General features: G+C 70.7%; 49 protein-coding genes (1 of these 49 only partly in view). 24 read left to right on the plus strand and 25 right to left on the minus strand.

What is annotated here, in order from left to right:
- Nucleotides 1-96: 96 nt before the first annotated feature.
- Together KV106_RS22495 and KV106_RS22500 are read left to right on the plus strand one after the other, a co-directional pair.
- Nucleotides 97-3,411, plus strand: a complete 3,315-nt coding sequence (locus tag KV106_RS22495) for an efflux RND transporter permease subunit (RefSeq protein WP_261212460.1) — start codon at nt 97-99, stop codon at nt 3,409-3,411.
- 44 nt (nt 3,412-3,455) lie between these two features.
- The gene (locus KV106_RS22500) at nt 3,456-4,916 is read left to right on the plus strand and encodes an efflux transporter outer membrane subunit (RefSeq protein ID WP_261212650.1); all 1,461 of its coding nucleotides are present in this window, start codon (nt 3,456-3,458) and stop codon (nt 4,914-4,916) included.
- Nucleotides 4,917-5,044: 128 nt separating this feature from the next.
- Here the strand turns inward: KV106_RS22500 and KV106_RS22505 are convergent, their stop codons facing one another.
- A complete protein-coding gene (locus KV106_RS22505) occupies nt 5,045-5,410 on the minus strand; it encodes an SPW repeat protein (protein ID WP_057592842.1) in 366 nt (121 codons plus the stop codon).
- 86 nt (nt 5,411-5,496) lie between these two features.
- The gene (locus KV106_RS22510) at nt 5,497-6,363 is read right to left on the minus strand and encodes a MurR/RpiR family transcriptional regulator (protein ID WP_057592841.1); all 867 of its coding nucleotides are present in this window, start codon (nt 6,361-6,363) and stop codon (nt 5,497-5,499) included.
- A gap of 173 nt (nt 6,364-6,536) precedes the next feature.
- Between KV106_RS22510 and KV106_RS22515 the strand changes: the two genes are divergently transcribed.
- The 3 genes from KV106_RS22515 to KV106_RS22525 are packed head-to-tail and all read left to right on the plus strand — an operon-like array spanning nt 6,537 to nt 9,505.
- Nucleotides 6,537-7,871 carry an aspartate aminotransferase family protein gene (locus tag KV106_RS22515; protein ID WP_261212463.1) on the plus strand — a complete coding sequence of 445 codons (1,335 nt, stop codon included), beginning with the start codon at nt 6,537-6,539 and terminating at the stop codon, nt 7,869-7,871.
- Nucleotides 7,872-7,926: 55 nt separating this feature from the next.
- Nucleotides 7,927-8,826: an amino acid ABC transporter substrate-binding protein gene (locus KV106_RS22520; RefSeq protein ID WP_261212465.1), complete on the plus strand. Its 900-nt coding sequence runs from the start codon at nt 7,927-7,929 to the stop codon at nt 8,824-8,826.
- Nucleotides 8,827-8,842: 16 nt separating this feature from the next.
- Complete coding sequence (locus KV106_RS22525) at nt 8,843-9,505, plus strand: aspartate/glutamate racemase family protein (protein WP_261212467.1); 663 nt, start codon at nt 8,843-8,845, stop codon at nt 9,503-9,505.
- On the opposite strand, the gene KV106_RS22530 is transcribed toward KV106_RS22525, so the two are convergent.
- Nucleotides 9,497-10,405 carry a hypothetical protein gene (locus KV106_RS22530; protein ID WP_057592837.1) on the minus strand — a complete coding sequence of 303 codons (909 nt, stop codon included), beginning with the start codon at nt 10,403-10,405 and terminating at the stop codon, nt 9,497-9,499. The genes KV106_RS22525 and KV106_RS22530 overlap by 9 nt on opposite strands.
- Before the next feature lie 205 nt (nt 10,406-10,610).
- Here KV106_RS22530 and KV106_RS22535 point away from each other — a divergent pair, with 205 nt between their 5' ends.
- Nucleotides 10,611-11,438, plus strand: a complete 828-nt coding sequence (locus KV106_RS22535; protein ID WP_261212470.1) for an undecaprenyl-diphosphate phosphatase — start codon at nt 10,611-10,613, stop codon at nt 11,436-11,438.
- A gap of 17 nt (nt 11,439-11,455) precedes the next feature.
- Here the strand turns inward: KV106_RS22535 and KV106_RS22540 are convergent, their stop codons facing one another.
- The gene (locus KV106_RS22540) at nt 11,456-13,378 is read right to left on the minus strand and encodes a sensor histidine kinase (protein WP_261212472.1); all 1,923 of its coding nucleotides are present in this window, start codon (nt 13,376-13,378) and stop codon (nt 11,456-11,458) included.
- Nucleotides 13,288-14,025, minus strand: a complete 738-nt coding sequence (locus KV106_RS22545; protein ID WP_261212474.1) for a response regulator transcription factor — start codon at nt 14,023-14,025, stop codon at nt 13,288-13,290. The genes KV106_RS22540 and KV106_RS22545 overlap by 91 nt, the downstream gene beginning before the upstream one ends.
- A gap of 99 nt (nt 14,026-14,124) precedes the next feature.
- Between KV106_RS22545 and KV106_RS22550 the strand changes: the two genes are divergently transcribed.
- Entirely contained in the window at nt 14,125-14,640 is a 516-nt protein-coding gene (locus KV106_RS22550) for an MOSC domain-containing protein (RefSeq protein ID WP_261212476.1), read from the plus strand.
- 1 nt (nt 14,641) lies between these two features.
- Here the strand turns inward: KV106_RS22550 and KV106_RS22555 are convergent, their stop codons facing one another.
- Nucleotides 14,642-15,604 (minus strand): tripartite tricarboxylate transporter substrate-binding protein, encoded by a 963-nt coding sequence (locus KV106_RS22555; protein ID WP_261212477.1) that lies wholly within the window; start codon nt 15,602-15,604, stop codon nt 14,642-14,644.
- Nucleotides 15,605-15,626: 22 nt separating this feature from the next.
- Nucleotides 15,627-16,310: a DJ-1/PfpI family protein gene (locus KV106_RS22560; protein ID WP_261212479.1), complete on the minus strand. Its 684-nt coding sequence runs from the start codon at nt 16,308-16,310 to the stop codon at nt 15,627-15,629.
- Nucleotides 16,311-16,466: 156 nt separating this feature from the next.
- Between KV106_RS22560 and KV106_RS22565 the strand changes: the two genes are divergently transcribed.
- On the plus strand, nt 16,467-17,462 hold the full coding sequence (locus KV106_RS22565; protein ID WP_261212481.1) for a GlxA family transcriptional regulator: 996 nt from the start codon (nt 16,467-16,469) through the stop codon (nt 17,460-17,462).
- A 7-nt stretch (nt 17,463-17,469) separates the two neighbouring features.
- On the opposite strand, the gene KV106_RS22570 is transcribed toward KV106_RS22565, so the two are convergent.
- From KV106_RS22570 to mutS, 3 genes are read right to left on the minus strand one after another with little or no spacing between them, the layout of a single operon-like run.
- Nucleotides 17,470-18,273 (minus strand): alpha/beta fold hydrolase, encoded by an 804-nt coding sequence (locus KV106_RS22570; protein WP_261212482.1) that lies wholly within the window; start codon nt 18,271-18,273, stop codon nt 17,470-17,472.
- 5 nt (nt 18,274-18,278) lie between these two features.
- The gene (locus tag KV106_RS22575) at nt 18,279-19,118 is read right to left on the minus strand and encodes a proteasome-type protease (protein WP_057592829.1); all 840 of its coding nucleotides are present in this window, start codon (nt 19,116-19,118) and stop codon (nt 18,279-18,281) included.
- 28 nt (nt 19,119-19,146) lie between these two features.
- Nucleotides 19,147-21,744, minus strand: coding sequence for a DNA mismatch repair protein MutS (mutS, locus tag KV106_RS22580; RefSeq protein WP_261212651.1), 2,598 nt, complete (start codon nt 21,742-21,744; stop codon nt 19,147-19,149).
- Nucleotides 21,745-22,283: 539 nt separating this feature from the next.
- On the opposite strand from mutS, the gene corA reads away from it, so the two are divergent.
- From corA to KV106_RS22595, 3 genes are read left to right on the plus strand one after another with little or no spacing between them, the layout of a single operon-like run.
- The gene (gene corA, locus KV106_RS22585; protein ID WP_057592827.1) at nt 22,284-23,261 is read left to right on the plus strand and encodes a magnesium/cobalt transporter CorA; all 978 of its coding nucleotides are present in this window, start codon (nt 22,284-22,286) and stop codon (nt 23,259-23,261) included.
- 51 nt (nt 23,262-23,312) lie between these two features.
- A complete protein-coding gene (locus KV106_RS22590; protein WP_057592826.1) occupies nt 23,313-23,789 on the plus strand; it encodes a MarR family winged helix-turn-helix transcriptional regulator in 477 nt (158 codons plus the stop codon).
- Nucleotides 23,786-25,315: a DHA2 family efflux MFS transporter permease subunit gene (locus KV106_RS22595; RefSeq protein ID WP_261212485.1), complete on the plus strand. Its 1,530-nt coding sequence runs from the start codon at nt 23,786-23,788 to the stop codon at nt 25,313-25,315. The genes KV106_RS22590 and KV106_RS22595 overlap by 4 nt, the downstream gene beginning before the upstream one ends.
- A 22-nt stretch (nt 25,316-25,337) precedes the next feature.
- Here the strand turns inward: KV106_RS22595 and KV106_RS22600 are convergent, their stop codons facing one another.
- On the minus strand, nt 25,338-26,165 hold the full coding sequence (locus tag KV106_RS22600) for a siderophore-interacting protein (protein ID WP_261212486.1): 828 nt from the start codon (nt 26,163-26,165) through the stop codon (nt 25,338-25,340).
- Nucleotides 26,166-26,178: 13 nt separating this feature from the next.
- Nucleotides 26,179-26,754, minus strand: a complete 576-nt coding sequence (locus tag KV106_RS22605; protein WP_261212488.1) for a PadR family transcriptional regulator — start codon at nt 26,752-26,754, stop codon at nt 26,179-26,181.
- A 181-nt stretch (nt 26,755-26,935) separates the two neighbouring features.
- Here KV106_RS22605 and KV106_RS22610 point away from each other — a divergent pair, with 181 nt between their 5' ends.
- The 6 genes from KV106_RS22610 to KV106_RS22635 all read left to right on the plus strand — a co-directional run bounded on the left by KV106_RS22610 (nt 26,936) and on the right by KV106_RS22635 (nt 33,678).
- Complete coding sequence (locus KV106_RS22610; RefSeq protein WP_057592822.1) at nt 26,936-27,397, plus strand: Fur family transcriptional regulator; 462 nt, start codon at nt 26,936-26,938, stop codon at nt 27,395-27,397.
- A gap of 99 nt (nt 27,398-27,496) precedes the next feature.
- The gene (ykgO, locus tag KV106_RS22615; protein WP_057592821.1) at nt 27,497-27,646 is read left to right on the plus strand and encodes a type B 50S ribosomal protein L36; all 150 of its coding nucleotides are present in this window, start codon (nt 27,497-27,499) and stop codon (nt 27,644-27,646) included.
- Between the two features lie 168 nt (nt 27,647-27,814).
- Entirely contained in the window at nt 27,815-28,522 is a 708-nt protein-coding gene (locus KV106_RS22620) for an ABC transporter ATP-binding protein (RefSeq protein WP_261212490.1), read from the plus strand.
- Between the two features lie 2 nt (nt 28,523-28,524).
- Nucleotides 28,525-29,925, plus strand: coding sequence for a DUF3526 domain-containing protein (locus KV106_RS22625; RefSeq protein ID WP_261212491.1), 1,401 nt, complete (start codon nt 28,525-28,527; stop codon nt 29,923-29,925).
- A 16-nt stretch (nt 29,926-29,941) separates the two neighbouring features.
- Nucleotides 29,942-31,432, plus strand: coding sequence for an ABC transporter permease subunit (locus KV106_RS22630; RefSeq protein ID WP_261212492.1), 1,491 nt, complete (start codon nt 29,942-29,944; stop codon nt 31,430-31,432).
- Between the two features lie 44 nt (nt 31,433-31,476).
- The gene (locus KV106_RS22635) at nt 31,477-33,678 is read left to right on the plus strand and encodes a TonB-dependent receptor (protein WP_261212493.1); all 2,202 of its coding nucleotides are present in this window, start codon (nt 31,477-31,479) and stop codon (nt 33,676-33,678) included.
- A 24-nt stretch (nt 33,679-33,702) separates the two neighbouring features.
- Here KV106_RS22635 and KV106_RS22640 read toward each other — a convergent pair whose 3' ends face one another.
- From KV106_RS22640 to KV106_RS22650, 3 genes are all read right to left on the minus strand, one after another.
- The gene (locus KV106_RS22640; RefSeq protein WP_261212494.1) at nt 33,703-34,557 is read right to left on the minus strand and encodes a glycosyltransferase family protein; all 855 of its coding nucleotides are present in this window, start codon (nt 34,555-34,557) and stop codon (nt 33,703-33,705) included.
- A complete protein-coding gene (locus tag KV106_RS22645) occupies nt 34,554-35,240 on the minus strand; it encodes a histidine kinase (RefSeq protein WP_261212495.1) in 687 nt (228 codons plus the stop codon). Before KV106_RS22645 ends, KV106_RS22640 begins: the two co-directional genes overlap by 4 nt.
- A 274-nt stretch (nt 35,241-35,514) precedes the next feature.
- Nucleotides 35,515-36,876 carry a cytochrome-c peroxidase gene (locus KV106_RS22650; protein ID WP_261212496.1) on the minus strand — a complete coding sequence of 454 codons (1,362 nt, stop codon included), beginning with the start codon at nt 36,874-36,876 and terminating at the stop codon, nt 35,515-35,517.
- Nucleotides 36,877-37,101: 225 nt separating this feature from the next.
- Here KV106_RS22650 and acpA point away from each other — a divergent pair, with 225 nt between their 5' ends.
- Nucleotides 37,102-39,339, plus strand: coding sequence for an acid phosphatase (gene acpA / locus KV106_RS22655; RefSeq protein WP_261212497.1), 2,238 nt, complete (start codon nt 37,102-37,104; stop codon nt 39,337-39,339).
- A gap of 64 nt (nt 39,340-39,403) precedes the next feature.
- Here the strand turns inward: acpA and KV106_RS22660 are convergent, their stop codons facing one another.
- Nucleotides 39,404-39,766 (minus strand): VOC family protein, encoded by a 363-nt coding sequence (locus tag KV106_RS22660; RefSeq protein WP_261212498.1) that lies wholly within the window; start codon nt 39,764-39,766, stop codon nt 39,404-39,406.
- 86 nt (nt 39,767-39,852) lie between these two features.
- Here KV106_RS22660 and KV106_RS22665 point away from each other — a divergent pair, with 86 nt between their 5' ends.
- The 5 genes from KV106_RS22665 (at nt 39,853) to KV106_RS22685 (ending at nt 44,278) form a co-directional block, all read left to right on the plus strand.
- Nucleotides 39,853-40,692, plus strand: a complete 840-nt coding sequence (locus KV106_RS22665; RefSeq protein WP_057592812.1) for an AraC family transcriptional regulator — start codon at nt 39,853-39,855, stop codon at nt 40,690-40,692.
- Nucleotides 40,693-40,781: 89 nt separating this feature from the next.
- On the plus strand, nt 40,782-41,678 hold the full coding sequence (locus KV106_RS22670; protein ID WP_261212501.1) for a DMT family transporter: 897 nt from the start codon (nt 40,782-40,784) through the stop codon (nt 41,676-41,678).
- Between the two features lie 24 nt (nt 41,679-41,702).
- Nucleotides 41,703-42,428, plus strand: coding sequence for an alanyl-tRNA editing protein (locus KV106_RS22675; protein WP_261212502.1), 726 nt, complete (start codon nt 41,703-41,705; stop codon nt 42,426-42,428).
- 7 nt (nt 42,429-42,435) lie between these two features.
- Entirely contained in the window at nt 42,436-43,572 is a 1,137-nt protein-coding gene (gene argE, locus KV106_RS22680; protein ID WP_261212504.1) for an acetylornithine deacetylase, read from the plus strand.
- 55 nt (nt 43,573-43,627) lie between these two features.
- Complete coding sequence (locus KV106_RS22685) at nt 43,628-44,278, plus strand: DNA-3-methyladenine glycosylase I (RefSeq protein ID WP_261212506.1); 651 nt, start codon at nt 43,628-43,630, stop codon at nt 44,276-44,278.
- Nucleotides 44,279-44,297: 19 nt separating this feature from the next.
- Here KV106_RS22685 and KV106_RS22690 read toward each other — a convergent pair whose 3' ends face one another.
- The 9 genes from KV106_RS22690 to KV106_RS22730 form a co-directional block, all read right to left on the minus strand.
- Nucleotides 44,298-46,073, minus strand: coding sequence for a tannase/feruloyl esterase family alpha/beta hydrolase (locus tag KV106_RS22690; protein ID WP_261212508.1), 1,776 nt, complete (start codon nt 46,071-46,073; stop codon nt 44,298-44,300).
- Nucleotides 46,074-46,210: 137 nt separating this feature from the next.
- A complete protein-coding gene (locus KV106_RS22695) occupies nt 46,211-47,113 on the minus strand; it encodes an SDR family NAD(P)-dependent oxidoreductase (protein WP_261212509.1) in 903 nt (300 codons plus the stop codon).
- Nucleotides 47,114-47,153: 40 nt separating this feature from the next.
- A complete protein-coding gene (gene kce / locus KV106_RS22700) occupies nt 47,154-48,095 on the minus strand; it encodes a 3,5-dioxohexanoate:acetyl-CoA acetone transferase (RefSeq protein ID WP_261212511.1) in 942 nt (313 codons plus the stop codon).
- Nucleotides 48,096-48,133: 38 nt separating this feature from the next.
- Nucleotides 48,134-48,853, minus strand: coding sequence for an ABC transporter ATP-binding protein (locus KV106_RS22705; protein ID WP_057594876.1), 720 nt, complete (start codon nt 48,851-48,853; stop codon nt 48,134-48,136).
- Nucleotides 48,850-49,605: an ABC transporter ATP-binding protein gene (locus KV106_RS22710; protein WP_057594875.1), complete on the minus strand. Its 756-nt coding sequence runs from the start codon at nt 49,603-49,605 to the stop codon at nt 48,850-48,852. The genes KV106_RS22705 and KV106_RS22710 overlap by 4 nt, the downstream gene beginning before the upstream one ends.
- Nucleotides 49,602-50,894 (minus strand): branched-chain amino acid ABC transporter permease, encoded by a 1,293-nt coding sequence (locus tag KV106_RS22715; RefSeq protein WP_261212514.1) that lies wholly within the window; start codon nt 50,892-50,894, stop codon nt 49,602-49,604. Before KV106_RS22715 ends, KV106_RS22710 begins: the two co-directional genes overlap by 4 nt.
- 17 nt (nt 50,895-50,911) lie before the next feature.
- Complete coding sequence (locus KV106_RS22720) at nt 50,912-51,853, minus strand: branched-chain amino acid ABC transporter permease (protein WP_208509039.1); 942 nt, start codon at nt 51,851-51,853, stop codon at nt 50,912-50,914.
- A 116-nt stretch (nt 51,854-51,969) separates the two neighbouring features.
- Complete coding sequence (locus KV106_RS22725; protein WP_261212517.1) at nt 51,970-53,235, minus strand: branched-chain amino acid ABC transporter substrate-binding protein; 1,266 nt, start codon at nt 53,233-53,235, stop codon at nt 51,970-51,972.
- 49 nt (nt 53,236-53,284) lie between these two features.
- Nucleotides 53,285-54,076, minus strand: a complete 792-nt coding sequence (locus KV106_RS22730) for an SDR family oxidoreductase (protein ID WP_261212518.1) — start codon at nt 54,074-54,076, stop codon at nt 53,285-53,287.
- Between the two features lie 217 nt (nt 54,077-54,293).
- Here KV106_RS22730 and KV106_RS22735 point away from each other — a divergent pair, with 217 nt between their 5' ends.
- Nucleotides 54,294-56,079 carry the 5' portion of a helix-turn-helix domain-containing protein gene (locus tag KV106_RS22735; RefSeq protein WP_261212520.1) on the plus strand. Its footprint extends 239 nt past the window's final position, so only the first 1,786 of its 2,025 coding nucleotides appear in the window; the start codon lies at nt 54,294-54,296; its stop codon lies beyond the right edge, outside the window.

The following is a 56,079-nucleotide window of genomic DNA, read 5'->3' on the forward strand; positions in this document are numbered from 1 at the left end:
AGACAAGAAAAGTAAGTCGCCCGCCGGGGCGAGACCCGGCCAACAGCCTCAGCAAAAAGCAAGACCGTTGCACACCATGAACGCAGGAGGCAAGAGATGAACCTCTCCCGCCCCTTCGTCCGCCGCCCCATAGGCACAGTCCTCCTGACCATAGGCGTGGCCCTGGCAGGCATCGCAGCCTTCTTCGTCCTCCCGGTCTCCCCCCTACCGCAAGTCGACTACCCCGTCATCTCGGTCCGCGCCTCCATCCCGGGCGCCAGCCCCGAGACCATGGCCACGAGCGTTGCCACGCCCCTGGAACGCCACCTGGGCACCATCGCCGGCGTCAACGAGATGACCTCGACCAGCTCGGTCGGCTCCACCCGCGTCACCCTGCAGTTCGACCTCAGCCGCAACATCGACGGCGCCGCGCGCGAGGTGCAGGCCGCGATCAACGCGAGCCGCGTCGACCTGCCCGCCACCCTGCGCAGCAACCCGACCTACCGCAAGGCCAACCCGGCCTCGTCGCCGGTCATCATCCTGGCGCTGACCTCCAAGACCAAGACCCCGGGCCAGATCTACGACGCCGTGTCGAACATCGTGAGCCAGCGGCTGTCGCAGGTCGACGGCGTGGGCGACGTGGAGATCGGCGGCGGCTCGCTGCCGGCCGTGCGCATCGAGCTGCTGCCGTTCGCGCTCAACCGCTACGGCATCAGCACCGAAGACGTGCGTGCCGCGATCCAGGCCTCGAACGCCAACCGGCCCAAGGGCATGGTGCAGGGCGAAGGGCGCAAGCTGCAGGTCTATACCCAGACGCCGGCGCTGCGCGCGAGCGACTACGCCACCATGCTGGTGGCCTGGCGCAACGGCGCGGCGGTGCGGCTGGCCGATGTGGCCGAGGTCTACGACGGCGTCGAGGACACGCGCACGCTGGGCCTGTTCAACGGCGAACCGGCGGTGATCGTGCTGATCACGCGCCAGCCCTCGGCCAACATCATCGAGACGGTCGACGGCGTGCGCGCGCTGCTGCCCGAACTGCAGTCTCAGCTGCCGCCCGACGTCGAGCTGCGCGTGGCCTCCGACAGCACCAGCTCGATCCGTGCCTCGCTGCACGAGGTCGAGTTCACGCTGGTGGCCTCGGTGCTGCTGGTGGTGCTGGTGGTCAGCCTGTTCCTGCGCAGCGCGCGCGCCACGGTGGTGCCCGCCGTGGCCACGGTGGTCGCGCTGCTCGGCACCTTCGGCGTGATGTACCTGCTGGGCTTCAGCCTCAACAACCTGAGCCTGATGGCGCTCACGGTGGCCACGGGCTTCGTGGTCGACGACGCGATCGTGGTGCTCGAGAACACCAGCCGCCACATCGAGGCCGGCATGACGCGCATGAAGGCCGCGCTGCTCGGCGCCAAGGAGGTGGGCTTCACGGTGCTGTCGATCAGCGTGTCGCTGGTGGCGGTGTTCATTCCGCTGCTGTTCATGGGCGGCCAGGTCGGGCGGCTGTTCCGCGAGTTCGCGGTCACGCTGTCGGCGGCGGTGATGATCTCGCTGGTCATCTCGCTGACCACCACGCCGATGATGTGCGCCTGGCTGCTCAAGCGCGGCGGCGAGGCCGAGAAGAGCAAGCCGCGCGGCCGGCTCGCGCGCTGGTCGGAGCGCAGCTACGAATGGGTGCTCAAGCGCTACGAGGTCAGCCTCGACTGGGCGCTCGACAGCAAGGCGCTGGTGACGCTGATCCTGCTGGCGGTGATCGGGCTCAACGTCTACCTGTTCAGCGCGGCGCCCAAGGGCTTCTTCCCGCAGCAGGACAGCGGCCAGCTCAACGGCGGCCTGCGCGCCGACCAGAGCATCTCCTCGCAGGCGCTCGCGGCCAAGCTGCGCGAGGTGGTCGACATCATCCGGCGCGACCCGGCGGTCGACACGGTCACGGGCTTCATCGGCGGCTCGCGCGCGGGCGGCGGCTTCATGTTCGTCAATCTCAAGCCCGTGGACCAGCGCACGGAGAGCGGGATGGCCGTGATCGCGCGGCTGCGGCCGCAGCTCAATCAGGTGACCGGCCTGCGCGTGTTCCTCAACACGGTGCAGGACGTGCGCTCGGGCGGGCGCTCGAGCAACTCCACCTACCAGTACACGCTCAAGAGCGACAACCTGGCCGACCTGCGCACCTGGGCCGGCAAGCTGGCCGACGAGCTGCGGCTGCAGCCGAACCTCACGGACATCGACACCGACCAGGACCAGAACGGCGTGGAAACGGTGGCCGAGGTCGACCCCGACAGCGCGCGCCGGCTCGGCCTGACCTCTCAGGCGGTGGACAACGCGCTCTACAACGCCTTCGGCCAGCGCCAGGTGGCGACCATCTACACCGAGCTCAACCAGTACCACGTGGTGATGGAATGGGCGCCGCGCTACACGCGCAGCCCGAACGCGCTGCGCGACATCTACGTGCCGGCCACGCGCACCTCGGTGGTGGCGGGCCAGACCGTGACCACGCAGGTGGCGGCCAACGGCACGACCAACCAGTCGACCTCGGTGGCCACCACCAACACGGCCACGGCCTCGAAGACCGGTACCGCCTCGACCGCCTCGAGCACCACGCCCTCGGTGCCGGTGTCGGCCAACGCGGGCTCGCGCAACGCCTCCACCGGCAACGTGCTGAGCAACACGCCGACCGCGCTGGTGCCGCTGTCCTCGGTGGCAAAGTTCATCGAGCGCTCGGTCGCGACCTCGGTGAGCCACGAGGACGGCGAACTGGCCACCACGATCTCGTTCAACCTGGCCGAGGGCGCCAACCTCGGCGATGCGCGCGAGGCCATCGCCAAGGCCGAGGCCAACATCGCGATGCCGATCAACGTGCGCGGCGCGTTCGCGGGCACGGCGCTCGCGGCGCAGCAGTCGCAGGGCCAGCAGGCGATGCTGATCCTGGCCGCGCTGGTGGTCATCTACATCGTGCTGGGCATCCTCTACGAGAGCCTGGTGCACCCGATCACCGTGCTGTCGACGCTGCCCTCGGCCGGCGTGGGCGCGGTGCTGGCGCTGCTGATGTTCCGCATGGAGTTCTCCATCATCGCGCTGATAGGCGTGTTCCTCCTGATCGGCATCGTGAAGAAGAACGCCATCCTGATCATCGACTTCGCGCTCGAGGCCGAGCGCTCGCGCGGCCTGAGCCCGCTGGAAGCGGTGCGCGAGGCCTGCCTGCTGCGCTTCCGCCCGATCCTCATGACCACCCTGGCGGCCGCGCTCGGCGCGCTGCCGCTGGCGATCGGCTTCGGCGAGGGCGCCGAGCTGCGCCGGCCGCTGGGCGTGGCGATCATCGGCGGGCTGATCGCCAGCCAGGTGCTGACCCTGCTCACCACGCCGGTGGTCTACCTGCTGCTCGACAAGCTGCGCCGCCGCGGCGCCGACGAGAGCCACCTGAGCCGCACGATGGAGGTCCAGCCATGACCGCAACGACAAAGACACCACGGCCCGCACGCGCCATCCGAAGAATGCCCGCCTCCCTGTTCCAGACCCCTTTGTTCCCGAAGCGCATCGCGCTGGCCGCGACGCTCGCGGCGCTGCTCGCGGGCTGCGCCGTCGGGCCGGCCTACCAGGTGCCCGTCGCCGTGTCGCCCGCGGGCTGGAAGGAGCAGAAGACCGCCGAGGGCTGGCTGCCGGCCGCGCCGGCCGACACGCTCGAGCGCGGCGAATGGTGGAAGCTCTTCGGCGATCCGTTGCTCGACGAGCTCGCGGGCCGGGTGCAGGTGTCGAACCAGAACATCGCGGCCGCGGTCGCCAACTATGCGCAGGCGCAGGCGCTGGTGCGCGGCGAGCGCGCGGCGCTGTTCCCCTCGGTCTCGCTGAGCGGCAGCGGCAAGCGCAGCGGCAACATCGGCGGCGACAGCAATCCCTCGAACAACTTCTCCGCCTCGCTCGCGGCCGACTGGTCGCCCGACGTCTGGGGCCGGCTGCGCGCGGCGGTCAGCAGCGCGCAGGCCAATGCGCAGGCCAGCGAGGCCGACCTCGCGGCCGCGCGGCTGTCGGCGGTGGGCGCGGTCGCGACCAACTACTTCTCGCTGCGCGAGGCCGATGCCGAGATGGTGCTGCTCGACGAGACCATCGAGGGCTACCAGCGCGCCTACGAGATCACCAACAACCGCTACCAGGCCGGCATCGCCGCGCAGACCGACGTGCTGCAGGCGCAGACCCAGCTCGTGAACGCGCGCGCCGAGCGCGTCGGCCTGCAGCGCACGCGCGCCACCTACGAGCATGCGATCGCGGTGCTCGTGGGCGCGGCGCCGGCCGACTTCAGCCTGGCGGCCGCGAAGTGGACGCCGACCGTGCCGGGCGTGCCGAGCGGCGTGCCCTCGACGCTGCTGCAGCGCCGCCCCGACATCGCGGCGGCCGAGCGCTCGGTGGCCGCGGCCAATGCGCAGATCGGCATCGCGCGCGCGGCCTACTTCCCGAACTTCAGCCTCAACGCCTCGGTCTCGAGCAATGCGAGCAAGGTCAAGGACCTGTTCAATGCCTCGAACACCCTGTGGGCGCTCGGGCTGTCGGTGGCGCAGGTGGTGTTCGACGCGGGCGCCATCGAGGCCAACGTCGACTCGGCCAAGGCCAGCCACGAGGCGGCGGTGGCGCGCTACCGCCAGACCGTACTCGCGGCCTTCCAGGCGGTGGAGGACCAGCTCAGCGCGGGCGCCACGCTGGCGCAGCAGGAAGGGCTGCGGCGCGAGGCCTCGGCCGCGGCCGACAAGACCGAGCAGCAGCTGCTCAACCGCTACCGCGCGGCGCAGGTCAACTACACGGACGTCGTGACCGCGCAGGTGGCCGCGCTCAATGCGCGCCGCACGCTGGTGCAGCTGCAGGTCAACCGCCAGACCTCGGCGATCGCGCTGATCCAGGCGCTCGGCGGCGGCTGGCACGCCGAGTGGATGGCCGACGCCGGCACGCAGCCCGCCACGCGCTGAACGCGCCGGTGGGGCACGGGCCGGGAAGGGGTGGCGGACGCACGCGGCTGCGCGCGCGCCCCTGAAGTCGCCGCCGCGCCGCGCGTGTTCTCGCGGCCGGCGGCGTTCGAAGCCGGACCTTCAGCGGTTCAATGGGCCGGGCGGTCCGTCATGCCGCCGAGATAGTCCTTGTCGGTCACCAGCACCCACAGCGCCAGCACCAGGATCGCTGCGGCCACGAACACCGCATTGACCAGCGCCACCTCGAGCGTGCCGAAGCCCAGCACCCACGGCGACACCGCGAGCCAGACCGCGAGCGCGGCCTCGGTCCACTCTTCCCAGGCCTTCGGCACGAAGGTCGCCCCCAGTGCCACGGCACCGAGCACGAGCCCGGTGACGATCGCGCCCCACATGGCGAGCGCATGGCCCTGGAAACCCAGGACCCAGGGCGAGACGACCAGCCAGACGCCGAGGACGACGTTGACCGGGTCTTGCCAATGCTTCACTTGCTTCATGGTCTTTACCTCCTGTCGCGGCGACAGCAGGACGCGCGACCGCGACCGGGGTTGGACTGCGTGGCTTTGCCGGTGGTTCCGCGCGCTCAGCCGCCGCGCGCCACCGGCGGCACCAGGTAGGCTCCCGACTCGAACAGCTGCGCCTCGGCCTGGTCGATGCGCCGGATCACGGCCTTGCCCGCGCGGCTCGCGAGCAGCTCGACCAGCGCCTCGGCCACGGCCACGCCCGCGGCCACCGAGGGAAAGAACGAGGGGCTGTGGATGGTGAACAGCAGGGTCTCGTCGGCGCGCAGCGAAATCGGCGAGCCGAGGCTGTCGGTCAGCGCCACGATGCGGGCGCCCGCGGCCTTGGCGGCCTCGGCCACCTGCAGCGCCTCGCGCGAGTAGGGCGCGAAGCTCGCGATCAGCACCACGTCGCCGCGCCCGAAGGCGCGCTGCTGCATCTCGAGCGTGCCGCCCTGGCCGTCGACCAGATGCACGCTGCCGCGAAAGAGCCGGTACACGTAGACGAAGGAGAAGGCGATCGGGTAGCAGGCGCGAAAGCCCGCCGCATGCACCGCCGGCGCCTTCTCCATCAGCGCGCAGACCTTCTGCAACGCCGCTTCGCTCTGCTGCTGCGTGGTCTCGAGGTTGCGCCGCTGCACCTCGAACATCTCGCCGGTCAGGCCGCGGTCGCGCGCGCGGCCCACGAGCTGCTGGGCGCGCGCGCCGTAGGCCTCGGCGCCCAGGCCCATGTCGGCGGCGAAGGCGGCCTTGAGCTGCGGCCAGCCGTCGAAGCCCAGCGTCTGGGCGAAGCGCACCAGCGTGGCGGGCGTGCTCTGCGCGCGCGTGCCGATGTTGCGCATCGAGCCCGTGACCACCTCGTTCGGATGGTCGAGCACGTAGCGCGCCACCTGCTGCAGCGCGGGGCTCAGGTCGTCGAAGCGCTGGCGGATCTGGTCTCTGGCGCCCATGGCGGCGTTCCTCGTTGTCTCTGGCGTTGGAACGAATGTACCGGAGGCGCGCCCGGCGTTCCGGGCCGGGGCTGGAACGGGTGAAGCGAGTGGAGCAGTTGACGGAACAAATGTTCCAAGAAATAATTGGGCCGAAACGTTAGTTCCAGTCTCCATCCGCCTGTCCTCACGCCATGACGCACGTCTTCCATCGCCATCTCCGCCAGACCCCGCCCGTCGCCACGGGCTCGCATGGCCTCTACATCCGCGACGCCGAGGGCCGCGAATACCTCGATGCCTCGGGCGGCGCGGCCGTGTCCTCGCTGGGCCACGCGCATCCCGAGGTGCTGGCCGCGATGCATGCGCAGATCGACCGGCTGGCCTATGCCCACACCAGCTTCTTCACCAGCGAGGTGGCCGAGCGCCTGGCCGACGAGCTGATCGGCGCGGCGCCCGAGGGCATGAGCCATGCCTACCTCGTGAGCGGCGGTTCCGAGGCGGTGGAGGCGGCGCTCAAGATGGCGCGCCAGTACTTCGTGGAGATCGGCCAGCCGCAGCGCACCCACTTCATCGCGCGGCGGCAGAGCTACCACGGCAACACGCTGGGCGCGCTCGCGGTCGGCGGCAATGCCTGGCGGCGCGAGCCCTTCGCGCCGATCCTGGTGCCGGCCACGCATGTGTCGCCCTGCTATCCCTACCGCGAGCAGCGCGCCGACGAGAGCCCCGCGCAGTACGGCCAGCGGCTCGCGAACGAGCTCGAGGCCGCGATCCTTGCGCAGGGCGCCGACCGCGTGATCGCCTTCGTCGCCGAGACCGTGGGCGGCGCCACCGCGGGCGTGCTGGTGCCGGTGCCCGGCTACTTCCAGGCGGTGCGCGCGGTCTGCGACAGGTACGGCGTGCTGCTGATCCTCGACGAGGTGATGTGCGGCATGGGCCGCACCGGCACCTTGCATGCCTGCGAGCAGGAGGGCGTGGTGCCCGACCTGATGACCATCGCCAAGGGCCTGGGCGGCGGCTACCAGCCGGTGGGCGCGGTGCTCGCGCAGCGCAGGGTGGTCGATGCGATGTCGCAGGGCAGCGGCTTCTTCCAGCATGGTCACACCTACCTCGGCCATCCGATGGCCTGCGCGGCCGCGCTCGCGGTGCAGCAGACGATACGGCGCGAAGGCCTGGTCGCGAAGGTGCGCGAGGACGGCACGGCCTTCGGCGCGATGCTGGCCGAGGCGCTCGGCGCGCATCCGCACGTGGGCGACATCCGCGGCCGCGGCTTCTTCTGGGGCCTCGAGCTGGTGGCCGAGCGCGCGGGCAAGACGCCCTTCGACCCCGCGCTCAAGCTGCATGCGGCCGTCAAGAAGGAGGCGATGGCGCGCGGGCTGCTGTGCTATCCCTTCGGCGGCACGGTCGATGGCCGCCAGGGCGACCACGTGCTGCTCGCGCCGCCCTTCGTCGCCACGCGCGACGAACTGCACGAGATCGTCGCGCGGCTCGCCGATGCCATCGACGCGGTCACGCGCCGCGCCGCGGGCTGAGCCCGCGCTTCTTCCTTCCCCTTTTCTTTCACCCACCGCCTCGAGGAGCACCTCCATGCCCAAGCCACGCCTGCCGTTTTCCTTCCTGCTCGCTGCCGCCCTCGTGCTGCCGGCGCTCTGCGCGAGCGCGCAGGAGAGCGACACCCTCGCCAAGATCAAGGCCAGCGGCGCCATCACCTTCGGTTACCGCGAATCCTCGTTCGGCTTCTCGTACCTCGACGCCAACCTCAAGCCGGTCGGCTACAGCATCGAGATCTGCAAGCGCATCGTGGAAGCGGTGAAGAGCGAACTCAAAATGCCGGCGATCGAGATCCGCTACCAGGCCGTGACCTCGGCCAACCGCATCCCGCTGGTGCAGAACGGCACGGTCGACATCGAGTGCGGCTCCACCACCAACCTGGTCGAGCGCCAGAAGCTGGTGGCCTTCTCCCCGGACATCTTCCGCTACAACGTGCGCATGCTCGTGAAGGCCGATTCGGGCATCAAGAGCATCGCCGACCTGCAGGGCAAGACCGTGGTGACCACCACCGGCACCACCTCGTTCCGGCTGCTGCGCGAAGCCGACAAGGGCCGCAACCTCGAGGTCACGAGCCTCGGCGGCAAGGACCACAGCGACTCCTTCCTGCTGGTGGAGAGCGGCCGCGCGCAGGCCTTCGTGCTCGACGACATCCTGCTGGCCGGCCAGCTCGCGAACGCGCGCAACCCGAAGGATTTCGTGATCACCGGCGAGAGCCTGCGCACCGAGAACCAGTCGCTGATGTTCCGCAAGGACGATCCGGCCTTCAAGGCCATCGTCGACCGCGTGGTCTCGGGCATGATGAAGTCCGGCGAGATGGAGACGCTCTACGGCAAGTGGTTCACCTCGCCCATTCCGCCCAAGGGCATCAACATCAACTACCCGCTCAACGCCGAGACGAAGGACGCCTTCGCCAATCCCTCGTCGAAGGGCATCTGAGCCGCATCGCGTTCCCATGACCCGCATCGCCCTGATCCACGCGCTCGCGCATTCGGTCGCACCCATCAACGAAGCCTTCGCGCGCGACTGGCCGCAGGCGCTGCGCATGAACCTGCTCGACGACAGCCTGTCGGCCGATCTCGCGCGCGGCGGGCGCGGGCTCGACGCGGCCATGCACGAGCGCTTCCAGCGGCTCGCGCAGTACGCGGTCGACACCGGCGCCGAGGGCATCCTCTTCACCTGTTCGGCCTTCGGTCCCTGCATCGAGGCGGTGGCGCGGCAGCATGCGCCGCTGCCGGTGCTCAAGCCCAACGAAGCGATGGTGGAAGAGGTGGTGCAGGCGCTGCATGAAGCAGGCCCCGGCGCGCGGCTCGGATTGATCGCCAGCTTCGCGCCCACGCTGGCCTCGATGCCGCCAGAATTCCCGGCCGGCGTCGCGCTGGTGCCGGCACTCGCCGAAGAGGCGCTCGAGGCGCTGAATGCGGGCGACGGGGCGCGGCACGATGCGTTGATCGCCAAGCAGGCAGAGGCCTTGCGCGCGCAGGGCTGCAGCCACATCGCGCTCGCGCAGTTCAGCATGGCGCGCGCACGCGCGGCCTGCGAGAGCGCCTCGGGGCTGCCGGTGCTGACCACGGTCGACAGCGCGGTGCGCGCGCTGCGCCGGCGCACCTCAGGCTGAACGGTCGCCGCGCAGCAGCGTGTAGATCGCGGTGGCGGCGAGCTGCGCCGCGTCGCTGCGCCCGAGCGTGCGCGGGCGTCCGGTCGCGCGGTCCGCGGCCTGCAGGCCCTCGGCCAGGCGGCGGTAGATCTCGGCCGAAGGCATGGTGCCGCTGGTGCCCAGCGCATCGCAGTAGGTCTCGACCAGCAGTTCGTTGAGGCGTTCGCACTCGGCATTCGAGAGCTTCATCGCATCGCCGTCGAACAGCGTCGCCACCGCGTGCATCAGGTAGGCCTGGGTTTCGAGCGAGAAGCCCTGCTGCCGTACGCAGTCCTCCATCGCGCTCCAGAAGCAGGGGCCCGAGGTGCGGCGCCAGCTCTCGAGGATGCGGCGCGCGCGCGCCGTGAGGTCGGCCTGCGGGTCGCGCGGCGCGCAGGGCCGCAGCGCCAGGCCCTGCAGCGCGAGCGCGGGGGCGGCGTCGGCGCCGCCGAGCAGGAAGCTCCAGAGCTGCCAGCGCACATACCACTTGCGGTCGTGGGCGGGGTCGAGCGCCTGCGTCAGGCCGCGCTCGATGTATTCGGCCGCACCGGCCGTCTGCCAGGCCATGTGCCCGTCTTCCAGGTCCAGCGGCTGCATGCGCTGCGACATCCGATCGGCCGCGACCTGGCCCTCGGCGACCAGCGTGGCGCCGCGGCCGCGGCGATCGATCTCGCCCAGGCAGCGCGCGAGCCGTTCCAGTTCACCGGTCGAGGCACCCGTGGCGCGGGTGGCGCGGGACAGGGCGGCCTGCCGGTCGGTCTCGCGGCGGCGCGCACCGTGGCGCGCATGCGCGGCGTAATCGTCGGCGGTCGACGCATGCTCCTCGAGGCACAGCAGCAGTTCGTGGGCGTCTTTTTCGCGCTCGGGCGCGGGGGCGAGCATGCAATGTCCTTCGGTTGGCCGCCGGCGCGGGACGCCGGCGCGATGGGACTGTGACCGCGCCCGGCGGTCGGCGCCATCCCCCAAACTAGGTATGTCATAGAACGATACGAAGATGGGCGAACGGGCCACGGCGGCGGCCCGCGGAGCCTGAACCGGACCTGACCGGCTCCCTCGCGATAATTGCCGCTCTTTCAAGGAGTACGCGTTGGATATCGTTCTGCTGGTCAAGGCCGCCGTCATGGGCATCGTGGAGGGGTTGACCGAATTTCTGCCGATCTCGTCGACCGGCCACCTGATTCTTGCGGGCTCGCTGCTCGGCGGCTTCGACGACGAGCGCGGCAAGGTGTTCGAGATCGCGATCCAGACCGGCGCGATCTTCGCGGTGATCATGGTCTATTGGCAGAAGATCCGCTCGACCGTGGTGGCGCTGCCGCGCCAGGCCAAGGCGCAGCGCTTCGCGCTCAACGTGCTGATCGGCTTCCTGCCCGCGGTGGTGCTGGGCCTGCTGTTCGGCAAGGTGATCAAGGAACACCTGTTCACGCCGGCCGTGGTGGCCAGCACCTTCATCATCGGCGGCTTCATCATCCTGTGGGCCGAGAAGCGGCCGCCGGGCTCGGTGCGGGTCGAGAACGTCGACGACATGACGCCCTGGGACGCCCTGAAGGTCGGCCTGGTGCAGTGCTTCGCAATGGTGCCGGGCACCAGCCGCAGCGGCTCCACCATCATCGGCGGCATGCTGCTGGGGCTGTCGCGCCAGGCGGCCACCGACTTCTCGTTCTTCCTGGCGATCCCGACGCTGATCGGCGCCGGCGTCTACAGCCTCTACAAGGTGCGCTCGCTGCTGTCGGTGGCCGACATCCCGCTGTTCGCCGTCGGCCTGCTGTTCTCGTTCCTCAGTGCCTGGCTGTGCGTGCGCTGGCTGCTGCGCTACATCAGCTCGCACAGCTTCGTTCCCTTCGCCTGGTATCGCATCGCCTTCGGCATCCTGATCCTCGTCACCGCCTGGCAGGGCTGGATCGCCTGGGCCGAGTGAGGCCCTAGCCTGTCGTCTCAGACGGCGCCGACCGGCATCCGCAGCCCGACGCGGGTGGCGCCCGGCGCCGAGGCGATCTCGAAGGCCCCGCCCAGCCGCCGCGCCCGCGTGCGCAGGCTGCGCAGGCCGGTGCCCTCGGGCCGCGGCGGCGCCTCGGGCTCGAAGCCGCGGCCGTCGTCGCGCACCTCCAGCCGCAGCTGGCCGTTCTCTTCCACCAGCGACACGTCGACCCGCCGCGCGCCGCTGTGGCGCAGCACGTTGGTCAGCGCCTCCTGCAAAAAACGCAGCAGGTCGAGGTTCTGCGAGGGCGCGAGCGTCAGCGCCTGCAGGCCTTCCACGCGCCAGCGGCATTCGATGCCGTTGGCCTCGAGCAGTTGCGTGAGCCGGTGCCGCAGCGGCGCGACCAGGTCCGCGAGCGCGTGCGCGCCGTCGTCGCGGCCGTTGGTGTCGATGATCAGCCGCAGGTCGTCGCGCAGCCGCTTGAGCATGGCCAGCAGCTGCGGTGCGCTCAGGTGCTCGGGCGTGCGCTCCAGCGTCGCGATGCTGCCCACCAGCATGCCGCCCAGGCCGTCGTGCAGGTCGCTCGCGAGGTTCACGCGCTCGCCGATGCGCGCGTGCGCGAGCTCCAGCGCATGGCGCTGCGACAGCGTGGCCGCGAGCTCGTCCTTGGCGGCGTTCACCTCCTGGATCAGCTCGGTGTTGAAGTTCTCGATCCGGCGCAGGCTCTGCACGAAGCGCCCGGCCTGCGTCAGCGCCATGCCCAGCAGCAGCGCGTAGGACGACATGGTCGTGTAGTAGGTGTTGCTGTCGATCACCTGGGTGAACACCAGCAGGTCGTGCGCGCCCGTGAGTCCCGACACCGCCATGAAGGGCGCGAGCGAACGCATCGGGCTGCCGCGGTGGCGCCAGGCGTGGACGATGGCGGCGCTGTTGACCACGATGATCGTGAGCCCGCCCACCAGCGTCCACACCGCGCGGTGCAGCGGCAGCGCCGCGGGCGCGGCCAGCCACAGGTCGAGCACGCCGATCGCCGCCGCCAGCAGCGAGGCGCCCTCGAGCAGCGGCATGCGGCGCTCGCAGAAGCGCAGCGCGAACACCGCGTAGGCGGTGCTGAAGACCAGCAGCAGCGAGGTGTTGAGCGCCTGCCAGGCCGAGGTGGTGGCGAAGGGCCAGGGGCTGGTGGCGATCTGGTTGTAGCCGAACAGCAGCCACAGCATGGACATCAGCGCGAACCAGCCGTAGGCGGTCTCGCGCCGCCGCAGCAGCCACAGCGCCGCGAAGAAGGCCGACACCGCCGCGCTGACCGCGAGGCCCAGCACCTGCAGGTCGCGCCGCACCACGCGCTCGCGTTCGTAGGTGGCCTGCAGCACGGCCGGCGGTCCGACCACGACGGGCCCGAGCCCGGCCTGGTAGACCGCGAGCCCGGAGACGCGCACCAGCAAGGTGTTGGTGCCCGTGCGCAGCAGCGGCGGTGCCAGCAGCCAGTAGCGCGGCGTGTTCCAGGCCCGCGTGAGCGGCTCGACCAGGCTGGCGTCGCGCGAGATCGGCGTGCCGTTGAGGTACACGGCGCCGGCCATGTTGAGGTAGTGCAGCAGCAGGCCGGTTTCGCGCGGCTCGGCGGGCTGTTCCCAGCGCAGCCGGTACCAGGCCACGCCGTCGAAGCCGCTCCAGCGGTCGGCCCAGTTGTCGGGCAGGGCGGCGACCGGCTCCCAGCCGTCCTCGGGCGGACGGGTGTCGTTCCAGCCGGCGGCGCGCACGGCCTCGATGCGCAGCGCGGGGAAGTCCTGGGCCAGTGCGCCGTGCGCGCACAGCAGCAGCGCCAGCGCCGCGGCCAGGCGGCGCAGGAAGCTCAGCGCAGCAGCCCGTGCAGCCGCGCCTGGTACACCGCCTCGGTACGCGATCCGACGGCCAGCTTGCGGTAGATGTTCTTGGTGTGGCATTCCACGGTCAATCGGGAGATCGAGAGCATTTCGGCCATGTCGCGGTTGCTGAGGCCTTGCGACACCAGTTCGAGGATGCGGTGCTCGCGCCGGCTCAGCAGCGCGGCCGGGGTCCCCGCCGAGGCGGGTAGCAGCTCGCCCGGCTGGGTGTCGGCGGTCATGGCCGGGACCGGCAGCGCGCTCGGCTGGAGCGTGAGCCAGCCCAGGATGCGTCGTGCGATCGCGGGATCGATCGGCGCGCCGCCCTGCGCGATGCTGCGCAGCGCGATGCCGAGCTCGAGGTCGTCGCGTTCCTTCAGCAGGTAGCCGATGGCGCCCGCGCGCAGCGCCGCGAAGATGGTTTCCTCGGTGCGGTAGGCCGAGATCACCACGGCCGGCAGCCGCGGATGGTGCGCGCGCAGCCAGCCGATCAGGTCGACGCCGCTGCCGTCGGGCAACCCGATGTCGACCAGCGCCACGCCGAAGCTGCGCCCGGCCAGCAGCGCTTGCGCCGAGGCCACGCTGTCGGCCCAGGCGATCTGCGGCGCGGTGCAGCCCAGCGTGCCGAGCACGTGGGCCAGCCGCTGCTGCATGGCCGGATCGTCCTCGACCACCAGCGCGGGGGTCAGCGACACGGGTTCTGGGGTTTCCGGAAGAGGCGTGGACATGGCGGCAGGCGTTTTCCCTGGATTGTCGCCAGTTATTGCAATTTGTATCGCCGTCGTGGTTTTCCTGGCCTCCGCCGGGAGCCACGGACAATCGCGCGCATGCCCGACCTTCGCGAACTCATGCGCCAGTTTCCGCGCGCCGGCCGCCTCGAGGCCGTCTACCTGCGGCCCGCGCGGCGCCAGCCGGTGCAGGCCGTCGAGGGCGCGCGGGCGCTCGCGGGCCTGGGACTGGAAGGCGACCGCGCGAGCGCGGCCCGGCCCGGCGGCAAGCGCCAGGTCACGCTGATCCAGGCCGAGCACCTGGGCGCGATCGCCGCGCTGGCCGGCCATGCGGCCGTCGACGCCGCGCTGCTGCGGCGCAACCTCGTGGTGTCGGGCCTGAACCTGATCGCCGCGCGCTCGCTGTTCCGCGACCAGCCGCTGGTGCTGCGGCTCGGCGACACGGTGCGGCTCGAGATCACGGGCCCGTGCGAGCCCTGCTCGCGCATGGAGGAACTGCTGGGCCCGGGCGGCTACAACGCGATGCGCGGCCATGGCGGGCTGACCGCGCGCGTGCTCGCGGGCGGCCCGCTGCGCGCGGGCGACGCGGTGCGCTGCGAGCCCGCCGAGGTCTGACTCAGAGCCTGAAGCCCGAATCCTTCACGAGCTGCCCGAGCATGCGGTCGATCTTCGCGAGCCGCTCGCCCTGGTCGGCCGGCGTGCCGGGCACGGTCGTCATGTCGAGGCCCCTGAACTTCTCGACCACCTCGGGCTGCGCGAGCACCTGCGCCAGCGCGGCGTTGTAGCGCGCCACCGTGGCCTCGGGCACGCCGGCGCCCGCGTAGAGGCCCAGCAGCTCGGTGAGCTCCATGCCGGGCAGGCCTGCCTCCTCGAACGACGGCACCTCGGGCAGCAGCGGCGTGCGCCGCGTCGACGCGAGGATGCGCAGCCGGCCGCTGCGGTGGTAGGGCAGGAAGTCCGACACGCTGGTGATCGCGCCGTGCAGCGTGCCGCCGAGCAGGTCGGGCAGCATCGGCGCCGAGCCCTTGTAGGGCACGGGCAGGCTCTCGACCTGGAAGTGGCGCGCGATCCGGCTCGCCATGAACTCGGGCGCGCTGGCCGCGGCCGGCACGCCGATGGCGGCGTCGCCGCGGTGCGTGGCCAGCCAGCGCCCGAAGGCCGCGAGGTTCGAGGCGCTGGTGGTCGCGGGATTCGTCGCGAGCGCCAGCTCGAAGGTGGCGACGCTGCCCACGGGCCGAAAGTCGCGCGTGGTCGAGAAGCCCGGGTTCTTCACCGTCAGCGGCACCGTCGCCACCGTGTGGGTGTTGGTCAGCATCAGCACCGAACCGTCGGCCGGCGCGGTCTTGAGCGCGATCGCCGCGAGCTGGCCGCCGGCGCCGGGCCGGTTGTCGACCACCACCGGCTGCTGCAGCTGCAGCGCGAGCTTCTCGGCCACGATGCGCGCGGCGATGTCGGCCGGGCCGCCGGCCGCGTAGCCGACGAGGATGCGGATCGGGTTGCCTTCGGCCCGCGCGCGCAGGAAGGGCGCGGCGAGCAGGCCGGCGCCGAGGGCCAGTGCCGAGCGGCGGGGCAGGGACATGGTCATGTCGTCCTCCCTCGCTTCAGGCGGTCACCGGGGCCGTGCGCCCGATGCGCGCCAGGATCGCGCGCCGCTCGGCCACCACGCCGGCCACGCGCGCGCGCGCCGCCTCGACGATGTGGGCCGGCGCCTTGGCCGGCGCGCCGCTGTCGAACGGCGGCTGCGGGTCGTACTCGGCGAACAGCTGGATCGCGCGCGCCGTGTCGTCGTCGGTGGCCTGCGCGATCGCGCGCAGCGCGCAGTCGATGCCCGAGGTCACGCCGGCGCCGGTGATGCGGTTGCGGTCGACCACCACGCGCTGGTCGCGCGGCGTCGCACCGACCATCGCCAGCAGTTCGTGCGAGGCCCAGTGGCAGGTGGCCTCGTAACCCTCGAGCAGGCCGGCCACGCCCAGCAGCAGCGGGCCGGTGCAGATGCCGACCACCCAGCGCGCGCCGCGGCCCTGGCGCGCGAGGAAGTCGACCGTCTCGCGGTCCTCGAACAGCGCCGCGACGCCGGGGCCGCCGGGCACCACGAGCATGTCGAACTGCGGGCAGTCGGCCATCGCCCGCGTGGCGCGGAACTCCCAGCCGAGCTCGGTGCGGATCGGGTCGGTGTGCTTCCACACCAGCGAGAGGCTGGCGCCGGGAATGCGCACCAGCAGGTCCGCGGGCGCGGCGTAGTCGGTCGCGGTGATGTCGGGAAAGACGAGCATGCCGATCTTCATGGGGAGACTCCAGGTGGTCCAGGTTGGGGATCGGCCCAGTCTAGGAAGCGGCGGGCTGGCATTCGAGACAATTGCCCCATCATTCCTGCCAGCCCTGGCGCGGCCCGCCGGCTTCGGTTCTGCTGCGTCTTTCTCTTTCGCGAAGGCAACGTCTCCATGTCGATCCTGCCCGTCTGGTTCGTGGTGTTCGAGCGCTTCCAGCTGCTCGACGTGTCGGGTCCGCTGCAGGTGTTCGCCACCGCCAACGACGAGCTGCGGCTCGCGGGCCGCGCGCCGGTCTACCGCACGCGCGTGCTGGCCGCGCAGGCGGGGCAGGTGGCGAGTTCGAGCGGGCTCGCGGTGCAGGCCGAGGCCTGGCCCGCGCGCGTGCGCCATGCCGAGGCGGGCACCAGCACCGTGGTCGCGCCCGGCGGCCCGGCCGCCTGGAACCCTTCGACGCAGCTCGGCGGTGGCGGCACCGAAGCCGCCGAGGCCTGGCTGCGCCGCCACGGCGCGCGCTTCGACCGCGTCGCCTCGGTCTGCACCGGCGCCTTCGTGCTGGGCCGCGCGGGCCTGCTCGACGGCTGCCGCGCCGCCACCCACTGGGGCGCCTGCGACGCGCTGAGCACCGCCTTTCCGCGCATCGAGGTGCAGCGCGACGCGATCTATTTCCGCGACGGCCGCCGCTGGACCTCGGCCGGCGTCACGGCCGGCATCGACATGGCGCTGGGCATGGTCGAGGCCGATCTCGGCCGCGCGATCGCCATCGGCGTGGCGAAGAAGCTGGTGGTGTTCTACAAGCGCCCGGGCGGGCAGTCGCAGTTCAGCAGCGCGCTGCTCGCGCAGGAGGCCGAGGACCCGCGCATCGAGTCGCTGCATGGCTGGATCGACGAGCACCTGCACGAGACGCTCGACGTGGCGCGGCTGGCCGACCGCATGGCGATGGCACCGCGCACCTTCGCGCGCTTCTACCTGCAGCGCACCGGCGTCACGCCCGCGCACGCGGTCGAGCGCATGCGGCTGGACCGCGCGACGCGGCTGCTGGAATCGTCGGGCGCGACCATCAAGGCGGTGGCGCAGCGCTGCGGCTTCGGTTCGGAGGAGATCATGCGGCGCGCGTTCCAGCGGCGCTTCGGGGTGCCGCCGCTCGACTACCGGGCGCGCTTCCGCTGAGGCCCTGTCAGCCCATCAGGTTGCGCAGCGCCGCCTCGATCGCGGCCGCCGTGGCCAGCGGCTTCTCCATCGGGAACAGGTGCGTGCCGTCGAGCATCGCGATGCGGCCCTTGGTCACCTGCTGCGTCATCGCCATGCCCACGCGCTTCATCTCGGCCGACTGGCGCCCGCCGATGAAGGCCGCCTTGCACTTGAGCGGATGGCTGCGCAGCAGCGCGCCGAGGTTGTGCGGCAGCGTGTTGTAGATGGCGGTCTCGACGTCGCGGTCGAAGCTCAGCGCGCGCGTGTCCTCGCTATCGAACGTACCGTGGTCGATGTAGTCGTGCAGCACCTGCTCGTCCCACTTGGCGAAGGCCTTCTTGCTGCGGAAATGCTCGAACACCGCCTCGCGGTGCTCCCAGCTGTTGCGGCGCCGGCGGCTGATCGCGCCCGGCGAGATGCTCTTCATGAGCGGCGTGCGCTTCACCATGTTGAGCGTGTTGGCGCGCCAGCCGCCGAGGATCGGCGAGTCGACCAGCACCACGCCGCGCGCCAGCTCGGGATGCCGCGCGGCGCACATCAGGCTCAGGAAGCCGCCGAGCGAATGGCCGACCAGGAACACCGGCCCGCCCGCGCGTTCGGCGCGCGGCCGCGCGAAGTCGGCCAGCTGCTTGACCAGGTGCGGCCAGTTGTCGGTGACGGGGTACTTCGGGTCGTGCCCGAATTTCTCGATGGCATCGACCTCGAAGCCGCGGTTGCGCAGGCTGTCGAGGACGACGCGGTAGGTGCTCGCGGGAAAGCTGTTGCCGTGCGAGAAGACGATCGGCGGCACGGGGTTCAGATGAGCTTTTCGTCGGGCGTGGAGATCTTGCGCAGCGCGCCGTGCCGCGTCGCCGGCATCTTCAGCGGATGCTCGGTGGCGCTGTCGTCCCACACCGGGTCCTCGATGCTGTCGAACACCTCGCGCAGCTTCTGGCCCCAGCTGTTGTGCACCATGCGGTAGTAGGGGTTGTCGGCGTCGATGCAGATCACGCGGTCGGTCTCGAGCTTGTTGGCCTCGTAGACCACGAGGTCCAGCGGCAGGCCGACCGAGAGGTTGGACTTCATGGTCGAGTCCATCGACACCAGCGCGCACTTGGCGGCCTCGTCGAGCGGGGTCTCGGGCGTGAGCACGCGGTCGAGCACCGGCTTGCCGTACTTCGATTCGCCGATCTGGAAGTACGGCGTCTCGGTCGTGGCCTCGATGAAGTTGCCGGCCGCGTAGACCAGGAACAGGCGCATGCCCTCGCCCTTGACCTGGCCGCCGAAGATGAACGAGACGTTGAAGTCCAGGCCCGCGTGCTTGAGCGCCTCGGCATCGCGGTCGTAGACGTGGCGCACGGCCGAGCCGAGCACGCGCGCGGCATCGAACATGCTCTTGGCGTTCCAGATCGTGGTCGGCGTGCCGGGCTCGCCGTTCTCCTGCGTCTCGCGCAGTTCCTCGATCTGCAGGATCTCGCGCACCGACTGCGAGATGCTGAGGTTGCCCGATGACAGCAGCACCATGACGCGGTCGCCGGGCTGCTCGTAGACGATCATCTTGCGGAAGGTGCTGATGTGGTCCACGCCCGCGTTGGTGCGCGAATCGGACAGGAACACCAGGCCGGCGTTGAGTTTGATGCCTACGCAATAAGTCATTTTTTCGTCTCGCAAGAGCAGTGCCTGCTCATGTGGCTCCGCGGTCGCGTGCATTCAGTTTCTGTAAGGCGTAGAGCGCGTCGAGGGCTTCGCGCGGGGTCATCGCGTCGGGGTCGAGCGCGGACAGCGCGGATTCTACGGCGCTGATCAGAGGGGTCTCGGAGGCCGGGGGCGGGGCGAACAGGTCGACCTGGGCACGAGTTTGCGCATGCTGCGACTCGAGCGCTTCCAGCGCCTGGCGCGCATGGTTGACCACCGCCGCGGGCATGCCCGCCAGCCGCGCGACCTGGATCCCGTAGCTCTTGCTGGCCGGGCCGGGCTGCATCTCGTGCAGGAACACGATGTCGCGGCCGGCCTCGGTGGCGCTCACGTGCATGTTGACCGCGCCATGGTGCGTGGCCGGGAACTCCGTGAGCTCGAAGTAGTGGGTGGCGAACAGCGTGAAGGCCTTGGCGCGGTCGTGCAGCTGGGCCGCGATGCCCGCGGCCAGCGCCAGCCCGTCGAAGGTGCTGGTGCCGCGGCCGATCTCGTCCATCAGCACCAGCGACTGCGCGGTGGCGCCGTGCAGGATCTGCGCGGCCTCGGTCATCTCGAGCATGAAGGTCGACTGCGCGTTGGCCAGGTCGTCGGCCGCGCCGATGCGGGTGTGGATGGCGTCGATCGGCCCCAGGCGGCAGGCCGCGGCCGGCACGTGCGAGCCGATGGAGGCCAGCAGCACGATGATCGCCACCTGCCGCATGTAGGTCGACTTGCCGCCCATGTTGGGGCCGGTGATGACCTGCATGCGCTGCTGCGGGCCGAGCTGGGTGTCGTTGGCGATGAAGCCGCCCGAGGATTTCTCGGCCAGCCGCGCCTCGACCACCGGATGGCGGCCCTGCTGGATCTCGATGCATGGGTGCGAGACGAAGCTCGGCGCGCGCCAGTGCAGCGTGTGCGAGCGCTCGGCCAGCGCGCACAGCGCGTCGAGCGTGGCGAGCGCCGTGGCCAGGCGCGTGAGCGCGGGCACCGAGGCCTGCAGCGCGTCGAGCAGCTGCTCGTAGAGCCACTTCTCGCGCGCCAGCGCGCGGTCCTGCGCGCTCAGCGCCTTGTCCTCGAAGGCCTTGAGCTCGGGCGTGATGAAGCGCTCGGCGTTCTTCAGCGTCTGGCGCCGGCGGTAGTTGTCGGGCACCTTCGACAGCGCGCTCTGCGTGACCTCGATGTAGAAGCCGTGCACCCGGTTGAACTGCACGCGCAGGTTGCTGATGCCGGTGCGCTCGCGTTCGCTGACCTCGAGCTTGAGCAGGAAGTCGTCGCAGTTCTCGCTGATCTCGCGCAGCTCGTCGAGCTCGGCGTCGTGGCCGGTGGCGATCACGCCGCCGTCGCGCACCAGCGCGGCCGGGTCGGGCTTGATCGCGCTCGCCAGCAGCTCGGCGCAGCCCGGCGGCGGCGCCAGGCGTTCGGCGATCTGCGCCAGCAGCGCGGCCGCACCGGGCAGGGCGGGCGCGAGCTGCTCGGCCTTGGCCAGCGCCAGCCGCAGCGCCAGCAGTTCGCGCGGGCGCACCTGGCGCAGCGCGATGCGCGCCGCGATGCGTTCCACGTCGCTGGTGTTCTTGAGCTGCTCGCGCAGCGTGCGCCAGGGCGCGCCGGCGCCGCCGAGCACGGTGGCCTGCAGCGCGCCGATGGCCTCGAGCCGCGCCTGCGCGTCGCCGCGCTCGCGCCGCGGCGCCAGCAGCCAGCGCTTGAGCAGGCGGCTGCCCATGCCGGTCATGCAGGTGTCGAGCAGCGAGAACAGCGTGGGCGAGTCCTCGCCGCGCAGCGTCTGCACCAGCTCGAGGTTGCGCCGCGTGGTGGGCGGCAGCTCGATCAGGTCGCCGTCGCGCTCGACCGTGAGCCGCTGCAGGTGCGACAGCGCGCGGCCCTGCGTGTGCTCGGCATAGCCCAGCAGCGCGGCCGCCGCCGCATGGGCGTTGGTCAGCGATTCGGCGTTCCAGGCCGCCAGGCTCTGGCTGCCCATCTGCTCGCTGAGCTTGCGCTCGCCCAGGCCGCCGTCGAACTGCCAGGCCGGTCGCACCGACAACGTGAAGGGCGTGGCGCTGCGCGCCGCCTTGAGCCGCTGCTCGAAGGCCGGCGTGACCTCGGCGCCGTAGAGCAGTTCGCTCGGCGCGATGCGCGCGATCCAGGCCTCGAGCGCGTCGGCCGGGCATTCGGCCAGCCGCAGCTCGGCGCCGGTCACGCTGAGCCAGGCCAGGCCGCAGAAATTGCGCGTGCCGGCATGCACCGCCAGCAGCGTGGCATCGGCCTTGTCGTTGAGCAGCTCGGCATCGGTCAGCGTGCCGGGCGTGACCACGCGCACCACCTTGCGCTCGACCGGGCCCTTGGCGGCGCCGACCTCGCCGACCTGCTCGCAGATCGCCACCGATTCGCCGAGCTTGATGAGCCGCCCGAGGTAGGTGTCGACCGAGTGGAAGGGCACGCCGCACATCACCACCGGCTGCCCGGCCGACTGGCCGCGCTGGGTCAGCGTGATGTCGAGCAGGCGCGCGGCCTTCTCGGCGTCGGCCCAGAAGAGTTCGTAGAAATCGCCCATCCGGTAGAAGAGCAGGGTGTCCGGATGGTCCGCCTTGAGCCGGAGGTACTGGGCCATCATGGGCGTGTGGCCGGCGTAATCGGGGGCGGCTGCGGCGGGGGTATCGGTCACGGAATGGGCGCGTAAGCCATTGCTGGCGTTGGAGAAAGTGCTGTCTGAGGGTTCGGGCATGGGCGCATCGTCGCGAGGATCCCGGCCAGGCCGTGGCGCGGGGCGCCCGGTATTGTGGCCGACGCGCAAGCCGGTGGGCGGCGGGCGGCGAAGGCGATTCGCGCGGGCAAAAAAACACCCGCGCGCGGCGGGTGGAGTTCTTCCCTGATAGCTGTGGGCGGCTGCTCTTCTTTGTTGGTTGGGCGCCCCTTTTGCGTGACAGCGCCGCGATGTTCGTGTGTCGCCCGCGCAACGCATGTCAGTCTTTGCGCGCTAAGACTTGTAGGCGGACGAAAGAAGTGAGAAAAAAATCACGCAACTAAACCTTCGGCCGCTTGCGAGCAGGGATGTTTTAACTTTCGCGCTCCGCCTCGGGCCGGTCAGGCAAGGGCCCGCGGCGCCGTGGCACCATCGCCACCCCACCACCCAACCGCGACCCTGGAGCGCCGATGCTGATCAATTGCGTGGCTTACGAGAACGGCGCCAAGCTGGCCGACATCCCGGTCGAGAGCATCAGCGAATACATCTCGCGGCCCGGCTGCTTCGTCTGGGTGGCGCTCAGCGACGCCACGCCCGAGGAACTGGCCGTGATGCAGCTCGAGTTCGGCCTGCATCCGCTGGCCGTGGAGGACGCCCAGCACGGCCACCAGCGGCCCAAGGTCGAGGAGTACGGCGATTCGCTGTTCGTGGTGATGCACCTGGTCGAACCCTCGGAGGCCGGCGAGCAGTGCATCCATGTCGGCGAGGTCGACGTGTTCGTGGGCCGCAACTACGTGCTGTCGGTGCGCAACCGCAGCAGGCAGGGCTTCCTGGGCGTGCGCGAGCGCTGCGAACGCGAGCCCGGACTGCTGAAGAACGGCGCCGGCTTCGTGCTCTACGCGCTGATGGACGCGGTGGTCGACCGCTACTTCCCGGTGATCGACGCGCTCGAGGACGAGCTCGAATCGATCGAGCAGCAGATCTTTGCGCAAAGCGGTGCGGCGCGCGACAAGATCAAGCAGCTCTACGAACTCAAGCGCCGCAGCATGGTGCTCAAGCGCGCGGTCGCGCCGCTGACCGAAGCCGCCGGCAAGCTGCACGGCGGGCGGGTGCCGCAGATCTGCATGGGTTCGCAGGAGTACTTCCGCGACGTCGGCGACCACCTGGGGCGCATCAATGGCTCGATCGACGCGATGCGCGACACGGTGGCCACCGCGATCCAGGTCAACCTCTCGATGGTCACGATCGAGGAGAGCGAGGTCACCAAGCGCCTCGCGGCCTGGGCCAGCATCTTCGCCGTGTGCACCGCCTTCGCGGGCATCTGGGGCATGAACTTCGAATTCATGCCCGAGCTGAAATTCCGCTGGGGCTATCCCACGGCGCTGGCGCTGATCGCGGGCACCTGCGGCTATCTCTACTACCGGTTCCGGCGCGCGGGCTGGCTCTGAGAGCAGGCCGCTAAGGCCCAACTAATAAACATGTAGATAATCAAGTCCCTTATGAAAAGGGACTTCAGCCAGCGTTTCGGCTTCATCGTGAAGGACGTGGCCAAGCGCTACGGCGAGGCCTTCGACCGCCTCGCGCGCGAGCGCATCGGCCTGAGCAGCGCCCAGTGCCGGCTGCTCGGCGTGCTGGCCATGGAAGGCGAGGAGGCGCCGCTGTCGCAGGCCGAGCTGGCGCAGCGACTCGAACTCACGCCGATGGCCGTGGGCGGCCTGTGCGACCGCATGGAGGCGGCCGGCTGGATCCGCCGCGAGGCCAGCGCCACCGACCGGCGCGTGAAGCTGATCCACCTGCAGCCCAGCGCCGAGAAGGCGCTCGATGCCGCGCTCAATCTCAGCGACGGGCTCAATGCGCGCGTGATGGCGGTGCTGGCGCCCGGCGAGCGCGCCCAGCTGCTGGCGCTGCTCGGCAAGGTGCGCGGCAGCCTGCTCGAGATCACGGGCGGCAACGGCCCCGAGGGCGAGGGCAAATGACCGCCGCGCCCGGAACCGCGGTGCCGCACCGCGGGATGATCACCGTCTCGATCATGCTCGCGACCATCATGCAGGCGCTCGACACCACGATCGCCAACGTCGCGCTGCCGCACATGCAGGGCAGCCTGCAGGCCTCGCAGGACCAGATCACCTGGGTGCTGACCTCCTACATCGTGGCCTCGGCGATCGCGCTGCCGCTCACGGGCTGGCTCTGCGGCCACTGGGGCCGGCGGCGCGTGTTCATCATCTCGGTGATCGGCTTCACCATCGCCTCGGCGCTGTGCGGCCTGGCGACCTCGCTGGTGGGCATCGTCGGCGCGCGCCTGCTGCAGGGCATCTTCGGCGCGGCGCTGGTGCCGCTGTCGCAGGCGGTGCTGCTGGACATCAACCCGCGCGAGAAGGTCGGCCAGGCGATGGCGATCTGGGGCGCGGGCATCATGGTCGGGCCGATCCTCGGGCCGCTGCTGGGCGGCTGGCTCACCGACAACTTCGACTGGCGCTGGGTCTTCTTCATCAACCTGCCGGTGGGCGCCTTCGCCTTCTGGGGCATCGCGCGCTACCTGCCCGAGAGCCGGCCGCAGGGCGAGAAGCTCGACATCTTCGGCTTCGTCACCCTGAGCCTCGCCATCGGCATGCTGCAGCTGTTCCTCGACCGCGGCGAGCAGCTCGACTGGTTCGACTCGTGGGAGATCCGGCTCGAGGCCGCGGCCTCGCTGGTGGCCTTCTGCTTCTTCGTGGTCCACACCTGGACCGTGCGCGGCGTCTCCTTCTTCGACCGCGACCTGCTGAAGGACCGCAACTTCGTCACCGGCCTGCTGTTCGCCTTCATCGTCGGGATGATCCTGTACGCGACCATGGCGCTGCTGCCGAACTTCCTGCAGGGCCTGATGGGCTATCCGGTGGTCTACACGGGGCAGGTCACGGCGCCGCGCGGCATCGGCACCATGATCGCGATGCTGGTGGTGGGGCGGCTGGTGCAGCGCGTGGACGTGCGCGCCATCATGGCACTGGGCTTCGGGCTCACGGCCTTCTCGCTCTACCAGATGACGCGCATCACGCTGCAGATGGACAGCACCTTGATCATCGTCTCGGGCTTCGTCCAGGGCCTGGGCATCGGCTTCACCTTCGTGCCGCTGTCGACCGCCACCTTCGCCACGCTGGCGCCGCGGCTGCGCAACCAGGGCACGCCGATCTTCAGCCTGCTGCGCAACATCGGCAGCAGCGTGGGCATCTCGATCGTGCAGGCGCTGCTCACCGAGGGTTCGAGCGCCGCCCATGCGCAGATCGCGACCACCGTGGCGCCCGGCAATCCGGCGCTGGCCACGCTGCCTTCGATGATGTCGCCCGACGACCCGCTGGGCCTGGCCCTGCTCAACGCCGAGGTCACGCGGCAGGGCGCGCTGGTCGGCTACCTCGACGACTTCGCGATCATGATGGTGATCACGCTGGTGGCGATCCCGCTGCTGCTGCTGATCCGCAGCCCGAAGCGCGCGGCGGCCTCGGGGCCGGCGGAAGTGCCGCACTGAGCGGCACCGCGCGCGAGGCCGATCAGTCCTCGATCGCGTCGTGCGTCGCGGCCGTGCCGCGGCGCCAGTAGCCCGAGGCCCGGATCCACTTCGGATTGGCGCCGCGCTCGCCCACCAGGTGCGCGCGCACGGCCTTCGCCACGCCGGTCTCGCAGCCGACCCAGGCGTGGTAGTCGCCCTCGGGCAGCGCCTGCTTCTTGAGCGTCTCGAGCAGCATCGGGCTCAGGCCCGCCGACACGCCGCGGCGATGCACCCACACCAGCGTGAGCGCGGCCCGGGTCTCGAACGGGATCTCGTCCTCGGGGCCGTCGACCTCGGCCAGCACCACCACGCGCGCGCCCGCGGGCAGCTCGGCCAGGCGGCGCGAGATCGCGGGCAGCGCGGTGTCGTCGCCGATCAGCAGGTGCCAGTCGAACTCGGTCGGCACGATGAACGAGCCGCGCGGGCCGCCCACGCCGATACGGTCGCCGGGCTTGGCGTTCTCGGCCCATTGCGTGGCGGGGCCGGCCTCGTGCAGCGCGAAGTCGATCTCGAGCGTCTTCGCGGCCGCGTCGTGGCGGCGCGGCGTGTAGTCGCGCATGGTGGGCCGGCCCTCGGGCCAGACCGGGCCTTCGGGGCCCATGGTCGGCAGGGTCAGGCGGCCGGTGGCCGGGTCGGGGAAGAACAGCTTGGCGTGGTCGTCGAAGCCCGGGCTGTGGAAGCCCTCGAGCTCGTCGCCGGTGAGCACCACGCGCAGAAGGTGCGGCGTGACGCGCTGCACGCTCTTCACCGTGAGCTGGCGAAAGCGCAGGTCGTGGCGCACGCGGCGCGGCAGGCGGTCGGGTTGGGGGGCGGTGGAGAAGTCGGTCATGTGCGGTTGACTTTCAAAGACGTTCGATCTGTTGTGCGGCGCTGTCGAGCACCGCGGCGAATTCGTGGGCTTGTTGTTCGGTGAGGGGCGTGCCCGAGAGGCGCAGGCGCATCGCGAGCTTGAGGTTCTCGATGGCGCGCGTGACCTGCGGCGGCCGGCCGCCGCGCGCGCCGGCGCCGTCGACGCCGCCGTTGAGGCGTTCCATCATCGATTCGGCGGTCTCGCGGTTGGCCGCCAGGTACTCGCGCCCGCTGTCGGTGAGGGTGTAGCGCTTGCGGCCGCCGCCCTCGGCGCCGCTCTCGACGCTGAGGTGGCCCAGCTCCTCGAGCAGCGTCAGCGTGGGATAGACCACGCCGGGGCTCGGCGCATAGCTGCCGCCCAGGCGTTCCTCGATCAGCTTGATGAGCTCGTAGCCGTGCGAGGGCTTGTCGGCGATGAGCTGCAGCAGCACGAAGCGCAGGCCGCCATGGCCGAACACCCGGCCGCCGCCGAAGCCGTGGCGCCCGCCGCGGCCCCGCCCGCCCGAGAGGCCGTCCTCGTGCTCGCCGCGCGGGGTGCGGTGGCAATGGTCGAAGTGGAAATGGCGCATGGGAGCCTCTCTTTCTGAATCGATATCTGTTTGTGTCTAAATTATTTTAGATATATCTAAATCAACGCGTCAAGAGGGGCGGAAGGCAAGACCGGGGCGCCGTCGGGGCCAATTTAGATAGCCCCCGATGCGGTCCCCGGGCGCCGCGAGGCGTTTTCCGACGCGCCGTACCATCGAGGCCATGGAACGTCTTACCCGCCAGCGCGCCGCCGTGTTCTCGGCCTTCAGCGATGCCAGCCGCGTGCTCACCGCCCCTGAAATCCATGCGCATGCGCGCGAGCTCGTGCCCGAGATCAGCCTGTCGACCGTCTACCGCCAGGTGTCGGCGCTGCTCGCGGACGGCGAGATCGCCAAGGTCGAGCTGCCCGGCGAGCCCGCGCGCTACGAGGTCGCGTGCCGGGAGGAACACGCGCACGGCGACCACGCCCACGAACACGAGAAGGGGCAGGGCCGCGCGGGCGACCACCACCATCACTACTTCCATTGCCTGTCGTGCGGCCAGGTGTTCCTGCTGCACGCCTGCCCGGGCCCGATGGACGACCTCGCGCCGCCGGGCTTCCAGGTCGCGAGCCACGAGGTGACCCTGCACGGCAGCTGCGCGGCCTGCGTGGCGAAGGCGGCGCCGGCCGGCCGATCGCACTGAACAGGGCGCCCGCGCGGGTGCTCATTCTTCTTTACAAAGTTATTGCGAATGAATTCCCAATAACTTAGACTGCGGCTTTCCATCCAACGGCGCGACGCCATGCAAGTCCTGTCCTCCCTCAAAGAAGCCAAGAAGCGGCACCGCGATTGCCAGGTGGTCACCCGGCGCGGACGCACCTACGTGATCTGCAAGTCCAACCCGCGCTTCAAGGCGCGGCAGGGCGGTGCGAAGAACAAGCGCGCCCGCTGATCGCCTGAAGCCACGGCACCGGCCGCGCCGGCGCCCCGCCAACTCCCTTTTCCCTCGAACGCCACGGCATGCACCCGCATGCGCGTGAGCCTGCGCGCGTCCACCGCGGATGCATGCGGGCGTGCGCACGCCGTTTTCCCGCTCCTTCTCTTCGACCGGACCCCTCCCATGCTCAAAGCACAGGGCCTCACCAAGCAATACGGCAGCCATGTCGCGCTCGACCGCCTCGACCTCGACATCCGCGCGGGCGACATCTACTGCCTGCTCGGCGCCAACGGCGCGGGCAAGACCACCACCATCAACCTGTTCCTCCACTTCATCGCGCCCAGCGCGGGCACGGTGGAGATCAACGGCGTCGACGTCACGCGCCATCCGCTCGCGACCAAGCAGGACGTGGCGTACATCCCCGAGCACGTCACGCTCTACGGCACGCTCTCGGGACTGGAGAACCTGCGCTTCTTCGCCGGCCTCGCGCTGGGCCGCGCGCTGCCGCGCGAACGGCTGCTCGAGCTCATGACGGCGGTGGGCCTCGACCACGCGGCGGCCGACAAGCGCGTGTCGGCCTATTCCAAGGGCATGCGGCAGAAGGTCTGGATCGCCGTCGCGCTGGCCAAGGAGGCCAAGGCGCTGCTGCTCGACGAGCCCACCTCGGGCCTCGATCCGCATGCGGCCAGCGAGTTCTCCGCGCTGCTGCGGCGCGCCGCCGACCAGGGCGTGGCCGTGCTGACCACCACGCACGACCTGTTCCATGCGCAGCAGACCGCCACGCGCGTCGGCATCATGAAGAGCGGCCGCCTCGTCGACAGCCTCGAGGGCGCGCAGCAGATCGCGCGCATCGACCTGCAGTCGCTGTACCTGCAGCACATGAGGGCCTGAGCATGTGGCGCTGGATCGCGAACCGCGAATTCACCGAACGGCTGCGCGACGGCCGCCTGGCGTGGGCCGGCGGCCTGGTGCTGGTGCTGCTGTTCACCGCGCTCGGCGTGGGCTGGGCGCACCAGCGCGAGGCGCGCGCCGAGCAGCAGGCCGCGCAGGCGCTCGACTACCGCGACTGGCTGGCGCAGGACCGGCGCCATCCGCACGACGCCGCGCACCAGGGCATGCATGCCTTCAAGCCCGAGGCGCCGCTGGCCATGGTCGACGCGGGCATCAACCCCTACATCGGCAGCACCGTGTGGCTGCAGGCGCACCGCCAGAGCGAGGTCAAGTTCAATCCCGCGCAGGACGCCACCGGCCTGCAGCGCTTCGGCAACCTCTCGGTCGGCTGGATCCTGCAGGTGCTCGGGCCGCTGCTGGTGATCGTGCTGGGCTTCAACGCCTTCGCGGGCGAGCGCGAGCAGGGCATCCTGCGCCAGACCCTGAGCCTGGGCGTCTCGCCGCTCAGGCTGCTGGCGGGCAAGGCGCTCGCGCTCGCGGCCTCGCTCGCGGTGCTGCTGGTGCCGGCCGCCCTGGTCGCCGCGCTCGCGGTGGGCCTGGGCGCCGCGCCCGGCGAGCGCGCCGATGCGCTGCTGCGCCTTTCGGCCTGGAGCCTGGGCTATGCGGTCTACCTCGGCGCCTTCGTGTTCGTGGTGCTCGGCGTGTCGGCGCTGTGCGCCACCTCGCGCGCGGCCATCACCGTGCTGCTCGCGCTGTGGGTGGCGCAGGCCGTGATGGCGCCGCGCGTGCTGTCCGAGGCCGCGCGCGCGGCCTATCCGAGCCCGACCCGGCTCGAGTTCAACCAGGCGCTGCAGGCCGAGCTCAAGCAGGTCTCCGACCGCACCTGGCTGCAGGCCTTCGGCACCACCGAGCGCTGGGGCCGCGACGTGCCACTCAGCCAGTGGGGCATCGCGCTGCGGCTCGACGACCAGGCCTCCTACCCCGTCTACGACCGCCACTACGGCCGCCTCTGGGACACCTGGGAGCGCCAGCAGCGGCTGCAGGAATGGAGCGGCCTGCTGCTGCCGCTGCTCGCGATGCGCAGCTACTCGATGGGCATGGCCGGCACCGACTTCGCGCACCACCGCAGCTTCACCACCGCGGCCGAGCTGCATCGGCGGCGGCTGCAGGACCTGATGAGCGAGGACCTGGTCGCGCATGCCGATCCGCTCGGCGACCGCCACTTCGCCTACCAGTCGGGCCCCGAGCTGTGGGCCAAGGTGCCACCGTTCGTGCACCAGCCGCCGCGCGTGGGCTGGGCGCTGCGCCACCAGCTGCGCAGCCTGGCCGTGCTGTGCGCCGGCCTGCTGCTGGCCGCGGCCTTCGCGGCCGTCGCGGTGCGCCGCCAGCGCGCGCTGGCCTGAACCGAGGAAAGCCTTCATGTCCGTCTCCATCGCCCCACCGCCCCAGGGCTTCCGGCTGCGTGCCGTCATGCGCCAGGAGCTGCGCCTGCTGCTGGCCGACCGCAGCGTCTGGGCCGTGGCCCTGCTGTTCCTGCTGCTGGTCGGCTACGCGCTCGGCAACGGCCTCGCGCAGACCGCGCAGCGCGACCGCGCGCAGGCCGCCGTGGCCCAGGCCGACCGCGACACCCGCGCGGCGCAGCGCGCGCAGCTCGAGGCCATCCTCGCTGGCCGGGCCCAGCCCACGCCGTTCGAGAACCCGGCCGATCCCTCGCGCATGGCCAGCAGCTACGGCGCGCAGCACGCGATCCTGCCGAGCGCGCCGCTCGGGCCGGTCGCGCTCGGGCGCAGCGACCTGTTCCCGAGCCAGTTCCGCGTCACGCACCAGAGCCGCGTGGCCTTCATGAACCCGAGCGACATCGAGAACCCCTGGTACCTGTTGAGCGGCCAGTTCGACCTGGCCTTCGTGCTGGTCTACCTGCTGCCGCTCCTGATCTTCGTGCTCGGCTACAACCTGCTGTCGGCCGAGCGCGAGAACGGCACCCTGCGCCTGCTGCTCTCGCAACCGCTGCGCTTGCGCACGCTGCTGGCCGGCAAGCTCGCGGTGCGCGCGGCCGCGCTGCTGGTGCCGGCGGTGCTGCTGCCCGTGGGCGTGCTGCTGCTGGCGCGGCAGGCGGGCTTCGCGCCCTCCGCGCCGGGCGCGGGCACGGTCACCTTCTGGTGGGCGCTGCTGGTGGGCGCCTATGCGCTGTTCTGGTTCGCGCTGGTGGTGGCGGTCAATGCCTTCGGCGCGCCCTCGGCGACCAATGCGATGGTGTTGATGATCGCGTGGGTGCTGCTGGTGCTGGTGGCGCCGGTGCTGCTCAACCTCGCGGTCACGCAGGCCAGCCCCGCGCCCTCGCGCACCGAGCTCGCGACCCAGACGCGCACGCTCACGGCCGCGGCGATGAAGCGCCATGCCGAGCTGCTGAGCACCGACTACAAGCACGTCGGCCAGGGCGCGCTGCTGCTGCCGCGCGACGGCAAGATCGAGATCAGCGCGCGCGGCCTCGCCAACTACCGCATCGAGCGCGAGATCGACGAGGCGATCGCGCCCGAGCTCGAGCGCTTCGAGCGCCAGCACGCGGGCCAACAGCGGCTGCTCGAGCGCTTCGGCGCGCTGTCGCCCGCGGCCGTGGCCTACGAGGGCATGACCGGGCTGGCGGGCACCGGCGCGCGGCGCCATGCGCAGTTCGTGGCGCAGACGGTGGGCTTCCACCTGGCGTGGAAGCACTTCTTCTTTCCGCGCATCGAGGAACGCAGCGCACTGATGCCGGCCGACTTCGACCGTATCCCCGCTTTTGCATGGCGCGAGGAGTCGCCGCGCGCGCTGCGCGACCGCGCGCTCGCGGCCGTGCTGCAACTGCTGCTGCCGAGCCTGCTGCTGTTCGGCCTCGCGGGCTGGCGGCTGCGCCGCTTCTCGGTGGCCTGAGCGCCCACATCCAAAGAACGATCGATCTCCGGAGGGAATTTCAGATGAAACACACGATGTCGGGCGTGGCCGCGGCCATCGCCGCGTTGTCCATGGCGGGCGCGCAGGCACAGGAACAACCGGCGCAGCAGGTGCAGCAGGCATTGGGCGCGATCACCGTCGAGGGCAACCGCGACGCCGAGGGCCTGCACCTCGAGGGCAGCAGCGGCACCGCCTCGCGCCTGGGCCTCACGGTGCGCGAGACGCCGGCCTCGGTCGAGGTGCTGTCGCAGGAGCTGATCCAGCAGCGCGGCGCGCGCACCTTCAGCGAGGCGCTGCGCGGCGTCACCGGCCTCGCGGGCGGCGGGCCGCCGTCGTCGCCCACCACGCTGTCGACGCGCGGCTTCACCAGCCTGCTCTATCTCTACGACGGCGTGCGCACCTCGGGCGCGGGCGTCACCAACCGCGTGCAGGACACCTGGAACTACGACCGCATCGAGGTGCTCAAGGGCCCGGCCTCGGTGCTCGACGGCGAGGGCGCGATCGGCGGTGTCGTCAACTTCGTGACCAAACGGCCCGACCGCAACAACCCGAACCGCGAGCTCGCGGTCGGCTACGGCAGCTTCGGCGCCACGCGGCTGGGCGTGGGCTTCGGCGGGCCGGTCGGGGAGTCGGGCGCCTACCGTCTCGACTACAGCCACAACGACAGCCGCGCCGGCAACGTGCCGGGCAGCGGCGAGCGCATGGACCACTTCACCAGCGGTCTGGCCTTCGACCTCGGCGGCTCGGTCAAGCTCGACCTGAGCTTCGACTACCTGAAGGACGACAACAAGGCCTACTGGGGCACGCCGCTGGTACCGGCCTGGTTCGCGACCGAGCCCACGGGCGTGGTGCGCACGCCCGACGGCCGCGTGATCGACCGGCGCATCGCGCGCATCAACTACAACGTGCTCGACAACGAGAACACATCGGAAACCTACTGGCTCAGCGCGCGCCTGAGCGGCCGCCTCGGCGACAACTGGTCGTGGCGCAACACGGTGGCGGCCAACAAGTCGCAGCGCCTGTTCCGCAACTCCGAGAGCGCCGTGTTCGTCGCGCCCGCAAGCATCGCGCGCGACCAGACCCGGATCACGCACGACCAGGACTTCTGGCTCGAGCGCTTCGATGCCACCCACCACGGCAGCTTCGGCGGCATGGACAACCGCTTCGTGGTCGGCGGCGAACTCAGCGGCACCCGCTTCGACAGCCAGCGCCGCTTCTCCGACGGCCAAGCCTCGACCGCCGCCGCGCTGCGCGTGCCGGCGCTCGCGCCCTTCACGGGCTTCTACAGCGACGATCCGCGCCTGAGCGCCACCGGCGCGGGCAACCGCACCGACACCACCTCGCGCGTCGACGTGAGTTCGGTGTTCGTCGAGGATGCGCTCAAGCCGCTGCCCGGCCTCACGCTGGTGGGCGGCTGGCGCCACGACCGCACCAAGGTGCGGCGCGGCATCGCCGACCTCAACACCGGCGGCTACAGCCGCTTCGACACCAGCTACCGCACCGACTCGGGCCGGCTCGGCGCGGTCTACGACCTGTCGCCGCAATCCAGCGTCTACGCGCAGTACACCAACGCCACCGTGCCCGTGGGTTCCTTCTTCCTGCTGTCGCAGTCGAACGCCAGCTTCCCGATGTCGCGCGGCAAGCAGGCCGAGATCGGCTTCAAGCAGAGCCTGCCCGAGGCCCGGCTCGAGTGGACCGCCGCGCTCTACAAGATCGAGCTCGACAACGTGCTCTCGCGCGATCCCAACAAGCCCGGCGACACCGTCAACAACGGCCGCCAGTCCTCGCGCGGCGTCGAGCTCTCGGCCGTGTGGCGGCCCACGCGCCAGCTCACGCTGGCGGGCAACCTCGCCGCGCTCGACGCGCGCTTCGACACCCTGGTGGAGGCCGGCGGCGTCTCGCGCGTGGGCAACACCCCGCCCAACGTGCCGCGCCGCGTGGCCAACCTGTTCGCCACCTGGCGGCCCGACGACTCGAACTTCGAGTGGTTCCTCTCGCTCAACCATGCCGGTCCCATCTTCACCGACACCGCCAACCAGATCCGCATCGACGGCTACACCACCGTCGACGCGGCCGTCAGCTATCGCATGAAGCCCGCGCTGCTGACCTTCCGCGTGCGCAACCTCACCGACCGGCTCTACGCCACCTGGGGCGGGCGCGCGGTGAGTCAGGTGCTGCTGGCGCCGGGGCGCAGCTTCGAGGTGTCGGCGCGCTTCGACTTCTAGGGCCTTGAATAGTGTTAACAGGCCCTAGCCCAGGCCAGCGAAGCCGCCCGGCATCCGGCCGATCGCGGCGCGCAGGGCGTCGGCCTGCCGCCGCGATTGCATTAGCGCCAGCCCGTTGGCGCCGAGCGCGCGCCGCCGCGCATCGTCGCGCAGCAGCGCGAGGCAGGTGGGCACGATGCCTTCGTACGAGGTGAAGGCCACGGCGCCCTCGTACGCGCGTTCCGCCTCGGGATCGTCGCCCGTCTCCGACACCACGCAGCAGCCGTTGGCCAGCAGGTAGGACACGCGCACCACCTCGAACAGCCGGCCCTCGTCGTAGTGCAGGTTCAGCACAATGCGGCTGCGCGCGATGTAGTCGTCGCGCGCGGCGCCGTAGACGCCGAACAGCGCGACCACGCGCAGCCCCGCGTCCTCGAGGGCCAGCAGCGCCGCGCGCCGCCGGTCGTTGACCGAGCCGTAGAACAGCACGTCGATGTCCCGCGTCTCGCGCGGCACGATGCGCCGCAGCGCCTCGGCATGGCCCACCTCGCACAGCGTGGCCGCGATGCCCATCGAACGCAGCAGCGCCACGTTGCGCGCGCTGTAGTCCCACACCGGTCGCCGGCGCAGCAGGTCGAGGTAGCGCTCGGACCACCAGGGCGAGCCGGGCGAGAGCTGCTCGAGGTTGAACAGGATCGCGCGGCGCGGTGGGCGATCGGAGAGAGCGGGCAGCAGGTTCGCGCCGAGCACGATCGTCTCGCCCGCGGGGCGGCGGTGCACGATCGGCGCGGCCACGCCGAGTTCGCGCAGGCCTTCGCTCAGCGCGAGCGCGAACTCCTCGAAGGCGCCGCTGTGGACATAGCCCGGCGGCGTGACGATCCAGATGCTGGCGCCGCTCATCCCGCGCCGGCGAAGCGTCCTTCGACCGACCATCCGTGCGGCGGGCCGGATGCCAGGCGCAGCTCGCCCCCGTGCGCATGCGCGATGGCACGCAGCAGCGCCTGGCGGTGCGCGCGCGCCAGTCGCTGGCCTGGCGTGTCGGCGGCCTCGTGCGCCTTCGGGTCGCCCGCATGCACGGCGATGCGAAAGCGCGGGCCGTCGATCTCGCTGATCACGATGCAACGCGACGCGGCGCGCGGCGCGAGCTCCTCCAGCGCGAGACGCACGAACTGCGCGACGCGCACCGGATCGCCGAGGCAGTCCCCATGGCCGAGGCGGTCGTGCTCGACCCCGCCGGGCTGCGCCGAATGCCGCGCCTCGAGCGCCTGCCGGACCACGTGATGCAGCGGGAAGCGCTTCGCGACCGTGGCGATGGTCCGCCCGGCCGCGAGCCGGCAGAAGTCCGCGAGCTCCTCGGCCTGCTCGTGGGCGCGCACGGCGGCGCTGTCGATGTGCTCGAGCACCGCGTCGGGCTCGCTCAGGTCGCCGCGCCGCGCGAGCAGGTCCACGCCGAGGCGGATCGCGGACAGCGAGTTGCGCACGCCATGCATGGCGGCGTCCATGAGGCTGTCCATCGACGGAGCCGACGGCCGGCCGCCGGGGCCGAGGGTGGTGGCGCTCCAGGTGGACAGCGCCCAGTTCACGGCAAAGGGGCGCCGGCTGCCGGTGGACGCTGCGGAGGCAACGAGCGGGGAAACAGGCGGAGCACGGGGCGATGGCGGCTGCGCATCGCCGTTCGGAAGAAGGTCGGGCATGTCGTCACGCAAGGGCGCCGTCGGGAGGAATCCGGGCGGCCGGCCTGGCGCGCTCGCGATGTCGGCGCGCATGCGGCGGGCGATCCGACTGAGGAATGATGCGCTGCCGCATGGCGGCCCGTTGTCGGGCGAAGCGGCAGCGCGTGTAGGCGGATGCCGACGTTCAGGGCCTGCGCGCGGCCGTGCGCAGCGCACCGGGAGCGGGCGCGTCGTGCTGGTCGGCGTCGGTCAGCGTGCGCAGGAAGGTCGCCACGTCGCGGATCTCGGCCTCGCTCAGCGCGGGCTTGCCGCCGGGCTTCTGGCCGAAGGGCGGGTCGGTGTTGATGTTGGCGTGGTACTGCGCGGGCAGGTCGTCGAAGGGGTGCACCTGGCCGTCCTTGCCGCGCGCGTACCAGCGCTGCGGCGCCGTGTCGCGCTGCGCATAGAAGCGGATCACTTCCTCGAGCGAATGGAACACGCCGTTGTGGAAGAAGCTCTGGCGCACCGCCACGTTGCGCAGCGAGGGCGTGCGGAACAGGCCGCAGTACTCGGGGTGGTCTTTCATGTCGGTGCGGATCGGGCCGCACACGCCCATGTCGTGGTAGTCGGGGTCGGCATTGGCCGCGAGCCTGCGGTTGCGCGGCACGCCCAGCGCGATCTGGCCGAAGTCGCTGAACAGCGGGAAGGCGCCGTCGGGCGTGCGCTCGCTGATGTGGCAGGAGGCGCAGTTGCCCTTGTCCTCGGCGTTGAAGAGGGCGAGGCCGCGCATCTCGGCGGGGCTGAGCGCCGCCTTGCCGCGCAGCGCGGCGTCGTACTTGCTGCTGAAGGGATAGAAGTCCGCCGGCGATTGCTGGAAGGCCTCGAGCGCGAGGCCGGCCGCGCGAAACGCCATCTTCGGATCCGCGAACACCTCGTCGCCGAAGGCCGCGCGCATGTCGCCAGCATAGGCCGTGCGTTCGAGCTTGCGCACCACGTCCTCGACCGAGGCGTTGGCCATCTCGGCCGGCGACAGCAGCGGCAGCGCGGCCTGCTCGTGGGCCGAGCCAGCGCGGCCGTCCCACATGCGCCCGCCGGTGGGGCCGGCATCGACGCTGTCGTCGCCGTCGTTGTCGTGATGGTGCTCGGTGAAGGCGGTCAGCGTCTGCAGGTAGCGCAGCGAAGGCACCGCGCGCGGACCCTCGGTGCGGCCGTCGGGGCCGGCCAGTTGCACCGACAGCGCGTTCGGCGGTCCCCAGGCGTGCTTCGGGTCGTGGCAGCTCGCGCACGAGGCCTTGCCCGAAGCCGAGAGGCTGCCGTCGAAGAAGATGCGCCGGCCCAGTTCGCCGAGCTGCGCCGGCGTGGGCTGCTTGCGGCCCGGCAGCACGGCGTAGGGCGCGTCGAGGTAGGCCGGGTGCGCGGGCTCGGTGGAGGCCGTGGGCGTCGGTGCGGTTTCGGCGGGCGTTGGTGCCGGTGCGCTCTCCGAGGGCGCGCGCTCGCAGCCGCCGAGCAGCGCGACGAGCAGGGCGGCCGCGGCCAGCAGGGCCGCACGGCGAGGAAGACGGGGCATCGGGAACACGTGGAACGGAGCAGGAGGCGCGTGCAGGGCAGGGCCGCAGGCGAGGCTAGGAGCGACGCATGTCAGAACCGTGACATGCCGGCCGGAGATTTCTTAGCCCTGAATTAGGAGGGCAATTGAAAGCTTTAGCTGCAACGCCGCTGTCATCTGCCCCCGGGAGCATCGCCCGGCCGGGCTTCCGCCCCGGTTCATCCACACCTCATAACAGCACACATGATGACCGCCTCCACTCGCAGCAGCGGTGCGTTCGCCTCGGCGCGCACCTTCGTCAGCCACTTCAAACCCTGGCCCACGGCCATCGCGGCGGCGGCGCTGGTCGTTGCCTGCGGCGGCGGGTCGGACGGCGGTGGCTTCCTGCCCTTCTTCGGCGGCGCCACCACCGCGGGCGTGGTCACGGGCAGCTACTACCGCAACGCCAAGGTCTGCATCGACGCCAACAACAACGGCCGCTGCGACGCGGGCGAAGCCAGCGCCACCACCGATGCCAACGGCGCCTTCACGCTCGCGGGGCAGGGCGCCGTGGTGGCCGAGATCGGCACCGGCAGCAAGCGCTTCGATCCCGACACCGGCGTCGAGAGCGCCGTGACCCGGGCGCTGGTGTTCCGCGCGCCGGCCGGCGCCAATGGCGTGGTCAATGCGATCAGCACCGAGCTCGCCGCGCTGATGGATGCCAACGGTGGCAACCTCGCCGCCGCGCGCACCGCGCTGGCCACGCGCCTGGGCGTGAGCGAGAGCCAGCTGCTGGCCGACCACAACAAGGTCGGCGACGCCAAGGTCAAGACCGCGCTGCAGACCGAGATCGACCAGTCGATCGAGCGCATCGCAGAGGCCGTGGCCGAGGCCGGCAGCGGCGGTGACCTCGTCGCGGCACTGCGCAACCGCTTCGCGCTCGACGACATCACCAACGTGGTCGTGATCTATGCCGAGAACCGCGGCTTCGACAACCTCTATGGCCTGTTCCCGGGCGCCAACGGCATTCCGGGCGTGAACCCGACGTCGTCGACCGGCACGGCCGAGCCGCAGAAGGACTTCGATGGGGCGACGCTGCCGAACCTGCCGCCGGTGTGGGGCGGCGTGACCGCGACCGGGCAGGAGTCCAAGTACACGGTCACGCAGCAGCAGTCGATGGGCATGCCCAACCGGATGTTCCAGATCGATGCGGAAAGCGGCTTCTACAACACGGGCACGCAGATTCCGCAGAGCGTCATCACGCGCGACCTCGTGCACCGCTTCTACAACAACCAGATGCAGATCAACGGCGGCAAGAACGACAAGTTCGCCGCCTATTCGGATGCCGGCGGTCTCAGCATGGGCTACTACGACGGCAGGAAGATGCAGCTCTGGGACCTGGCCAAGCAGTACACGCTGGCCGACAACTTCTTCATGGGCGCCTTCGGCGGTTCGTTCCTGAACCACCAGTACCTGGTTTGCGCCTGCGCGCCGCTGTATCCGAACGCCGATGACCCGGCTTCGCCGGGCAATGGTTCGATTTCCGCAGTCGACACCGACGCCAACGGAAACTTCGTGCGGCTCACGCCCGCGGCCAACAGCCCGGCCTCGGTGCTCAGCGGAGCGCCCGTCTACCTGAAGGACAGCACGCTGACGCCGAAGGACGCCGCCGGCAACTTCTACGCGGTCAACACCATGCAGCCGCCCTACCAGCCTAGCGGCAACGCGCAGGCCAAGGATGCTTCCGACCGGCACTACGCCGATCCCAAGGCCGCGACCACCCTGCCGCCGCAGACGCAGGCCACCATCGGCGACCTGCTCACGGCCAAGGGCCTGAGCTGGGCCTGGTACAGCGGTTCGTGGAACAGCACCAGCGCCCTCGCCGAGGGCGATCGCAGCTTCCCGAAGGCGCCGGTGCCGCCGACCCCGCCGGCCGTGGTGCCGAACTTCCAGTTCCACCACCAGCCCTTCAACTACTACGCCGCCTTCGACCCGGTGCAGCATCCCGATGCTCGTGCCGCCCACCTCAAGGACTTCGACGCCGACTTCCTGAAGGACGCCGCCAACGGCACGCTGCCGGCCGTGAGCTTCTACAAGCCGCAGGGCAACCTGAACCAGCACGCCGGCTATGCCAGCGTGGCCGACGGCGACGCCCACATCGCCGACGTGATCGCCAAGCTCAAGGCCAGCCCGCAGTGGAAGCACATGCTGGTGGTCGTGACCTACGACGAGAACGGCGGCTTCTACGACCATGCGCGCGTGCCCAAGGCCGACCGCTGGGGCCCGGGCACCCGCATCCCCGCGCTCATCGTGTCGGACTTCGCGAAGAAGGGCTTCGTCGACAAGACGCAGTACGACACGGCTTCGACCCTGCGCTTCATCACGCACCGCTGGTCGCTGCCGGTGCTGCCGGGGCTGGTCGAGCGCGACAAGGCGCTGGTGAAGAACGGCCTGCCGGCGATGGGCGACCTGACGAGCGCGCTGGACTTCTCGAAGAAGTCCTGAGCGGCGCGAGACGGCGCGCCATCGCGTCGTCCGGCTTGAAGCCTCGAGCCGGTGGATCGGGGTTTCAGCCGGCCACCGGCACGTCGGCCACCATCAGCAGGTTGCCATCGGGGTCCTCGAAGTGCACGAACACGCCGTCGGCGATCTGCTCGTGCGCTGCCCCGATGCGCGCGAGAAAGTCTCGCGCCGCGACGATGTCGCGCGTCGCGAAGTGGAACAGCGGCTTGCGGTCGTTCGGGCCCGCGTAGTCCTTGCTGTCGAGCACCAGGCCGCTTCCTCCGTTCATCGGCAGCACGTAGATGTGGCCGAACAGCACCTCGCCATCGGGCTGCAGGCCCAGCAGCCGGCAGTACCAGTCGCGCGCGGCGTGGATGTCGCTGACGGGGATGAAGACGGCGCCGATGCGGGGAGCGATGGGGGAGAGCATCGCCCGATGCTAGAAGACCGGGCTGAGGAGATGCTGAAGGGCGGCGTATCGACTTTCTTCGCCGGAGGTGATCGAATCCCACGCAGATGGCCAAGCTCGATCCCCTGAACACCTCGCGCTACTGGCATGCCCCCGATCTGCCGGGCATGGACCTGCTGCACGCGGACTTCAGGACCCACGAGTACGCGCCGCATGTGCACTACTCCTTCGTGATCGCCGTCACCGAGGCCGGCGGCTCGGAGTTCACGAGCCGCGGCCGCACCGGCATCGCGCAGCCGCGCTCGCTGCTGGTCTTCAATCCGGCCGAGCCGCATTCGGGGCGCATGGCCGGCAGCGAGCGCTGGCGCTATCGCTCCTTCTATCTGGCCGATGCGGGTATCCGTCACCTGATGACATCGCTGGGGCAGGTCCAGGCCCGTTATTTCGCGTCGAACGCCATCGACGACCCGCAGCTCGTCGACAGCTTCCTCGCGCTGCACCAGGCCTTCGACGGCGACCTTCGGTCCGTCGATTCGCTGCGCCGGCAGGAACTGTTCGTGCAGAGCTTCGGAACGCTGTTCGAGCGCCATGCCCAGGCGGGGCGGCGCGCGTTGCCGGCGCCCGCAGGCGCGCGCGTGCTCGCGCCAGTGCTGGAGCTGCTGCACGACGCCTATGCGGAGAACCTGAACCTCGAGCGGATGGCCGCCGTTGCCGACCTCACGCCGTTCCAGCTGATCGGCGCCTTCAACCGCACCATCGGTCTCACGCCCCATGCCTACCTCACGCAGCTGCGGATCCGGGCCGCCATCCACCACCTCGCGGCGGGCCGGCCGCTGACCGACGCGGCGGTCGCGAGCGGCTTCTACGACCAGAGCGCGCTCACGCGGCACTTCAAGCGCACCTTCGGCATGACGCCGCTGCAGTACGTGCGCGCCCGCAAGGGCTGAGCGCTTCCCGCAATTTTCGCCAATACGCCGGCGCGTTCGCCGGCCAGGATGCGTGCCACGGCTTCGGCTTTTTCGCCACCGTACGCACCATGACCACGACCCTCGCGCTTCCCGCCGCCGCCCGCGGCCAGTTCCTCTCTTTCGCCGCGCTGCTGCTCGGCGCGGCCGCGCTGGCGCTGGGCGGCGTGTTCCTGCGCCACAGCGAGCTGCAGCCCACGGCCAGCGCGGTCTATCGCGTGGCGCTCGCGATTCCGGTCTTCTTCCTGCTCGACGCACTGGCCGCGCGCGCCGAACCCGCGCCCCGGGCCGCACCGGCGTTTCCGGTCAAGCTGGTGCTGGTCGGCTTCATCTTCTCGGGCAACCTCGCGCTCTACCACTGGTCGATGACCCTGACCACGCTGGCCAATGCCAACCTGCTCGCGAACCTGGCGCCGATCTTCGTGGTGCTCGGGGCGCGGCTCTTCCTCGGCAAGAAATTCAAGCGCGGCTTCCTCGCCGGCATGCTGTGCGCGCTGGCCGGCGCCTTTCTCCTGATCGGCCACCGGCTCGACTTCGGCTCGGGCCGCATGGCGGGCAACCTGCTGGGCCTGCTGTCGGCCGTGTTCTACGGCAGCTACCTGCTCGCGGTCAGCCTCGTGCGCTCCAACTACCGCACCATGAGCGTGATGGCCTGGAGCAGCCTCGGCACGCTGGTCGTGCTGCTGCCGGTCGCGCTGCTGCGCGGCGAATCGCTGGTGCCCCACACGATGCACGGCGTGCTGATGCTGCTCGCGCTGGCGCTGGTGTCGCACGTGGGCGGGCAGGGCCTGATTGCCTACGCGCTGGCCAAGCTGCCGGCTGCGCTGTCCTCGATCACGCTGCTGGTGCAGCCCGTGATCGCGACGGTGCTCGGTGGCTGGCTGTTCCACGAGTACCTGAGCCTCACCGAATTCGCGGGCGGCGCGATCATCCTGATCGGCATCGTGACCGCGCGGCGATTTTCCTAGTCCCTCTGTCGAACCGAAGATCCGATGTCACCCTATCTCTGCCACCTCGAACCCGATTGCCTGCGCTTCGAAGCCGGCGTCATCGCGCGTCGTCCCGACGCCGTGCTGCTCGACCGCTCGTATTTCTATCCCGGCGGTGGCGGCCAGTTGAGCGACCGCGGCATGCTGCAGTGGAAGGGGCGCGCGTTGCGCGTCGACCGCATCGAGACCGAAGGCGCCAATGCCTGGCATTGCCTGGCCGAAGGCGAGGTCGCGCCCGGATCCGGCGAGCGCGTCGTCGCGGACGTCGACCCCGACTTCCGTTTCCTCATGAGCCAGTTGCACACGGGCCTGCACATTCTCAACGCGCTGGTCTATCAGCGCTTCGAGGGCTCGCTGGTGACCGGCGTGCAGATGGCCGCCGACGGCACGGCGCGCATCGACTTCGACCTGCCCGCGGCCGACAACAACGCGTTGCGCGCGCTCGAACCCGAGCTCAACACGCTGATCGGCGACGGCCTGCCGGTCAACGTGCTGTACCTCGACGCGGCCGCACTCGCACGCGAGCCCGGCCTGCTGCGCAGCCGCTCAGTCGCGCCGCCGCGCCAGGACGACGGCATGACGCGCATCGTCGAGATCGCGGGCCTCGACCGGCAGGCCTGCGGTGGCACGCACCTGACGAAGACCTCGCAGTCGGCGCCGCTGCGCATCCTCAAGATCGAGAACAAGGGGCAGCACAATCGCCGCATCCGCATCGGCCTGGCCGCATAGGGCCGGCATGACCACGGTCGAGATCCTGCGCGCGCTGGTCGCCTTCGACACCACCTCGCAGCGCTCCAACCTCGACCTGATCGACTGGGTGGCCGACTACCTCGCGGCGCACGGCGCGGATGTGCACCTCGTGCGCAGCGACGACGGGTGCAAGGCCAACCTGCTCGCGCGCATCGGCCCCGATGCGGCGGGCGGCATGGTGCTCTCGGGGCACAGCGACGTGGTGCCGGTGGCGGGGCAGTCGTGGCGCTCCGAGCCCTTCGCGCTGGTCGAACGCGAGGGCCGCTTCCATGGCCGTGGCGCGGCGGACATGAAGGGCTTCATCGCGGCCTGCCTGTCGGCCGTGCCCGCATGGCAACGCGGCAGGCTGCAGCGCCCGATCCATCTCGCGTTCTCGTACGACGAGGAGATCGGTTGCCTCGGCGTGCCGCGCCTCGTCGACAGCCTCGAGGCGCGCGTGCAGGCGCCCGCGCTCGCGATCGTCGGAGAGCCCACCGGCATGCGCATCGGCGTGCGGCACCGCGGCTTCTTCGGCCATCGCGCGCTGTTCAGCGGGCTGGCCGCGCATTCGAGCGATCCCTCGCTCGGCGCCAGCGCGATCGAACCCGCGGCGCATCTGGTCACGCGCCTCGCGCGGCTGCGCCGCAGCCTCGATCGGCAAGGGCAGGTGGCCACGCTCAATGTCGGCCGCATCGACGGCGGCAGCGCGATCAACATCGTGCCCGGTTGCTGCGAGGTGCTGTGGGAATTCCGCCCCGAGGACGAAGCCGCGGCCGAGCGCGTGCGCGCCGCGGTGCGCCGCATCCTCGCGGCCCTGCCCGCGGGCGTGAAGGTCGAGGCCGAGCAGGTCGCGGGCGTGCCCGCGCTGTCGGCCCGGGGCAGCGAGCCGGCGGTCGCGATCGCGCGCGCGCTCGGCGCGCTGTGGCCCGAGGCCGAATTGCCCTTCGGCACCGAGGCGGGCTTCTTCCAGCAGGCCGGCATCCCGACGGTGGTGTGCGGGCCGGGCTTCATCGCGCAGGCGCATCAGCCCGACGAGTGGATCGCGGCGGATCAGTTGCGCGCGGCCGATGGCTTCATGGCCTCGGTGGGGGCGTGGGCGATGCGCGATGTGGCCGAGCGGTTGCGCGGGAGCCGGCGCGAATAGAAAGACCGGAACCGGCGAGGCACGCGCGAGCGCACTTCGCGACAATGCCACCCCCATGGACCTTGCACCCGATGCCTCTCCCGCCGACGACGACGGCCTGATCCAGTCCGCCGACGGCCGGCGCCACTGCGCCTGGCACCCGCAGATGCCCGACTACCACGCCAACGAGTGGGGCCGCCCGGCGGGCGACGACCGCGCGCTGTTCGAGAAGATCTGCCTCGAGGGCTTCCAGTCGGGCATGGCCTGGATCACCATCCTGCGCAAGCGCGAGGCCTTCCGCGCGGCCTTCGCCAACTTCGAGATCGACAAGGTGGCGGCCTTCGGCGAGAAGGACATCGAGCGGCTGATGGCCGATGCCGGCATCGTGCGCAACCGCGCGAAGATCGTCTCGGCGATCAACAACGCGAAGCGCGCGCAGGAATTGGTCGCCGAGGCCGGCTCGCTGGGCGCCTGGTTCTGGCGCTTCGAGCCCGGGCCGAAGGACCGGCCGGCCGTGGTCGATATCGCCTACTACCGCGCCAACCCGACCACGTCGGCTTCGCAGCGCATGTCGAAGGAATTGAAGCAGCGCGGCTGGACCTATGTCGGTCCGACCACGCTCTATGCGCTCATGCAGGCGATGGGGCTGGTCAACGACCACATCGAGGGCTGTACCTGCCGCGCGGCGGTGGAGGCGGCGCGCGAGCGCTTCGTGCGCCCGCGCTGAGCCGCCGCCTGTCAGCGCCTCAATTCACGCACTGGAACGACCCCGCCAGATTGACGTCCCCCGACCCCTTGTACTGCGGCCACTTCGGGTAGTCGCACAGCGGTCGCGTGCGCCCCGGCACGCCGGCGGTGTCGGTCGTGACCTGGTTGCTCGGCGCGGTGCCCTTCTCGACCCAGCCCTCGAGCGCGGTCAGCGAGTCCCAGGTGGCGTTGAACACGCTGCTGACCGCATGGCCCAGGCCCGCGACCTCGTAGTAGCGCACGAAGCCGTCGACCTCCGACGGGCTCCAGCGCGACTGCAGGCGTTGGTAGTACTGCTCGGTGGCGCGCGTGCTCACGAGCACGTCGGCCAGGCCGTGGGCGAGCAGCAGCTTGCCGCCGCGCGCCTTGAAGGCCGAGATGTCGGTGCTGGCGTCGAGCTGGGTGCTCAGCGCGCTGATGCGGCTGGCCCACGGGCCCGGGTCCTCGGGGTCGAGCGAGAGCGAGTCGAAACTCGCGTCGCGCGTCACCGAGTACTTGATCCACTGGTCGGTCAGCACGCTGATGTAGGGCGCGTTGGCCGGCATCGGGCGCGTGGGCTGCGCGCCGCCGAAGGCCAGGAAGGTCACGGTGGGCTCGAGCGGCGAGGTCCAGGTGCTGATGCCGGGATCGGCGCCCCAGATGTTGTAGCCCGGGTACTGGGTCTCGCCGCTGGCCAGCGCGAAACGGAAGTTGGTCGCGGTGTTGATGCTCTTCATGGCCGCGATCTGCGCATCCGACAGGCAGCTGTTGCCGGTGTCGGCGCCGCCCGCGCAGCGCACGGGCGCGCCCTTGAGCATGGCGGTGGCCGGATCGAAGCGCGCGTTGCACAGCGTCTGGTTGCTGATCAAGCCGTCGGCCACGCCGTCGAGCGCGTCGCAGGTCTCCATGGCGGCGTTGTAGAGCAGCTCGCGCTTGGCGGCATTGGGGTACGCGCCGGGCTGCGCCAGCGCGCGGCTCATGCGGTGGCCGCCGAGCAGCGCGGCGGCGTCGTTCCAGGCCGGGTACCAGGCGATGGCGCCGTCCCAATCGGCGGGCCAGCGCTGGATGGCGGTGACGGCCTCGCGCCCGCCGGTGGAGCCACCCGCGAAGTACGACCTGGCGGGGCTGGCCGCGTAGCGCGCCTGGACGATCGCGAGCGCCGCGTCGTGCGTCTTCTTGAGCGCATCGCCGCCGAAGTTGCGCACGGCCTCGTCGTTGAGGCCGAAGCGGCCGTCCTGCGAGCCGAGCGCATTGGCCTGGTGGCCCGAGTCGCTCGCGAAGGTGGCATAGCCGCGGGCCAGCGGCACGGGCTGGTCGACCGGGCCGTTGGGCACGTTGCCCTTGACGCTGGGGATGGTGCCGTTGAAGCCGCCGCCGCCGAACATCACGACCTTGCGGTTCCAGCTCGTGGGCAAAGCCAAGGTGAAGCGGATGTCGGGCGCGCTGGCGTCGACCGGCGAGATCTTGCCCGACACCTCGCAGTACTCGGGCAGCGCGGCCACGCCGGTGCCGGCGGCCGGCACGGTCTTGGTGGCCGTGACGGTGGCGCCCGAGGTCGGCAGGCCGATTGCCGCGGCCGGCACGCTCAAGCCCGGCAACTGCTCGCAGCTCAGCGCGGCGCTCGATGGTGGCGGAGCGGGCGGTGGCGGTGGCGGTGGCGGGGAGGGCGGCTGGCTGCCCGAGATGGGCAGCAGAAAGCCGTTGCCGCCACCGCCTCCGCCGCAGCCTACGAGCGTGGCGCTGACGGCGATGCAGGCGGCGACGGCCAGGACGATGTCGCGATGGCTGGATGTCATGGGTCTCCGATGTCGTTGGTGTTGGGACGCGGCACAGTCTCGCGCGCGCGGGTCCCGAATCCAATGTGCGGGCCGGACACAGCAGGCCGCGTTCCTGTGTGCGCGGCCCATGCCGCGTAAACCCTGAGCAGGCGCCCTCAGTGCGGCAGCGGCACCTCGAAGCCGGCCTTCGAGAGCTCCCACTGGTACTGCTCGAAGCCCGTGCCCGGCACGCGCTCGTCGGCGCGGTCGCGGATCTCGTCCATGCGCGCGGCGACCTCGGCCGCGGTGTAGTCGCTGCCGTCGATGAAGATGCCGCGCGTCATCGTGAGGTTGGCGCTCTCGAAGCTGCCCGCGCCCGCGAGCAGGATGGTGCGCGTGGGCGCGTCCTCGCCCACCAGCGCGACCAGCCCGGGGCTCACGTAGTCGGGCTGCAGCCGTGCCAGCGCCTCGGGCGGCAGCACGCCCTCGGTCATGGCGGTGGCGGCGGTGGGCGCGAGGCAGTTCACGCGGATGTCCTGCCGCTCGCCCTCGAGCGCGAGGGTCTGCATCAGGCCGACCAGCGCCATCTTGGCGGCGCTGTAGTTCGACTGGCCGAAGTTGCCGTACAGGCCCGAGGAGGAGGTGGTCATCACGATGCGGCCGTAGCGCTGTGCGCGCATCGTTTCCCACACGGCCTTCACGGCATGCACGCTGCCCATCAGGTGCACGTCCATCACGCGGCGAAAGTCCTCGAGCGTCATCTTCGAGAAGCTCCTGTCGCGCAGCACGCCGGCGTTGTTGACGAGGATGTCGATGCGGCCCCATTCGGCCACGGCGCGCGCGGCCATCGCTTCCATGGCCGCGAAGTCGGTGACGTCGCCGCCGTCCGCGATGGCGCTGCCGCCCGCGCGCACGATCTCGTCGGCCACGGCGCGGCCCGGCGATCCTTCGTGCGCGCCGGCCACGTCGTTGACCACCACGCGCGCGCCATTGCGCGCGAGCGCCAGCGCATGGGCGCGGCCCAGGCCGCTGCCCGCGCCGGTGACGATGGCCACGCGGCCGTCCAGTGTCTTGTTCATTGCTGTTCCCGATGAATGAAGAAAAAAAGGGGAGCGGGGCTCAGAACGCGACCGCGTCCTTGCCCTTGAGGCCCAGCATCGCGCGCGCCTCGTCGGGGCTCGCGATCTCGAGCGAGAGCTCCTCGAGGATCCGGCGGATCTTGCGCACCTGCTCGGCGCAGGACTTCGCGAGCTGGCCCCGGGCGAGGTAGAGGCTGTCCTCCAGGCCCACGCGCACGTTGCCGCCCATCACCGCGCCCATGGTGAGCAGCGGCATCTGGTGCCGGCCCGCGCCGAGGATCGAGAAGCGGTAGCCGTCGCGGCCGAACAGGCGGTCGGCGGTGGCGCGCATGGTCACGAGGTTCTCGGGATCGGGCCCGAGGCCGCCGAGGATGCCGTAGATGCTCTGGATGAACAGCGGACCCTTGACGAGGCCCTCGTCGACGAAGTGCGCGAGGTTGTAGAGATGGCCGACGTCGTAGCACTCGAACTCGAAGCGCGTGCCGCAGTCCTCGCCGAGCACCTGCAGGATGTGCTTGATGTCGCGGAAGGTGTTGCGAAAGATCAGGTCCTCCATGCCCTCGACATAGGGCTGCTCCCAGTCGTGCTTCCATTCGGCGATGCGCCGCGCCGCCGTGTGGATCGAGAAGTTCATCGAGCCCATGTTGAGCGAGCACATCTCGGGCTTGGCCTGCAGCGGATAGGCCAGCCGCTCCGCGAGCGTCATGCGCGTGCTGCCGCCGGTGGTGATGTTGATGACCGCATCGGTGGCGGCCTTGATGCGCGGCACGAACTGGTCGAAGACCTTCGGGTCGGCCGAAGGCCGGCCATCGACCGGATCGCGCGCATGCAGGTGGAGGATCGCCGCGCCGGCCTCGGCCGCCGCTATCGCCTGCTCGGCGATCTGGTCGGGCGTGAGCGGCAGGTGCTCGGACATGCTCGGCGTATGGACCGAGCCGGTGACCGCGCAGGAGATGATGACCTTGTCTTGGGTGCTTGCCATGGGATGTGTGGAAAGGATGAAGGAGGGGTGGCGCCGCGTCAGACCGCGAGCCACTCCGAGACGAGTTGCTGGTCGGCCTTGAGCGCCTGCGGCGTGCCCTCGAACACGATGCGGCCGTGGCCCATCACGCAGACCCGGGTCGAGACCTTGAGCGCGATCGCGAGCTTCTGCTCGACCAGCACCACCGACAGCCCCTTGCGGTGCATGTCGACGATGCATTCGCCGACCTGCGCCACGATCCTGGGCGCCAGGCCCTCGGTGGGCTCGTCGATCAGCATCAGGAGCGGATTGCCCAGCAGCGAGCGGCACATGGTCAGCATCTGCTGCTCGCCGCCCGACATGCTGCCGGCCTTGGTGTTGCGGCGCTCCTTGAGGCGCGGGAAGTAGTCGAACATCTGCTCGACGGTCCAGCGGTGCGCGCCGGGTACGGCGCGCTGTTCGCCCATGCGCAGGTTCTCGTCGACCGTGAGGTTGGCGAACACCTCGCGCTCCTCGGGCACGTAGCCGATGCCGGCACGGCACACGGCATAGGGCCGCGCGCCGGCCAGCTCGCGCTCGCGCAGCCGGATGCTGCCCGCGGATGGCGGCACCAGGCCCATGATGGCCTTCATGGTGGTGGAGCGGCCCGAGCCGTTGCGCCCGAGCAGGCTGATGACCTCGTTGCGCCCGACGCGCAGGTCGACGCCGTGCAGCACGTGGCTCTTGCCGTAGTGGACGTGGAGGTCCTCGACGCTCAGCAGCGTATCGGTCGTGCTCATGCCGCCACCTCCTCGCCGAGATAGGCCTCTTTCACGCTGGCATTGGCGCGGATCTCCTGCGGCGTGCCGGTGGCGATCACCTGGCCGTAGACCAGCACGCTGATGCGGTCGCTCAGCGAGAACACCACGTCCATGTCGTGCTCCACGATCATCAGCGCGCGGCCCTTCGTGACCTCGCGGATCAGCTCGGCCGTGTAGTGCGTTTCCTCGGTCGACATGCCGGCCATCGGCTCGTCGAGCAGGATCACCTTCGGGTCGGAGGCCAGCGTCATCGCGATCTCGAGCGAGCGCTGTTCCGAATAGGCCATCTCGCCCGCGATCGTCGCGGCGCGTGCGTTCAGGCGCACGAGTTCGAGCAGCCGTTCGGTCTCCTCGCGGATGGCGCGGTCGCGGTCGATGAAGCGCCAGAAGACGTACTGCAGCCCATGGCGGCGCATGACCGCGAGGCGGATGTTCTCGAACACGGTGAGCTTGGGAAAGATGTTGGTGATCTGGAACGAGCGCGCGAGCCCGAGCCGGTTGATGGCCTGCGGCGTGCGCCCGGCGATCGACTGGCCGTCGAACTGGATGCTGCCGGCCGTCGGCGCGAGCTGGCCCGAGATCAGGTGGAACAGCGTGGACTTGCCCGCGCCGTTGGGGCCGATCAGCGCATGGCGCTCGGCGCCCAGCAGGTCGAGGTCGACGCCGCGCATGATCTCGGTGGGGCCGAAGGACTTGCGCAGGCCGCGGATGCTCAGGATCGGGTCGTTCATGCGGCGCCTCCGGTGCGCTCGGCGAGGGGCGCGGCCTGCGCCGCGAGGGGAGCCTCGGCTTCGCGTTGAGCCAGGGTTCGCAGCCGTTGCCGCGCGAAGCGCGCGAGCAGCCCGCCGACCGCGAGCAGCGCGAGCGGCACGGCCCAGGTCGCGAACGACAGCGGCAGCCAGGCGCGGCCCAGGAACTGGATCGGCGGCCAGCCGCCACCCGGTTGCAGGTTGGCGAGCGAGCGGTAGTCCTGCGAGAAGGCGCGCTGCAGCATCTCGATCGCGAAGGCGCCGCCGAAGCTCAGCAGCAGCGCCGCGCCCACCGACAGCGCCACCACCGGCAGCAACCGGGCCAGGCCGAAGCGCTGGCGCAGCCGCGCGGTGGTGCCCACCAGCCCCGCGAGGCCGGCCGGCATGAACATCATCACCAGCACGAACAGGATGCCCTGGTAGAGCAGCCACGAGCGCGTGAGGTCCGACACGGCGTAGCCGAAGAAGGTCATGAGCGCGGCGCCCAGCGCCGGGCCGAGGAACACCTGCACGCCGCCGATGTAGGTGTTGAGCACCACCGCGGCCGACAGTGCGGGATCGAACACCACGTAGTTGGCCGATTCGTTCGACACCACCTGCAGCCCGCCCGCGATGCCCGAGAACATGGCCGAGACCGCGAACACCAGCACGCCGAGGCCGTGCACGTTGTAGCCCAGGAAGCGCAGCCGGTGGCTGTTCTCGCGCAGGCCGCAGGTCAGCCGGCCCAGCGGCGTGCGGGTGTAGAGGTACAGCAGCGCCAGCGACAGCAGCACCCAGCCCAGCGTGAGGTAGTAGACCTCGGTGGTCGTGCCGAAGCCGAAGCCCCAGGCCGGCATGCGCATGGTCGACACGCCGGCCTCGCCGCCGAACAGGCCCTTGAGGTGCGGCGCCAGCGAATGGATCAGCTCGGCGATGGCCAGCGTGATCATCGCGAAGTAGGTGCCGCTGCGCTGGGTGGCGAACCAGCCCGCGATGCCGCCGATGGCCAGGCCGCAGACCGCGCCCGCCAGCGGCATCAGCGGCGTGGGCAGCAGGCCGGCGCCGCCGAGCGCGTTCATCGCATGCACGGTGCCGAAGGCGCCGACGCCGAAGTAGGCCGCGTGGCCGAAGGACAGCATGCCGGCCTGGCCGCACAGCAGGTTGTAGGCGCTCGCGAACAGCGCGGCGATCAGCATCTGGATGGCCGCGTTGAGCAGCCCCTGCGACAGCAGGAAGGGCAGGGCCAGCAGCAGCGCGACGCCGGCGGCGAGCAGGGAGAGGGTGGTCTTCATCGTCTCGGCCCTCCCGCTCAGTTCTTCTCGCCCATCAGCCCGCTCGGCCGCACCAGCAGGATCAACAGCATCAGCGCGAACGGAATGGTGGCCGACAGGCTCGAGAGCTTGAGCGTCATCAGCCCGCCGACGCCGCGCGCCCAGTCGCCCGCGCCGACCAGCGCGAACAGGTCGGCCAGGCTGCGGTCGATGCCCACGGCCAGCGAGGTGATGACGCCGATCAGCAGCGAGGCCAGCATCGCGCCGCCCAGCGAGCCCAGGCCGCCGACCACCACCACCACGAACACCATCACGCCGAGCTCGAGCGCCATGTTGGGGTTGGTGGTGTAGAAGGCACCGGCCACCGCACCCGCCAGGCCCGCGAGGCCGGCACCGACGCCGAACACGCCCATGAACACCAGCGGCACGTTGTGACCCAGCGCCTCGGCCATGCGCGGCTTGTAGATCGCCGAGCGCACCACGATGCCGACGCGGGTGCGCGTGAGCAGCAGGTAGATGGCCACGAACATCGCGATCGCGATGCCGCCCATCAGCAGGCGGTAGGCCGGGTACTGCGCGCCGCCGATGGCGAAGGCCGGCACATCGAGCGTGGGCGGGATGCGGTAGTCGACCGGGAAGTTGCCGAAGAACAGCTTGATGGTCTCGGCGATGATGAACGACAGGCCGAAGGTCAGCAGCAGCTCGTGCGCATGGCCGTGGTGGTGCACGCGGCGCAGGAAGAAGCGCTCGACCACCACGCCGATCAGGCCGACCAGGATCGGCGCGGCGATGACCGCGGCCCAGAAGCCGATGGTGCCCTGCAGCGTGTAGGCGAAGTAGGCGCCGAGCATGTAGAACGAGGCATGCGCGAAATTGAGCACGCCCATCATTCCGAAGATGAGCGTGAGGCCGGCCGACACCATGAACAGCAGCAGTCCGTAGACGATGCCGTTCATGAGCGAGACGATGAGCTGGTCCATGGGTGTCCTTGCGAGCAGCCGAGGCTGCGCCGGCGGGACGCGCGCGTCCCGCCGGGGAGGGGATTCGGGGAACGGGGCCGCGCGGCGCGGCCCCGGGGAGAGGAGCGCGCGGGCGCTCAGCCCGGGCGCTTCATCGCGCAGCTCGACTGCGCGGGCGTCGAGGCTTCCTCGGCCGTGAAGCGCTTCACCGGCTTGAAGCCCATGTCGGTGTCGTCGGCCTTGTAGCGCGCGTCCTTGGTCACGGTCGACACCACCATCGGCAGCAGCGCCTGGTGGTCGGCGGCGCGCATGCTCATCTCGCCCATCGGGGTCTTGATCTTCGCGGTCTCGATCGCGCGGGCCAGCGCGTTGACGTTGAGCGCGCCGTTCTCGGGCTTGGTGCGCTTGAGCGCATCGGCCACCATCGCCATGCCGAACACGGTCTGCGGCTCGATGAAGGCCGGCGCGTGGCCGGTCTTGGCCTTGTAGTCGGCCACGAAGCGCTCGCCCTCGGCACCGGCGGCCTCGGCGTTGAAGGTGTGGGCCACGAAATGGCCGACCGCGAGATCGCCCGCGTTCGCGATGTTGCCGGGCTGGTCGAGGAACACCGTGCCGAAGCGCACCTTGAGGCCGGCCGACTTCGAGGCCTTCATCAGCAGCAGCAGGTCGTTCGACCAGTTGCCGGTGAGCACCGAGTCGGCCTTGGCGGCGCTGATCTTCGCCACGTAGGGCGCGAAGTCCTGCACCTTGTTGACGTCGTGCAGGGTCTTCTCCACCACCTGGTAGCCGCCGGCCGATGCGTTGTCGACGATGGCGCGCTCCATGTCCTGGCCCCAGGAGTAGTTCTGGTTGATCGAATAGACGCGGGTGCCGAGCGCGTTGGCCTGCTTCATCGCGCTGACCAGCGCCTTGGTGCGGATCTGCGCGTCGCCGCTGAAACGGAAGTGGTGGAAGTTGCACTTCTCGCCCGTGAGCTCCAGCGCCTCGGCGCCCACGTTGATGTAGATCATCTCCTTGCCGGGATTGCGCAGGTTGTACTTGCGGATGTCCTCGGTGATCTGGCCGCCGATGGCCGAGGAGGCGCCCTGCACGATCAGCTGCACGCCGTCGGCCGCGGCCGCCTTGAGCTTGTCGGCCGCGCCCGCGGGGCCGCCCTGGTTGTCGTACTCGAGCAGTTGCACCGGCTCGCCGTTCCAGCCGCCGGCCGCGTTGATCTGGTCGATGGCGAAGCGCACGGCGGTGCGGTAGGCCTGGCCCGACGAGGCCTGCGGGCCCGACAGCGTTTCGAGCACGCCGATCTTCACGGGCGCGGCCGAGGCACCGGCCGACAGCAGGGCCAGCGAGCAGGCCAGGGCCGACGCGGCGGCGTTGAACGAGAGGGGGAAGGGGGCGGATCTGCGCATTGATGTCTCCATGCTTCTTGAAAAAAAGGGGTGGGCCGCTCGTCGGCGTTCAGAGGTATTCCATGTTCCCGTCGACGCTGATCGCCTGGCCCGTGAGGTTGCGGGCCGCGGGCGAGCAGAGGAACAGCGCCATCGCCGCCACGTCGTCGAGCGTCACCATGCGGCGCAGCGAGATCTTCTGCAGGTACTCGGCGCGCATGGCCTCGACCGACACGCCCGCGGTGGCGGCGCGCGCGCCGATCACGCTGTTCATGCGCTCGCCCTCGACCGTGCCCGGCAGGATCGCGTTGACGCGCACGCCATGCGGGCCGAGCTCGATGGCCAGCGACTTCATGAGGCCGACGATGGCCCACTTGGTCGATGCGTAGGGCGTGCGGAATGGATAGCCGAGCCGGCCCGCGACCGAGCTCATCGCGATCAGGCAGGGGTTGGCCTGCGAGCGCCTGAGCAACGGGATCGCGCGCTGCGCGAAATAGAACTGGCTGTTGAGGTTGACCGCCACCGTGCGCTCCCAGTCGCCGCGCTGCAGGTCCTGCAGCGCGCCGGTGGGGCCCGCGATGCCGACGTTGTTGATCAGCACGTCGAGCCCGCCGAGCGCGCCTTCCACGTCGTCGAACACGCGCGCCACGTCCTCGGGCACCGAGGCGTCGGCCATGCTCGAGGTGATCTCGGGCGCCTCGCGTGCCATGCGGTCGAGCGCGAGGCGGTCGATGTCGCAGACATGCACGCGCGCGCCGGTCTCGCGAAAGGCCAGTGCGATGGCCGCGCCGATGCCGGACGCGCCCGCGCTGATCAGCACCCGCAGGCCAGGCGCGGGCCGCAGTGAATCGATGATGCTCATGGGTTCCTGTGGTGTCTCGTTGTGTCCATGCGGGCGCCATGGCGCTCTCGCTTCACGGTCAGTGTCTTGAAAGCACCGCTTCAAAACTATGTGCGTCGCGCACACTGGACACCCCCTCCCGATGTGATGCGGTGTTCGCGATCGCCATCGCGGCGCCAGGGGAGAGGGATCGGACCCATGGGCATGGCCGCATCGTTCTGCTAGCCTTCGCGGCCCTATGTCATCCCTGTCCACCGAACGACCGCGCGCGGCGGGCTCCTCGCGCGATGCGAGCGAGCAGGCGGCCGACGAGATCGCCGCCGAACTGATCGGCCTGCTGCACCGGAATGCGCCCGCGGAAGAATTCGCCGGCCGGCTCGCGGCCGTGGAAGCCCTGCCCGATGCATTGCGGCGCAAGTCCAGCCTGGTCGAGCTGGTGCGCATGGCGATGGCGTTGCGCAACCGGCTCGAGCTGCACGAGCAGCGCGAGCGCGGCATGCTCGCGGTGATCGAATCGGCGCAGGACCTCTCGGGCCGGCTCGACCTCACGGGCCTGCTCAAGACCATCGTGAAGCGCGCGCGCCACCTGATGGGCTCGCACCTGTGCTGGCTCACGGTCTACGACAGCGCGACCGGCGCCTTCCAGGTGGTGGTGGCCGACGGCGCGATCTCCGACCGCACCGGCCGCATGACCGTCGGCCGCAACCTCGGCATCGCGGGCATCGTGATGACGACGCGGCTGCCCTTCTTCACGCCCGACTACCTGCACGACAACCGCTTCGCGCACGACCCCACGCTCGACGACATCTTTCGCGACGAGGGCGTGGCCGCGCTGGTGGGCGCGCCGCTGATGCGCGACGACGAGGTGATCGGCCTGCTGTTCGTGGCCGACCGCTACCACCGCACGCACACGGCGCTCAACGTGTCGATCCTCTGCACGCTGGCCGCGCATGCGGCGGTGGCGATCGAGAACGCCAAGGCCTTCGCCGAAGCGAAGGACGCGCTCGCGCATGCCGACCAGGCGCGCGGCGAGCTCGAGCGGCACGTGCGCGACGTGCAGGGCGCGGCCGAGGCGCACGAGCAGCTGACCTCGCTGCTGGCCAAGGGCGCGTCGCTGGGCGCGCTGTGCGAGTCGATCGCGCAGCTGCTCAACGGCGGCGTGCTGGTGCTCGACGAGGCCCACCAGGTCATCGGCCGCGCGGTGGCGCCGGGCTACGAGGGCGCGGCGGCCGATGCCTACGCGCCGAACGACGAACACAGTGCCGCGCTCGCGAAGGCGCTGCGCGAGAGCCGGCAGGCTGGCCGCTCTGTGGTGGCCTACGAGCGCGACGGCGAGCTGTGCCGCGCCATCGCGGTGCTCGGCGGCAACGAGGTGCTCGGTGCCGTGCTGCTGTTCCGGCACCAGGACCTGCGCGAGACCTCGCTGCGCACCTTCGAGCGCAGCTCCAGCATCATCGGCATCGTGCTGCTGTCACAGGAGCGCGTGGAGGCCGGCAAGAGCCGCGAGGTGGCGGCGCTGCTGCGCACCCTGATCTCGCCGCGCCAGGACGAGCCCGCGCTCACGCGCGACCGCGCCGAGCGCTTCGGGCTCGATCTCTCGCAGCCGATCTCGCTGATGGTGGTCGAGATGGCCGAGCCCCGGCCCGGCTTCTGGGCCCGGCGCCTGCGCGCCGGCGCGCCGATGACCGAGCAGGTGTTCGACGAGGTCGACGGCGCGCTCGCCATCGTCTGCGCCGCGACCCGCGCGCAGGACGTGCTGGAGGCCGTCACCGCCTTCGCGCGGCGCGAGCTCGGCGATGCCTACCGTGGCGTGCTGTCGCGGCCCGTGCAGTCGCCGGCCGAGATGCCCGCGCTGTACGCCGCGCTGCGCCGCGCGCTGCCCGTGCTGGGGCGCCTGGGCATGCGCGGCGCCATCGTCGGGCAGAACGAGATGGCGCTCTATTCGGTGCTGTTCGAGACCCACGACCAGGGCAGCCTCAACACCTTCCTCGACGCCACCATCGGCGCGCTCACGAGCCACGACA

The organism is Variovorax endophyticus, from assembly GCF_025376855.1.
Classification (GTDB): Bacteria; Pseudomonadota; Gammaproteobacteria; order Burkholderiales; family Burkholderiaceae_C; genus Variovorax.

Bases quoted from the DNA above. Each gene is read 5' to 3' on its own strand.
- KV106_RS22495 (WP_261212460.1), top strand. From the start codon at position 97: ATGAACCTCTCCCGCCCCTTCGTCCGCCGCCCCATAGGCACAGTCCTC.
- KV106_RS22500 (WP_261212650.1), top strand. From the start codon at position 3,456: ATGCCCGCCTCCCTGTTCCAGACCCCTTTGTTCCCGAAGCGCATCGCG.
- KV106_RS22505 (WP_057592842.1), bottom strand. From the start codon at position 5,410: ATGAAGCAAGTGAAGCATTGGCAAGACCCGGTCAACGTCGTCCTCGGC.
- KV106_RS22510 (WP_057592841.1), bottom strand. From the start codon at position 6,363: ATGGGCGCCAGAGACCAGATCCGCCAGCGCTTCGACGACCTGAGCCCC.
- KV106_RS22515 (WP_261212463.1), top strand. From the start codon at position 6,537: ATGACGCACGTCTTCCATCGCCATCTCCGCCAGACCCCGCCCGTCGCC.
- KV106_RS22520 (WP_261212465.1), top strand. From the start codon at position 7,927: ATGCCCAAGCCACGCCTGCCGTTTTCCTTCCTGCTCGCTGCCGCCCTC.
- KV106_RS22525 (WP_261212467.1), top strand. From the start codon at position 8,843: ATGACCCGCATCGCCCTGATCCACGCGCTCGCGCATTCGGTCGCACCC.
- KV106_RS22530 (WP_057592837.1), bottom strand. From the start codon at position 10,405: ATGCTCGCCCCCGCGCCCGAGCGCGAAAAAGACGCCCACGAACTGCTG.
- KV106_RS22540 (WP_261212472.1), bottom strand. From the start codon at position 13,378: ATGCCACACCAAGAACATCTACCGCAAGCTGGCCGTCGGATCGCGTAC.
- KV106_RS22545 (WP_261212474.1), bottom strand. From the start codon at position 14,025: ATGTCCACGCCTCTTCCGGAAACCCCAGAACCCGTGTCGCTGACCCCC.
- KV106_RS22550 (WP_261212476.1), top strand. From the start codon at position 14,125: ATGCCCGACCTTCGCGAACTCATGCGCCAGTTTCCGCGCGCCGGCCGC.
- KV106_RS22555 (WP_261212477.1), bottom strand. From the start codon at position 15,604: ATGTCCCTGCCCCGCCGCTCGGCACTGGCCCTCGGCGCCGGCCTGCTC.
- KV106_RS22560 (WP_261212479.1), bottom strand. From the start codon at position 16,310: ATGAAGATCGGCATGCTCGTCTTTCCCGACATCACCGCGACCGACTAC.
- KV106_RS22565 (WP_261212481.1), top strand. From the start codon at position 16,467: ATGTCGATCCTGCCCGTCTGGTTCGTGGTGTTCGAGCGCTTCCAGCTG.
- KV106_RS22575 (WP_057592829.1), bottom strand. From the start codon at position 19,118: ATGACTTATTGCGTAGGCATCAAACTCAACGCCGGCCTGGTGTTCCTG.
- mutS (WP_261212651.1), bottom strand. From the start codon at position 21,744: ATGATGGCCCAGTACCTCCGGCTCAAGGCGGACCATCCGGACACCCTG.
- corA (WP_057592827.1), top strand. From the start codon at position 22,284: ATGCTGATCAATTGCGTGGCTTACGAGAACGGCGCCAAGCTGGCCGAC.
- KV106_RS22590 (WP_057592826.1), top strand. From the start codon at position 23,313: ATGAAAAGGGACTTCAGCCAGCGTTTCGGCTTCATCGTGAAGGACGTG.
- KV106_RS22595 (WP_261212485.1), top strand. From the start codon at position 23,786: ATGACCGCCGCGCCCGGAACCGCGGTGCCGCACCGCGGGATGATCACC.
- KV106_RS22600 (WP_261212486.1), bottom strand. From the start codon at position 26,165: ATGACCGACTTCTCCACCGCCCCCCAACCCGACCGCCTGCCGCGCCGC.
- KV106_RS22605 (WP_261212488.1), bottom strand. From the start codon at position 26,754: ATGCGCCATTTCCACTTCGACCATTGCCACCGCACCCCGCGCGGCGAG.
- KV106_RS22610 (WP_057592822.1), top strand. From the start codon at position 26,936: ATGGAACGTCTTACCCGCCAGCGCGCCGCCGTGTTCTCGGCCTTCAGC.
- ykgO (WP_057592821.1), top strand. From the start codon at position 27,497: ATGCAAGTCCTGTCCTCCCTCAAAGAAGCCAAGAAGCGGCACCGCGAT.
- KV106_RS22620 (WP_261212490.1), top strand. From the start codon at position 27,815: ATGCTCAAAGCACAGGGCCTCACCAAGCAATACGGCAGCCATGTCGCG.
- KV106_RS22625 (WP_261212491.1), top strand. From the start codon at position 28,525: ATGTGGCGCTGGATCGCGAACCGCGAATTCACCGAACGGCTGCGCGAC.
- KV106_RS22630 (WP_261212492.1), top strand. From the start codon at position 29,942: ATGTCCGTCTCCATCGCCCCACCGCCCCAGGGCTTCCGGCTGCGTGCC.
- KV106_RS22635 (WP_261212493.1), top strand. From the start codon at position 31,477: ATGAAACACACGATGTCGGGCGTGGCCGCGGCCATCGCCGCGTTGTCC.
- KV106_RS22640 (WP_261212494.1), bottom strand. From the start codon at position 34,557: ATGAGCGGCGCCAGCATCTGGATCGTCACGCCGCCGGGCTATGTCCAC.
- KV106_RS22650 (WP_261212496.1), bottom strand. From the start codon at position 36,876: ATGCCCCGTCTTCCTCGCCGTGCGGCCCTGCTGGCCGCGGCCGCCCTG.
- acpA (WP_261212497.1), top strand. From the start codon at position 37,102: ATGACCGCCTCCACTCGCAGCAGCGGTGCGTTCGCCTCGGCGCGCACC.
- KV106_RS22660 (WP_261212498.1), bottom strand. From the start codon at position 39,766: ATGCTCTCCCCCATCGCTCCCCGCATCGGCGCCGTCTTCATCCCCGTC.
- KV106_RS22665 (WP_057592812.1), top strand. From the start codon at position 39,853: ATGGCCAAGCTCGATCCCCTGAACACCTCGCGCTACTGGCATGCCCCC.
- KV106_RS22670 (WP_261212501.1), top strand. From the start codon at position 40,782: ATGACCACGACCCTCGCGCTTCCCGCCGCCGCCCGCGGCCAGTTCCTC.
- KV106_RS22675 (WP_261212502.1), top strand. From the start codon at position 41,703: ATGTCACCCTATCTCTGCCACCTCGAACCCGATTGCCTGCGCTTCGAA.
- argE (WP_261212504.1), top strand. From the start codon at position 42,436: ATGACCACGGTCGAGATCCTGCGCGCGCTGGTCGCCTTCGACACCACC.
- KV106_RS22685 (WP_261212506.1), top strand. From the start codon at position 43,628: ATGGACCTTGCACCCGATGCCTCTCCCGCCGACGACGACGGCCTGATC.
- KV106_RS22690 (WP_261212508.1), bottom strand. From the start codon at position 46,073: ATGACATCCAGCCATCGCGACATCGTCCTGGCCGTCGCCGCCTGCATC.
- KV106_RS22695 (WP_261212509.1), bottom strand. From the start codon at position 47,113: ATGAACAAGACACTGGACGGCCGCGTGGCCATCGTCACCGGCGCGGGC.
- kce (WP_261212511.1), bottom strand. From the start codon at position 48,095: ATGGCAAGCACCCAAGACAAGGTCATCATCTCCTGCGCGGTCACCGGC.
- KV106_RS22705 (WP_057594876.1), bottom strand. From the start codon at position 48,853: ATGAGCACGACCGATACGCTGCTGAGCGTCGAGGACCTCCACGTCCAC.
- KV106_RS22710 (WP_057594875.1), bottom strand. From the start codon at position 49,605: ATGAACGACCCGATCCTGAGCATCCGCGGCCTGCGCAAGTCCTTCGGC.
- KV106_RS22715 (WP_261212514.1), bottom strand. From the start codon at position 50,894: ATGAAGACCACCCTCTCCCTGCTCGCCGCCGGCGTCGCGCTGCTGCTG.
- KV106_RS22720 (WP_208509039.1), bottom strand. From the start codon at position 51,853: ATGGACCAGCTCATCGTCTCGCTCATGAACGGCATCGTCTACGGACTG.
- KV106_RS22725 (WP_261212517.1), bottom strand. From the start codon at position 53,235: ATGCGCAGATCCGCCCCCTTCCCCCTCTCGTTCAACGCCGCCGCGTCG.
- KV106_RS22730 (WP_261212518.1), bottom strand. From the start codon at position 54,076: ATGAGCATCATCGATTCACTGCGGCCCGCGCCTGGCCTGCGGGTGCTG.